The sequence below is a fragment of the Pseudoxanthomonas suwonensis genome (assembly GCF_010093235.1).
GTDB classification, from domain to species: domain Bacteria; phylum Pseudomonadota; class Gammaproteobacteria; order Xanthomonadales; family Xanthomonadaceae; genus Pseudoxanthomonas; species Pseudoxanthomonas suwonensis.
In genome coordinates this window covers 1-44,155 of record NZ_PDWP01000028.1, presented here as the reverse complement: position 1 = coordinate 44,155, position 44,155 = coordinate 1, and the positions used below count along the sequence as shown (strand labels likewise).

The window sequence follows — 44,155 nt, the reverse complement described above, 5'->3', positions numbered from 1 at the left end:
AGTTAGCACCACCGCTATCGTTGCTGGCACCGCTCTGGCAGCCGCGGCCAAGATGCCCGCGGCTGCCAGAGCGGTGCCAGCAACGATAGCGGTGGTGCTAACTGCGCCTTCTTCGGCTGCAACCTCGGTGCCACCAGGCTGACCGGTCTGTTCCTGCTGCTCCTGCGCAAAAGCATAGGGATGGATAACCAAGCCGATCGCCACGGCCAAGGCAGAAAGTTTCGTTTTCATGGGGGAGTGCTCCTAGGGGGGTTGGAGGGGACCCTGCACAATTCGGACAGTAAGCGCAGAGGTTGTGAAATGTCAAACGCAATCAAATGCTTATTGACGAAACCTTCACGCCGCCGCGCTGCAGCATGGCCCGGTGTTCGGTTAAGCTGGTTCCGGCAACCACCCAACCCCCTATTTACTTTTGTAAAAATCCGGGACCGGCTTTACGTGTTCAGGAAGATACTGTTCGTCTGCGTAGGCAATATATGTCGTAGCCCAACCGCCGAATTGCTCATGCGACGCCGTTTGCAAGGGCGGTCGAACGTCGAGGTTTCTTCGGCGGGGCTTCAAGCACTGGTCGGACGCCCCGTTGATCCGCAGGCGGCGACATTGCTGCGGGAGAACGGCATCGATCCGGATAGCCACGTGGCGCGGCAAGCGACACCGTCGGTTCTGGTGGCAGCCGATTTGGTCCTGGTGATGGAGCAGTCGCACCACGCCCGGATCGTGCGCGAGGTTCCCCAAGTCAGTGGCAAGACCTTCCTGCTGGGCAAGTGGCGGGGTCAGCAGGAAATCCCCGATCCATACCGCCAGCACCGCGAAGCATTCCAGCACGTGTACAGACTTATCGACGACTGCGTCGACAGCTGGGTTCCCTATATCAAGTGATGTCGCTTCGGCGGCGCCCCCCCCCAAACCGCACACGAACGGAAGAAGAATAATGGGCAAGGAATCGGCGGCAACGCCAGGCACCGAGGATGAGATCGATCTGCGCGAGCTGGTAGGTGTACTGCTCGACAAGAAGTGGTGGATCATTGCGACGACCGCCCTCTTCTTTGTACTGAGCGTTCTCTACGTACAGCTGGCTGCGCCCGTTTACAGGGCGCAGGCGATGGTCCAGGTCGAGTCGAAGATGCCTTCGATTCCGGGGCTTTCCGATCTCACCTCGCTCGCAGGTGGCGGGAGTGTTGCCGCTACAACTGAGGTGGCGCTCCTTACGTCACGCACGGTTGTTGGTTCGGCCGTGCAAGAGCTCAATCTTGATATTCGGGTCGAGCCTCGGCGGTTCCCCGTGTTCGGTAATGCGATCGCGAGGCGATACAGGGGCGATGCGCCGGATAGCGTAGCGCCCCCCTTCCTTGGGCTGAAAGGCTACGGCTGGGGTGGCGAGCACTTGGAATTCCAGCGCCTGGATCTGCCGTCTGGACTGATCGGAGTTCCTCTTGAACTCGAACTCGGCCCCGAACCTGCTTCCTACGTGCTTCGCCGACCGGATGGTGGGGAGCTGATCCGAGGCAGGCTTGGCGAGACTTCACAGCGTGGCGAGATCGTGGTTGAGGTAACCGCGCTACGGGGAAATCCGGGAATGACATTCACTGTGACCAAGCGCCGCTTCCTGGATGTGGTGACTGGCTTGCAGCAGCAGGTGCGCGTGTCCGAGCAGGGCAAGGAATCCGGGATTCTCCAGGTCTCATACGAGCACACTGATCCGGGCAGGGCGGAAGCTGTTCTGCAAAAAGTGGTCGAAGGGTATGTACGCCAGAATGTCGAGCGTAGCTCTGCAGAGGCTGCGGCGCAGCTGAGGTTCGTGAAGGAGCAACTGCCGACGGTGCGCAAGCAGGTCGAAGAGGCGCAGGAGGCAATGGCTAGGTATCAGTCCTCTGCCAACTCTGTCGACATCACCATGCAGACCAAAGGCCTTCTGGATCAGGAGGTTGCCGTCGAGACCGCCATCCAGCAGCTGCGTTTGAAGCAGGCTGAGATGGATCGGAGCTTCACCCGGGATCACCCGGCATACCGTGCCTTACTGAACCAGATCGGCGAGCTGGAGGCGCGCAAGGCTGGCTTCCGGCGTCAGGTAAGCGAGCTGCCGGATACCCAACAGGAGTTACTTCGCCTGACTCGGGATCTGCAGGTATCCAACGAGTTGTATACCGCATTGCTCAATCAGGCCCAGCAGCTCGACGTGGCGAGAGCGGGTACTGTCGGTAACGTCCGCATTGTCGACCCGGCGGTGGTAGATACTTCCAGGCCGGTCAAGCCGCGCAAGTCGCTGGTGGTGTTGATCGCGACGCTGCTTGGCGGTTTCCTCGCCGTCGCCGGCGTTTTCCTGCAGCGCATGCTCAACCCCGGCATCGAGGACCCGGCGGTGATCGAGGAGCTGGGCCTGCCGGTGTACGCCGCCGTTCCGCTGAGCAATTCCAAGGTGCTTCCGGCGAGCAAGCGCGACCGCAAGGGCGTCCACCACATCCGCGCCGACGGCCGCCAGCACCTGCTGGCGGTGGCCGATCCCGCCGACCTGGCCGTCGAGGCGCTGCGCAGCCTGCGCACCAGCCTGCACTTCGCGATGCTGGAGGCGAAGAACAACATCCTCACCATCACGGGCCCGCGCCCGGGCGTCGGCAAGACCTTCGTCTCCGCGAACCTGGCCGCGGTGGTGGCCCAGGCCGGGCAGCGCGTGCTGGTGATCGACGCGGACCTGCGCAAGGGCACCCTGCACAAGCTCCTGGGCGTGGACCACAAGGAGGGCCTGTCCGAGGTGCTGGTCGGCAAGCTCGACGTCGGCGCCGCGGTGCGCGAGGCGTCGGGCCTGCCGAACATGCATTACATGGTCCGCGGCGAGATCCCGCCGAACCCGTCCGAGCTGCTGATGCACCAGCGCTTCGGCCAGGTCCTCGGCGCGCTGTCGGCGCAGTACGACCTGGTGATCATCGATACCCCGCCGATCCTGGCGGTGACCGATGCGGCGATCATCGCCTCCCATGCCGGCTCCAGCCTGCTGGTGACCCGCTTCGGCCTGAACCAGGCCAAGGAGATCCTGCTGGCGGTCAAGCGCTTCGAGCAGAACGGCGTGCAGGTCAAGGGCACCATCTTCAACGCCGTGGAGAAGCGCGCTACCGGCTACTACAGCTACGGCTATTACGAGTACAAGGCGGGCAGCGCCTGAGGCACCCGGGCAGGCCGGCGGTGGCCACCGGCCTGCTAACCTTTGCGGCATGGCTTACGAACGTTACGAGCCGGCCGCCGCGCCGGGCCCGGGCTGGCGCGACCGCCTGGGGCTTTACTGGAAGCTGGTCAGGGGCGATCGCCCGATCGGCGTGCTCCTGCTGCTGTGGCCGACCTGGTGGGCCCTGTGGCTGGCCGCCGGCGGCGTGCCGGATCCCTGGACCCTGTTCGTGTTCACCGGCGGCGTGTGGCTGACGCGCTCGGCCGGCTGCGTGATCAACGACTACGCCGACCGCTGGCTCGACCCGAGGGTCGAGCGCACCCGCGACCGCCCGCTGGCCACCGGCGCCGTCTCCGGCCGCGAGGCCCTGGCCGTGTTCGCGGTGCTGATGCTGGTGGCCTTCGCCCTGGTGCTTACGCTCAACCGGCTGACGATCCTGCTGAGCTTCGGCGGCCTGTTCCTGGCGGCCACCTATCCGTACCTGAAACGCTATACCTACCTGCCCCAGGTGTACCTGGGCATGGCTTTCGGCTGGGGCATCCCGATGGCGTTCGCCGCGGTCCAGGGCGAGGTGCCGGCGCTGGCCTGGCTTCTTTACTGCGCCAACATCCTCTGGTCCACCGCATACGACACCTGGTACGCGATGGTGGATCGCGAGGACGACATCCGCGCCGGATCGAAGTCCACCGCCATCCTGTTCGGCGACCTGGACCTCGTGGCCCAGGGCATCCTCTACGTGCTGATGCTGCTGGCGCTGGTCCTGGTCGGTCGCCAGGCTGGGCTGGGCGTGGCGTACTGGGTGGCGATGGGTGTGGCGACGGTGCTGGTCGTGCAGGAGTTCGTGATGGCGCGCCACCGCGAACGCGCGGCCTGCTTCCGGGCCTTCCTGCACAACAACTGGGTGGGCGCGGCGATCTTCGCCGGCATCGCCCTCCATTACGCCCTGTAACCGCTTCGGCGCGCCGGCAACCCCCGTCCAGTCGTGCCGGGCGGACTGTCAGGAGCACGCATCGCCCTTCCCCTCGGGACACGAGCCGTTCCCTCGCCGGGGCGCCGCTGGCGCTACGACGCACACACGTAGCCCGGATAAGGCCGAAGGCCGCATCCGTGGTTGCGGCGGGTCATGGGTCCGTCGTGCTCCATTCCCCAGGTGGGCTTACCCGTGCTCCGTGTGAGTGGTTGCGGACGATTGCGGCATGCGGCAACCGGTCCTCTCCCCCAGCCCCTGTTCCGATGGGAGATGGGGAAGGAATCCGGTTGCTGCTGCGTCGCAGGATGCCGCTGGCGGGCGCAACGGCTAACGTTGCCCGCCTGGCGGGAAGGGGGCTTCAGGGGGCTCGGCTTGCGCGAGGGCAAGCTCCCGGGGAGCATCGTGGTGCGATCGCCGGGCCGGGCAAGGACGGCGCGTGCGGTTCGCCCGCGCTTCCGCCAGGTCCGCATCGGGCACCGTTGTCCGCCCGACGTCCCACGCCGCATTCGCAACGGCTACCGCCCCTGGCGGCAGGTGGCCGCCATCCACGGAGACCAGAACCGATGCATGCACCCGCCCCGAGTCCCGCAGGCGCCGGCGGCGCGATCCATGGCCAGCGGCTGCTGCCGCTGGTGATCGCGCTGTTCTTCGCCTGGGGTTTCTGCACCGTCCTGGTGGACGTGCTGATCCCCAAGCTCAAGGCCACCTTCTCGCTCGGCTATGCCGAGGCGATGCTCACCCAGTTCTGCTTCTTCCTGGCCTACTTCATCGTCTCGATCCCGGCGGCGCTGCTGGTCAGCCGGATCGGCTACATGCGCGGCATCGTGCTGGGCCTGCTGGTGATGGCCGGTGGCTGCCTGATGTTCTCGCCGGCCGCCTCGCTGGGCTGGTATCCGGCGTTCCTGGCCGCGCTGTTCGTGCTGGCCGCGGGAATCACCGTGGTCCAGGTCGCCGCCACCCCGCTGGCCGCGGGCCTCGGCGATCCGGCGCGCTCGCATAGCCGCCTGCCCCTGGCCCAGGCCTTCAATTCCTTCGGCACGATGCTCGGCCCGCTGTTCGGTTCGGCCCTGATCCTGGCCGCCGGCGTGGCGGAGCCCGCGCCCGGCATGGACGAGGCCGCGCTGGCGGCGTTCCGCGTGGAGCAGGCCAGCCACGTGCGCCTGCCGTACATGATCATCGCCGGCGTGCTGGTGACGCTGGCGGCCCTGTGCTGGTGGCTGCGGCGCTCGCCGGTGCCGGCCGTCCATGCCATGCGCCAGGGCGACTACCTGCGCCTGCTGAGGATCCCGCGCCTGAGCCTGGGCGCGCTGTCGATCTTCCTCTACGTCGGCGCCGAGGTCGCGGTCGGCAGCGCCCTGGTCAACTACCTGATCATGGTCGGCGCCACCACCAGCGAGCACGCCGCGGGCAACCTGATCGCGGTGTACTGGGGCCTGGCGATGGTCGGCCGCTTCATCGGCTCGTGGGTGCTGCGCTTCGTCCCGGCCGGCCTGGTGCTGGCGGCCTGCGCGCTCGGTGCAGCCTCCCTGGGCCTGCTGGCGGCCACCGTGCTGGAAGGCACGCCGGCGGCGGTGGCGATCCTGTCCATTGGCCTGTTCAACTCGGTGATGTTCCCGACGATCTTCACCTTGTCGATCGATGGCCTGGGCGAGGACACTGCCGGCGGCTCCGGGCTGCTGTGCCTGGCGATCGTGGGTGGCGCGATCGTGCCGCTGCTGATGGGCCTGGCCGCGGATCGTGTCGGCCTGGCGCCGGCGCTGCTGGTGCCGGTGGCCTGCTACGCCTGCATCGCCGGCTATGGCCTGATGGTGCGCGCCGGCATGCTTTCCGGCCGGCCGCGGCTGGAGAGTGCTCCGGCCGAAACCTGAGTGAGCTTCCTGCCGGGCATGGCGCGTGCCCGGCAGCCACCCCGCCAGACGAAGCCTTGCGATGACCCCAACCGGCCTGCCCCGCCTTGTCGTGTTCGGCGAAGCCCTTACCGACCTGGTCCGCACCGGCGAGGACAGCTGGCGCAGCATCGCCGGCGGGGCCTGCTGGAACGTGGCGCGGGTGGCGGCGACGCTGGGCGGGGAAACCGGCTGGGGCGGCGCCGTGAGCGACGACCTGTTCGGTGCGCGCCTCGCGGAGCTGTCGCGCGAAGCCGGGCTGGATCCGCGCTTCCTGCAGGTGGTGCCGCGTCCGCCGTTGCTGGCCGTGGTCCACCAGATTGATCCGCCGCGCTACTTCTTCCTCGGCGAGAATGCGGCCGACCTGGCCTTCGACGAGGCGGCGCTGCCGGCCGGCTGGGAAGCGGCCTGCCAGTTCGTCCACTTCGGCTGCATCAGCCTGGTCCGGCAGCCGCTGGGCGAACGCCTGGTGGCGCTGGCGCTGCGCCTGGCCGATGCGGGCGTCCCGGTCAGCTTCGACCCCCACGGCCGCACCCGGATGGGCGGGGATTCCCCGCCGCTGTTCGAGCGGCTGGCCGCGCGCGCGGCGGTGCTGAAGATCTCCGACGAGGACCTGCGCCACATCTATCCGGCGCTCGAGGCCGATGCGGCGCTGGAGCGGGTGCGCGCGCTGGCACCTGCGGCGGTGCTGCTCTATACCCGCGGCGGTGCGGGCATGGATGCGTACGCCGGCGGGGAGCGGTTCACCCAGCCGGCATTCGCGGTGGAGGTGGTGGACACCGTGGGCGCCGGTGATGCCTGCATTGGTGGTTTCCTTGCCAGCCGCCTGCTGCGTCCGGACGCCCCGCTAAGCGAGCACGCGCGCTTTGCCGCCGCCACCGCCGCCGCGGCCTGCACCCGCGCCGGCGCGCATGCGCCGACGCGGCAGGAAGTGGAGGCGCTGCTCGCGCGCGGCTGAAGACCGCTTACAGCACCCGCAGCACTTCGTAGCACGCGCCCATGGTGTGGTAGTCGGTCTTGCCGGCCGGGCTCTTCTCGTGGTCGAGTTTGGAATTGTCCGGACCGAGGATGCGGTACCAGGCGCCGTGCCGGTGGTCGATGAAGTGGGTCCAGCTGTAGGCCCACAGGCGGTCGTACCACTCCCGGTAGCGCGCGTCGCCGGTGCGCTGCGCCAGCAGCGCGGCGGTGGCCAGCGACTCGGCCTGCACCCAGAAGTACTTGTCGGCGTCGTACACCGCGCCATCCGGATCGTTGCCGTAGACCAGGCCGCCGTGCACCGGATCCCAGGCCATCGCCACCGCGCGGTCGAACAGCTCGCGTGCGCGCGGCAGGTGCCAGTCCGCCGGTGCGTGACGGTCGAGGATCAGCAGCAGTTTGGCCCACTCGGTCTGGTGCCCGGGCTGGAACCCCCACGGCCGGAAGATGTTGCTGCGGTCGCCACGGTTGTAGTCCCAGTCCACGCTCCAGTCGGCGTGGTAGTGCTCCCACACCAGCCCGCCTGCCAGCGCGGCCTGGCGCCGGGTCATGTTCGTGGCCAGGGTGGCTGCACGCTCCAGGTAGCGTGCCTCGCCGGTGGCCTCGTACGCCGCCAGCCAGGCCTCGCAGGCGTGCATGTTCGCGTTCTGGCCGCGGTAGGGCGAGACGCTCCAGCCTGCGTCGGCCTCGTCGGCGTACAGCCCGTGCGCCGGCTCCCAGAAGTGGCGTTCCATCAGGTCCCAGGTCTCGGCGATCCAGTCGCGTGCCTGGTCGAAACCGGCCTCCAGCGCCTTCGCATAGGCCAGCACCACGAAGGCCAGGCCGTAACAGTGGTTGGTGGCGTCGGCCACCTGGCGGTCGTGGAGCACCCAGGCATAGCCGCCGGTCCGCGGATTGCGGTGGGCGTCGCGCAGGAAGTCCACGCCGTGCCTCACCGCCTCGCGGTAGGCCGGATCGCCGAAGGCCTGGAAGGCCATCGCGTAGTTGAAGACGAAGCGCGTGCTGCTGACCAGGTGCCGGGTGTGGCGGTCGTAGACCTCGCCGTCGTCGCGGAAGAAGTGGAAGAAGCCGCCGTCCGGATCGATGCAGCGCGGGTGGTAGAAGGCCATCGTGTCGCGCACGTGGCCGAGCAGGAACTCGCGGGAGCGGAAGTCCGGGAGCGGACCGGGCCCGGGCTGGGCTTCCGTCATGCGTGGTCTCCGGAGGTGATGGGCAAGGTGAGGGCGCGGCTGCGTCACCGCGGATGATCGTGCATGGGGCGCTCGCCGGCGAGGCCCGCGGGGCGGAGAGGGGCCGCCCACGGCGTGTCCCGCCGTCCCCCTGCGCCCTGGGCCGGCCCTACGGCGTGCGTGCGCAGACCCAGGCATCGACCCGTTCCACGCCGGCGCGGCGCAGTGCCAGTGCCGCCGCCTGCACGGTCGCGCCGGTGGTCATGACGTCGTCCACCAGGGCGACGTGCGACGGGACGTCGCGCCCCGGGGGTACGTGGAAGGCGCCGCGCAGGTTGCGCCGGCGCGCCATGGCGCCCAGCTCGGACTGCGCCCCGGTCCGCCGCCGCCGTTCCAGCAGGCCCGGCGCCAGCGGCACGCCAAGCGCGCGCGCCAGCGGCCGTGCCAGTTCCAGGGCCTGGTCGTAGCCGCGCCGGCGCAGCCTGCTGCGGTGCAGGGGCACCGGCACCAGCGCCTGCGGCCGCGGGGCGTCGGCCAGCGAATCCAGCATCAGCGTCGCCAGCAGGCGGCCGGCGGCCAGGTCGTTGGGGAACTTGTAGCGGGTGAGGAGCTGGTCGACCGGAGGCGCGTAGACGAAGGCGGCGCGGCTGGCATGCATCAGGGGCTCGCGGCGCAGGCAACGGCCGCAGGTACCGGGGACCGCGAGCGGGATCGCGCAGCGCGGGCAGGCGCAGTGGTTGCGTGGCAGGGAACGGCGGCAGGCGGCGCAAAGGTCGTGGCCGCCGGAGCCCGGCTCCCCGCACAACAGGCAGCGGGGCGGGAGCAGGGCGGCGCAGATCCGGCCGGGGAGGGCGCGCCATGCGCCGGCGAGGGACTTGTAAACCGTAATGTGCATCTTCGGGTTGACAGGCGCGGGGTGGATTTCCAGACTGCCCGCCTTCGTTTGCCGCCGCCGTCAGGAAACATCGCCCAATGCCTTCGGAAATCCGCCACGACTGGCGCCGCGAGGAACTGCTCGCCCTGTTCGACCTGCCGCTGCCGGAGCTGCTGTACCGCGCCGCCAGCGTCCACCGTGAACACTTCGACCCGGCGCAGGTGCAGGTTTCGACCCTCCTGTCGGTCAAGACCGGCGGCTGCCCCGAGGACTGCGGCTACTGCCCGCAGGCCCAGCGCTACCACACCGGGGTCCAGGCCACGAAGCTGATGGACACCGAACAGGTGCTGGAGAAGGCCCGCCAGGCCAAGGCGGCCGGGGCCTCGCGCTTCTGCATGGGCGCGGCCTGGCGCAGCCCCAAGGACCGCGACATCCCCAAGGTGGCGGCGATGATCGCCGGAGTGAAGGCGCTGGGCCTGGAGACCTGCGCGACCCTGGGCATGCTTTCGCCGGAACAGGCCCGTGCCCTGCGCGAGGCCGGGCTGGACTACTACAACCACAACCTGGATACCGCCCCGGAGTTCTACGGCGACGTGATCCACACCCGCGACTACCAGGACCGCCTGGACACCCTGGGCCACGTCCGCGACGCGGGCCTGAAGACCTGCTGCGGCGGAATCGTCGGCATGGGCGAGACCCGCGAACAGCGCGCCGGCCTGCTGCAGGCCCTGGCCAACCTGCCGGCGCATCCGGACTCGGTGCCGATCAACCGCCTGGTCCAGGTGCCGGGCACGCCGCTGGCGGGCACCGCCGAGCTGGACCCGTTCGAGTTCGTCCGCACCATCGCCGTGGCCCGCATCGCGATGCCGCGCTCGATGGTGCGCCTGTCGGCGGGTCGCGAATCCATGTCCGACGAACTGCAGGCCATGTGCTTCATGGCCGGCGCCAACTCGATCTTCTATGGCGAGCAGCTGCTGACCACCGCCAACCCCGCCGCGGAGCGCGACCAGGCGCTCTTCGCCCGGCTGGGCCTGTATGCAATGCCCCTTGCCGTATGTGAAGATCATCACGGAACAAGCACGGACGGTGGCGCTACCGTGCATGCGCACATCATCGAGCCGCTATCCGCCTAGGGGGTAGGATGCGGTTCTCGCAGGCAGTGCTTCCCCGGGGGGAAGACAAGGGAACCATGGGCCGCATCGACATCCTCGAACGCATCCAGAGCAGTCACAGCCTTCGCGCCTCGCAGGGCCGCCTGCGCAAGCGCCGCGTCGTCACCCGTCGCGACGGGGTACGGCTGGAGGTGGATGGGCAGTGGCTGACCGGCTTCTGCGGCAACGACTACCTGGGCCTGGCCTCGCAGTTCGAGGTCGGCGCCGCGTTGCAGGACGCCGCTGCCCGCGAGGGCACCGGCGCCACCGCCTCGCACCTGGTGTGCGGGCACCACGCCCTTCACGAGCAGCTCGAGCGCGAGGTCGCCGAGTGGCTGGGCGTGCCACGCGCGCTGCTGTTCGGCAGCGGTTTCGTCGCCAACCTGGCGGTGCAGCAGGCCCTGCTCGAGGACGGCGACGTCTGCGTGCAGGACCGCCTCAACCACGCCAGCCTGATCGATGCCACCCGCCTGGCCGGCGCGCGCCTGCGCCGCTATCCGCACCTGGACGCCGAAGGCGCCATGCGCCAGCTGCGCGGCACCGGCGAAGGCGCGGCGATGCTGGCGACCGACGGCGTCTTCAGCATGGACGGCGACATTGCCCCGCTGCGTTCGCTGGCCCTGGTCGCCCGCACCAGCGAAGCCCTGTTCTACGTGGACGATGCCCACGGCGCCGGCGTGCTCGGCCCGCAGGGGCGCGGCAGCGTGGCCGACGCCGGCCTGGGCGTGGCCGACGTGCCGCTGCAGCTGGTCACCCTGGGCAAGGCCCTGGGCGGCTACGGTGCCGTGGTGGCCGGCGACGCCGACCTGATCGAGCACCTGGCCGGCACCGCGCGTCCCTACATCTACACCACGGCGCTGCCGCCGGCCCTGGCGGCCGCTTCGCTGGCGGCGCTGAAGCTGGCCCGCCGCGACGACTGGCGGCGCGAGCGCCTGCGCGAGCTGGTCGCGCAGTTCCGCGAGGGCGCCAGCCGCTTTGGCCTGGAGCTGACCCCGTCGACCACGCCGATCCAGCCGATCCTCTGCGGCAGCGAGGCCAATGCACTGGCCATGTCCGCCGCGATCGAGCGCGCCGGCTTCATGGTCACCGCGATCCGGCCGCCCACGGTGCCCGAAGGCGGCTCGCGCCTGCGCGTGACCCTCTCGGCCCTGCACACCCCGCAGCAGGTGCAGGGGCTGCTCGCTGCGATCGCCGAGGCGCGCGACCGCGTCGACAGCGGACGCGAAGCGGTGGCGTGAACACGACCGCGCCAACGCCGGAACGCCGGCGGGTGTGGGAGGCGATGTCCGAGCTGTACCTGGACACGGACGTCGACGTGGAAGTGCTGGCCCGGGTGGCCGAGGAGCTGGCGCGCTCGCCGTATTCGCTCCCGGAGCTGCAGCGCATCCTGCGCCACGAGGTGCATCCGGTGCTGGTGCAGAACCTGGGCACGGTGGCGCCGGTCTGGGACCGTTTCGACCCGCAGTGGCTGGAGGAATCGATCAGCGCCCACCTGCGCCGGCCCCTGCTGGTGCGCTGGTGGCGCGCGCGGGTGATGCGCAGCCACGCCGTCATCCTCTGGCACCGCCTGATCCGGCGCGTCGCCGCGGCCCGCCGCCGCCACCATTGAGCGGCGTACGTCGCCCGGCATCGGCGACAATGCGCGCATGCATATTGAAACCCTCGGCAGCGGACCTGACCTGGTCCTGATCCACGGCTGGGCGCTGCACGGCGGGGTGTTCGGCCCCCTGGCCGAGCGCCTGGCCCCGCGCTTCCGCCTGCACCTGGTCGACCTGCCCGGCCATGGCTACAGCCGCGATTCGGATGTCCCGCTGCAGCCGGCGGCGGTGGCCAGCGAGATCGCCTCGCGGGTGCCGCCGGCGCTGTGGCTGGGCTGGTCGCTGGGTGGGCTGTTCGCGCTGCGCGCCGCCGCCTCGCTGCCGACCGTGCGCGGGCTGGTGATGATCGCGGCGACGCCGCGTTTCGTGCGCGCGCCCGACTGGCCGCACGCGGTGGAGCCGTCGGTGTTCGAACAGTTCGCGCGCAGCCTGGAAGAGGACTACGACGGCACCCTGGGGCGCTTCGTCGCCCTGGACACGCTGGGCTCGGAGCACGGACGCGAAGAGCTGAAGTCCCTGAACGCCCTGCTGCACTCCCGCGGCCGTCCGCGCCCGGAGGCGCTGCACGCCGGCCTGGAACTGCTGGAATCCACCGACCTGCGCCGCAGCCTGCCGTCGCTATCCGTGCCCAGCCTGTGGCTGGCCGGACGCCGCGACCGCCTGGTCAACCCGGCCGGCATGGCCGCGGCGGCCGAGCGGGCGCCGGGATCGCGCTTCGTCGAACTGCCCGGCGCCGCGCACGCACCGTTCCTCGGGCACGTCGAAGCGGTGGCGGCGGAACTGCTGGCTTTCGCCGACAATACCGGCCCCTGAGCCGCGTCCCGCCGATGGATCCCGTATTCGACCCCCGCCAGGTGCGCCGCGCGTTCTCGCGCGCTGCCGCCGGCTACGACGATGCCGCCGCCCTGCAGGCGGAGGTGCGCTCGCGCCTGCTCGAGTCGCTCGTCTATCTCGACGACAAGGTGCCGCAGGTGATCCTGGACCTGGGCAGCGGCACCGGCCACGCCACCGCCGCGATGCGCAAGCGCTGGCCGAAGGCGCAGGTCATCGCCATGGACCTGGCCCTGCCGATGCTGCGCCAGGCGCGGCGCCAGGCTGGCTGGTGGAAGCCGTTCCCGCGCGTGTGCGCCGACGCGCGCGCGCTGCCGCTGGCCGATGGCAGCGTCGACGTGATCTTCTCCAACCTGTGCCTGCAGTGGATCGAGGACCTGCCGGCGGTGTTCGCCGGCTTCCGCCGCGTGCTCAAGCCCGGTGGCCTGCTGCTGTGCTCCAGCTTCGGCCCGGAGACCCTGGTCGAGCTGCGCGAGGCTTTCGCTGCTGCCGACGATGCACCCCACGTCAGTCCGTTCGCCTCGATCTCCGGATTCGGCGATGCGCTGATGCAGGCCGGCTTCCGCGATCCGGTGCTGGACCGCGACCTGTTCACCCTGACCTACACCGGCCTGCCGGCGATGATGCGCGAACTGCGCGCGATGGGCGCGACCAACGCGCTGGCCTCGCGCCGGCGCAGCCTGACCGGTCGTGCGCGCTTCGCCGCGGCCGCCGAGGCCTACGAACCGCTGCGCGATGCCGACGGCCGCCTGCCCAGCACCTGGGAAGTGATCTACGCCCAGGCCTGGGCGCCGGACCCGGGCGCCCCGATCCGCCAGGGCGGCCACGAGATCGCCGCCGTCCCCGTTTCCTCCATCCCCATCCGCCGCCGCAATCCCTGAGGCGCGTGGCGCCCTTCCCGCAACGGGGAGGGGCTGGGGGTCGGTACGCCTGCACGGCCAGCACTCCGCCGTGCGCAAAGCCCCGGATGCGCTTCGCTTATCCGGGCTACGCGCTGCGGCCTTATCCGGGCTACACGCCTGCTCTCACCGCGTAGCCGCGTAGCCGCGTAGCCCGGGTAAGCGGAGCGCACCCGGGTTCCCCCCTCCCCTTGGGAGTGGAGAGCAGGGAAAGGGTCGGGGACCGACGCATCTTCCTGATCGTCCACCCCGGATGCGGCCTGCGGCCTTATCCGGGCTACGCGCTACGCCCGATCACGAATCACGAATCCCCAATCCCGGCTCCTAGCCGCGTAGCCCGGGTAAGCGGAGCGCACCCGGGTTCTCCCCTCCCCCTGGGCGAGGGGGGCAGGGAAAGGGTCGGGGACCGACGCATCTTCCTGATCGTCCACCCCGGATGCGGCCTGCGGCCTTATCCGGGCTACGCGCTACGCCCGATCACGAATCCCCAATCCCGGCTCCTAGCCGCGTAGCCCGGGTAAGCGGAGCGCACCCGGGGTTCCCCCCTGGGAGAGGGGGTAGGGAAAGGGTCGGGGGATCGACGCATCTTCCTGATCGCCCATCCCGGATGCGGCCTGCGGCCTTATCCGGGCTACGCGCTACGCCCGATCACGAATCACGAATCCCCAATCCCGAATCCCGAATCCCGAATCCCCAATCCCGGCTCCTAGCCCACCTGCGCGATCCAGTCCTGCAGGTTGTAGTAGTTGGTCACCCGGGCGATGCGGCCGTCGCGGATGTCGAAGAACGCGCCGCCCGGCAGCACGTAGGCCTGGCCGTTGGCCGGCGGCAGGCCCTCGTCGTCCTTCAGGTACTGGCCGTGGACCACGTACTCGGCAGCCGCGCGCATGCCGTCGGCCGAGGCCAGCACCACGATGTCCTCCAGCCGCTCGCGGTAGCTGGCGTCCATGCGCTGCATGAAGGCGGCGAAGGCCTCGCGGCCGGATTCGCGCGGGCCCTGGTTGAGGTCGTGGACGACGTCGTCGGCCAGCAGCGCCAGCATGGCCTGGCGGTCGCCACGGTTGAACGCGTCGTAATAGGCGGTGACCAGCGCGATGGCGCGGGACTGCGGGGTGTTGTCGGTGCTCATGTGCGGTCCGGACGGGAAGGGGCGCGCATGATAAGGCGCGCGTCAGGCCACGCGTGCCACCAGGTCGCGGTGGAAGAAGTAGACCTCCTGCAGCAGGAACTTCCACTGGGTCTGGAAGCTGCGGAAGCGCGTGCTCGGGGTCGGCGAGCCGGTCGCCTCGATCCCCAGTTGCCGGCACAGGCGCAACGCGCGCGCCATGTGCAGCGGATCGCTGACGATGATCGCGCGCCGCAGCCTGCGCTCGCGCATCAGCTCGCGGGCTTCCACCAGGTTCTGCAGCGTGGTGCGCGAGGAGGTCTCGATCAGGATCGCGTCCTCGGGGATGCCCTGGCGCATCGCGTAGCGCTGCGCCACCTGGGATTCGGCGAAGCGCGCGCCGGTGCCGTAGCCGCCGGTGAACAGCAGCACCGGGGCGTAGCCGGCGCGGTACAGGTTCAGGCCGTGGCGGATCCGCTCCTCGAACACGGGCGAAGGCCGGGCGTCGTAGGCAGCCGCGCCGAGCACGATGATCGCATCGGCCGGTTGGGCGTCGTCGCGGTGGCCGATCCAGACGATCCAGCCGGCGACGCAGGCCAGCCAGGCCAGGACCAGCAGCATGGCGCGCCACATCCAGCGGCCGAATCCGCCGTTGCGGCGGTGTCGCCCCGATCTCATGCGAGCCAAGGCAGGGCCTCCAGGTCGACGTTGCCGCCGGTGAGGATCACGCCCACCCGTTGGCCGGCGAGCGAGGGTGCGTGCGCCAGGACCGCGGCCAACGCGACCGCCGAGGATGGCTCGATGGTCTGCTTGAGTACCTGCCAGGCCATGCGCATCGCCGCGAGCGTGGCCGCGTCTTCGACCACCACCACCTCGGCGCCGGCCTCGCGCAGCAGGGCCAGGTTGGGCTGGCCGAGGCGGGCGCGCAGCCCGTCGCAGAAGGTGTCGGGGGCGAAGTCGTCCGGGGGGGCGCCATGCCGCAGGGCGTAGGCGGTGTCCGCGGCGCCGGCCGGCTCGGCCAGCAGCAGACGGCAACCGTTGCCTGCCGCGGCCAGCGCCAGGCCGCTTCCGGCGGCCAGTCCACCGCCGCCCACCGGGACCACCAGCACGTCCAGGCCGCCGGCCTGGTCCAGCAGCTCCAGCACCGCGGTGCCCTGGCCGGCGATGACGTGGCCATCCTCGTAGGGGTGGACGATGGTCGCCCCGGTCCGGGCAGGGACATCGGCGCAGGTGGCCTCGCGCGCGGCTTGGGTAGGCGCGCAGCGCCACAGGGTCGCGCCATGCCGGCTGATGTTCGCGAGCTTGGCGCCGACCGCGCCCTCGGGCACGACCACGTGGCAGGGGATGCCGCGTTCGCGGGAGGCCAGGGCCAGGGCCGCGCCGTGGTTGCCGGAGGAATGGGTGACCACGCCGCGTGCCGCGGCCTCCCTGTCCAGGGCCGAGACTGCGTTGCAGGCGCCGCGGAACTTGAACGCGCCGCTGCGCTGCAGGTGCTCGGCCTTCAGGAACAGGCTGCAGCCTGCCTCGGCGTCGAGCGTGCGCGAACGCAGTACCGGGGTGACCGTCGCCCGGCCCGCGATGCGAGCGGCGGCGACGAACACCTCGGCGGCGGCGGGCAGCTGGGCCATGGGGCAAGGTTAACTGAACGCCTCCGTCGCCCGCCCCCTGCTGGAGGACCGATCGCGTTTTTCCGCCGGATGGGTTAAGCACGGATTCAAAGCGCGGCACCGAAGCTGCGGTCATACCGAAACAGGGGACTGCCATGAAACTGAGGACGCTGGCCGGAGTGGCGTGTGCCCTCGCGCTGTCCGGATGCGCCACCTACGACTACGTGGGCGGCGGTGGCTATGGCGGTGGCTACTACAGTGGAGCGGCGGTCACCGAGTACCACTACCACGGGTACGGCTATCCCTATTACGGCTACACGCCCGGCGTCTCGCTGGGCGTCCGCTACGGCTATCCGGGCTACTGGGGCTATCCGGCCTACCCGGCCTACCACTACCACGGCATCCCGTACCGGCCCCCGGTGCGGCCCGGCCATGTGGGCGGCACCCACCGGCCGCCGGAAAAGGGGCCCGGGCACGGCAATCACGCCGATCGCCCCCGCGAGGGCGCGCCCTGGCGGGACCTGGAGCGGTGGCGCCGGGTCAAGGGGCCGCGCGGGGAGGCCCGCATCGAGTCGGGCCCGGTCCAGCATGAGTTCCGGGGCCGCCCCGTGGCCAATCCGCAGCCGGCGCCGCGCCCGGCTTCGTCAGATAGCGCCCCTGCGCGTCAGCCTTCGCCCGAATTCCGTCCGCGTCCGGCCACCACCACCAGCCCGGCGCCGATCCGGACCAGGGAGGCCTCACCGCGTCCTGTACCGTCGGTACGCTCGGATCGTCCTGCCCGGAGTGCGACGCGTCGCACGTTCGAGCGCTGAAAATACCCTTGCGTTTGCCCCGCCCGGCCCGGCAAGCTAGCGGGGTTACTGACCGGCCGCGTCAGCTTCTGACCCGTCCGGCCACCCTATGTCGATGTCCGGCAGGGAAATCTGGATCCCCCCTGTTCCGGCCCTGCCGGACGTCGGCACCTTTACAAGCAGCCCGGCCTTGCGCCGGGCTGCGCCGTTGAGGGGCGCCGAAACCGTCCTGGGACCCCGGAAAGCCTGTGTTTGCGTGGTCCAGGCGGATACGGGAAAAAAAACGGGGCCGGTAGTCCCCCGACTACCGGCCCCAGGCTTCCCCATCGCGCACGTGACCGGCCCCTGTTCCAATTCCGGTCGGAGCGCCCCCCGACGCTCTGCCGTGATGGGTGCACATCGGTATATCCGCACGAAGCGTGCCAAACTTTAGGCCCCAGCCGAAAATCGCCGCTGCGCCCGGGACCCGGCAGGGACCCCCAGCGGTGGGAACGACCCCATGTCCTCCTTCCACCAGTACGACGTCATCGTCATCGGCGGCGGCCACGCCGGCACCGAGGCCGCCCTGGCCTCGGCCCGCTCGGGCGCCCGCACCCTGCTGCTGACCCACAACATCGAGACCGTGGGCGCGATGAGCTGCAACCCGGCCATCGGCGGCATAGGCAAGGGCCACCTGGTCAAGGAGATCGACGCCCTGGGCGGGGCCATGGCCCACGCCGCCGACCTGGCCGGCATCCAGTGGCGCACCCTCAACGCCTCCAAGGGCCCGGCGGTGCGCGCCACCCGCTGCCAGGCCGACCGTGGCCTGTACCGGTCGGCGATCCGGCGCATGGTCGAGAACCAGCCCCACCTGACCGTGTTCCAGGCGGCAGTGGATGACCTGGTCATCGACGGGGATGCCGTGCGCGGCGCCATCACCCAGACCGGGCTGCGCTTCGAGGCGCCGGCCGTGGTCCTGACCGCCGGCACCTTCCTGGCCGGCAAGGTCCATATCGGCCCGACCACGTACGCCGCCGGGCGCATGGGCGACCCGCCCTCGACCACCCTGGCCGCGCGCCTGCGCGAGCGCCCGTTCGCGATCGACCGGCTCAAGACCGGCACCCCGCCGCGGATCGATGGCCGCAGCCTGGACTACGCGGCGATGGAAGAGCAGCCCGGCGACGATCCGCTGCCGGTGATGTCCTTCCTCGGCCGGGTCGAGGAGCACCCGCGCCAGGTCTCGTGCTGGATCACCCACACCACCGCGCGCACCCACGAGATCATCCGTGGCGCGCTGGACCGCTCGCCGCTGTACACCGGCCAGATCGAGGGTATCGGCCCGCGCTACTGCCCCTCGATCGAGGACAAGGTGGTGCGCTTCGCCGAGAAGGAGAGCCACCAGATCTTCGTCGAGCCCGAGGGCCTGGACGTGGTGGAGATCTATCCCAACGGCATCTCCACCTCGTTGCCGTTCGACGTGCAGCTGGAACTGGTGCGCAGCATCCGCGGCTTCGAGCGCGCCCACATCACCCGGCCCGGCTACGCCATCGAGTACGACTTCTTCGATCCGCGCGGGCTCAAGCCCACGCTGGAGACGCGGCTGGTGTCGGGCCTGTTCTTCGCCGGCCAGATCAACGGCACCACCGGCTACGAGGAGGCCGCGGCGCAGGGCCTGCTGGCCGGCATCAACGCCGCCCGCCACGTGCGCGGCCAGGACGGCTGGTCGCCGCGCCGCGACGAGGCCTACCTGGGCGTGCTGGTCGACGACCTGATCACCCACGGCACCAGCGAGCCCTACCGCATGTTCACCAGCCGTGCCGAATACCGGCTGCAGCTGCGGGAGGACAATGCCGACCTGCGCCTGACCGAAACCGGCCGCCAGCTGGGCCTGGTCGATGACGCGCGCTGGGCGCGCTTCTGCGACAAGCGCGAGGCGATCGAACGCGAGACCGCGCGCCTGCGCGCGCTTTGGGCCACCCCGGCCAATGCCGTCGGCCGCGAGGTCGAGCAGGTGCTGGGCGTGGCGGTGAGCCGCGAGACCAATGCCCTGGACCTGCTCAAGCGCCCCGAGCTGGACTACGCCGCGCTGATGCGCGTTCCCGCGCTGGGCCCGGCGGTGGACGATGCCCAGGTCGCCGAACAGGTGCAGATCGGGGTCAAGTACGCCGGCTACCTGGACCGCCAGCGTGAGGAGATCGAGCGCCAGCGCCGGCACGAGTCCACGCCGATCCCGCAGGACTTCGACTACGCCGCCGTGCGCGGCCTGTCGGCCGAAGTGCAACAGAAGCTCGAACGCGTGCGTCCGCTGAGCATCGGCCAGGCCCAGCGCATCCCGGGCATGACCCCGGCGGCGATTTCGCTGCTGCTGGTGCACCTGGAGCGCCAGCGCCGCAGCCGCGTGGCCTGAGCCGCGCTGCCCCGCCCGCGGCGGGCCGTATGATCGGCGGGTACGCCGTCGCCCGGCGGCGCGAAGGAGCGTGCCGATGTACATCCTGCATATCGCCAACCGGAACTACTCGTCCTGGTCGCTGCGGCCATGGCTGCTGCTGCGGATGCTCGACATCCCGTTCGAGGAACGGATGGTGCCGTTCCACGACGTGGCCGCATGGGAGCGCTTCCGCGCGCTGTCGCCCAGCGGCAAGGTGCCGCTGCTGGTGGACGGCGATACGACGGTGTGGGAATCGCTGGCGATCGTCGAATACCTGGGCGAGCGCCATCCCGGCGTGTGGCCGCAGGACCCGCTGGCCCGCGCCTGGGCGCGCAGCGCCGCCAGCGAGATGCATGCCGGCTTCGGCGAACTGCGCACGCGCTGTTCCATGACCTGCGGCCAGCGCATCCGCCTGCACGAGCATCCGCCGGCGCTGCAGCGCGATCTCGACCGCATCTCCACGCTGTGGGCCGAAGGCCTGGCGCGCTTCGGCGGTCCGTTCCTGGCCGGTGCGGCGTTCACCGCGGTCGATGCGTTCTTCGCGCCGGTGGCGTTCCGCCTGCAGGGCTACGGCCTGTCGCTGGCGGACCCGCAGGCGGAAGCCTACGCGCAGCGCCTGCTGCAGCTGGAGCCGATGCGGCAGTGGTACGAGCAGGCGCTGGCCGAAACCTTCCGCGACCTGCCGCATGACGAGGAAATCACCACCTGGGGCACGGTGGTCGAGGACCTGCGGGTGCCGGCAGCCGAATAACCCGGACGCCGCACGCCGTGGTTCAGGCGCGCATCGCCCGGTTCCATGGCATGCGCAGCAGCACGTGGGCCAGGCCGCAGAAGCCGGACACGCCGGCAAACAGCAGGCCGGCGCCGAGGAAGCCGGTCAGCAGCAGGAACCAGGGCGAGACCGTCGCCGCCAGCGTGCTGCCGGCCAGCAGCAGCACGCCCACGGCGATCTGCACCTGGCGGTTCAGTTCCAGCGGCGCCCCGGCTTCGCGCACCACTGGCAGCCCGGCCTGTTTCCACGCATTGATGCCACCGTCCAGCAGCAGGACCTCGCGACCGCCGGCCGCGGCTTCCAGCGCGGCGGCATTGGCCCGGGTACGCATGCCGGAGCGGCAGTGGAAGACCACGGTGCTGGCGGCGGTGTCGCGCAGCTGCGGCGCGGCCTGAAGCCGGTCCAGCGGAACGCAGCAGGCGCCGCTGATGCGTTCGCGCGCATGTTCGTCCGGCGCGCGGATATCGACCAGCAATGCGCCCTGTTCCAGCAGCGAACGGGCGGTGCGGGCATCGACGGTTTTCATGGGGAATCCCTCAGGGGCAGAACACGGACTTGAGCGCGCCCACCAGCGTGGCCACGCGCGGATCGGCGATGCGGTAGTAGACGGCCTGGCCTTCGCGCCGGCAGTCGACCAGGCCGTCGGCGCGCATCCGCGCCAGGTGCTGCGACAGCGCCGACTGGCTCAGGTCCACCTGCTCCAGCAGCTGCCCAACGCCCAGCTCGCCATGGCCGACCAGCAGGCACAGCACCAGCAGGCGCTGCTCGTGGCCGAGCGTGCGCAGCATGGCGGCCGCCTCGGCGGCGCCTTGCTGCATGAAGGCGAGGTCCTTGCGGGTGATGGCTGGGCTCATGCGGCCAGTATATGAGTATTGCCTAATTTAGCAATCACTAATATTCTCGCTGCACATCCTACTGCCGGAGGCCAGCATGAACGCCGCCAACTACACCGAACTGACCCGTGACATCTCGCGCAACCTCACCGCGCTGCGCACCCACAATGCCGACGTGATGCAGGGCTTTAGCGCGCTGGCCAAGGCGGCGATGGCGCCCGGCGCGCTGGACGAGAAGACCAAGGAACTGATCGCCATGGCCATCGGCGTGGCCAACCGCTGCGACGGCTGCCTCGGCTTCCACGCCAAGGCGCTGGTGCGCCTGGGCGCCACACCGGAGGAGTTCCGCGAGATGCTGGGCGTGGCGGTCTACATGGGCGGGGGGCCGTCGCTGATGTATGCCGCCAATGCCCAGGCCGCCTACGACGAGTTCCGCAAGGCGGCCGAAGAAGCCTGAGCGGTTCGCCCGGGTTGCCGGGCGCGGCCGATTTCCGCTCCGGCTTCCCCAGGCCTGCTTCCGTCGTGGCCTCTCCGGCGCTTCGCGATGGGGGGCTGCCGGGTCGTGCCGCATGCGCGGACGCGGCCGCCGCGTTAACCTCGACGCCATGTCGTCGTCGCCACTTCCGCCACGGCAGGTCCAGGCTGGTCCCAGCGAGCAGACGGTGCTGGCCGTTTCCATCGGTGTGACCCTGCTGGTCGCGGCGCTGGGGATCGTGTTCGGCCTGCTGTCCCGTTCCTTCGCCATCGTCTTCGATGGCGTGTACTCGCTGGTGGACGTGCTGATGACGGTGATCACCCTGCTGGTGGCGCGGCTGATCGCCGCGGCCGATGCCGGCGGGCCGCAGAACCGGCGCCTGGTCGAGCACTTCAGCATGGGCTTCTGGCACCTGGAGCCGATGGTCCTGGCCTGCAGCGGGCTGATGCTCACCAGCGCGGTGCTGTACGCCCTGATCAACGCGGTGCACAGCTTCATCGAGGGTGGCCGCGTGCTGCACTTCGGCCACGCCATGCTGTATGCCGGCGTCACCCTGGTGGCCTGCATCGTGATGTCGGTCTACCAGCTGCGCGCGAACCGCCGCCTGAAGTCCCAGCTGGTGGCGCTGGATGCGAAGGCCTGGATGATGTCCGGCGCGATCACCACCGCGCTGCTGCTGGCGTTCGCCATGGGCGGCATGCTGCAGGGCACGCCGCTGGAGCGCTGGACGCCCTACATCGATCCGGGCGTGCTGGCGCTGGTGTGCCTGCTGATCCTGCCGTTGCCGCTGGGCACGATCCGCCGCGCACTGGAGGACATCCTGCTGGTGACTCCGCAGGACCTGCGCCTGCACGTGGACGAGGTCGCGCGCCAGGTGGTGGACGAGGAGGGCTTCCTCGACTTCCGCGCCTACGTGGCCCGGGTCGGGCGTGGCCGCCAGATCGAGCTGCACTTCATCGTGCCGCCGGGCCTGCCACCGCGCACGCTGGAGTCATGGGACCGGCTGCGCGACCGCATCGGTGATCGCATTGGTGGGGACCCGCACCAGCGCTGGCTCACCATCGCCTTCACCACGGACCTGGAGTGGGCCGAGTAGTCCCCCGACGCCACCGGTACGCGGATAGCCATCTGCAAAAAAGAAGGGCCGGCGATGCCGGCCCCTCGTTGGTCGCTGCTGCCGGCCTGCTCAGCCGCGGCGCAGGTTCTTCAGCGCATCGGCCATGGCGCTGTTGAACGGCGCGGCCTGCTGAGGCGCACGCGCCGGGTTGCCGCCACGGCCACCGCGATCGCCGCCGCGCGGGCCGTTGCGCTGGTCGCGGTCGCCGCCACGCGCGTCGCGCGCGCTGGCCTGGCCCGGCTCGTCGCTGAGGCGGCAGGTCAGGGCGATGCGCTTTCGCGCCACGTCCAACTCCAGCACCTTCACCTTGACGATGTCGCCGGCCTTCACCACGTCGCGCGGATCCTTCACGTAGCGCTCGGACAGCGCGGAGATATGGACCAGGCCGTCCTGGTGCACGCCGATGTCCACGAACGCGCCGAACGCGGCGACGTTGCTGACCACGCCTTCCAGGACCATGCCGGGGCGCAGGTCCTTGATGTCCTCCACGCCGTCGGCGAACTTGGCCGCCTTGAACTCCGGGCGCGGGTCGCGGCCGGGCTTCTCCAGCTCCTTGAGGATGTCGCGCACGGTCGGCACGCCGAACTTCTCGTCGGTGAACTGCTCGGGCTTGAGCGAACGCAGGAAGGCGGTGTCGCCGATGATCTGCTTCACCTCGCGGCCGCTGCCGGCAAGGATCCGTTCGACCACCGGATAGGCCTCCGGGTGCACCGCCGAGGCGTCCAGCGGCTGCTCGCCGTTGCTGATGCGCAGGAAGCCGGCGCACTGCTCGAAGGTCTTCTCGCCCAGGCGCGGCACCTTCAGCAGCGCCTTGCGCGTGGGGAAGGCACCGTTCTGGTCGCGGTAGCCGACGATGTTCTCGGCGACGGTCGGGCTCAGGCCGGACACGCGCGCCAGCAGCGCCGCCGAGGCGGTGTTCACGTCCACGCCGACCGCGTTCACGCAGTCCTCGACCTTGGCGTCCAGTGCGCGCGCCAGGCGGAACTGGTCCACGTCATGCTGGTACTGGCCGACACCAATCGCCTTGGGTTCGATCTTCACCAGCTCCGCCAGCGGATCCTGCAGGCGACGCGCGATCGACACCGCGCCACGCAGCGACACGTCCAGGTTCGGGAACTCCCTGGCCGCCAGCTCGGAGGCCGAGTACACCGAGGCGCCGGCCTCGCTGACCACGATCTTCTGCATCTTCAGTTCCGGCGCCAGCTTGAGCAGCTCTCCGGCCAGCTTGTCGGTCTCGCGCGAGGCGGTGCCGTTGCCGATCGCGATCAGCTGCACGCCATGGGCCACGCACAGCTTCTTCAGCGTGGCCAGCGACTGGTCCCACTGCCGCCTGGGCTCGTGCGGATAAATGGTGTCGGTAGCCACCAGCTTGCCGGTGGGATCGACCACCGCGACCTTCACGCCGGTGCGCAGGCCCGGGTCCAGGCCCAGCACCGCCTTCGGGCCGGCGGGCGCGGCCAGCAACAGGTCCTTTAGGTTGTCGCCGAACACGGCGATCGCCTCGGCCTCGGCCTTCTCGCGCGCCTGGTTGAACAGGTCCAGCAGCAGGTGCAGGTGGATCTTGGCGCGCCACGCCAGCCGGCAGGCATTGCGCAGCCAGGCATCGGCGGGACGGCCCTGGTCGCTGATGCCCGCATGGCGCGCGATGCGCGCTTCGGCATAGGCATGGCCGGCCTCGATGTCGGTGCCGGGCTCCAGGTCCAGCTGCAGGAACTCCTCGCGGCGGCCGCGGAACAGCGCCAGCAGGCGGTGCGAGGGGATCTTCGCCAGTGGCTCGGCATGGTCGAAGTAGTCGCGGTACTTCTCACCCGCGGCTTCCTTGCCCTCGACCACCTTGGAGCGGATCTGGCCATTGGCTTCCAGCCAGGAACGCAGCTCGCCCAGCAGGGCCGCATCCTCGCCCCAGCGTTCGATCAGGATCGCGCGCGCGCCCTCCAGCGCGGCCTTGGCATCGGCCACGCCCTTGTCGGCGTCGACGAACTGCGCGGCGAATTCCTCGGGCACCCGCCCGGGATCTTCCAGCAGGCCGTCGGCCAGCGGCTCCAGCCCGGCCTCGCGCGCGATCTGGGCGCGGGTGCGGCGCTTGGGCTTGTACGGCAGGTACAGGTCCTCCAGGCGCGACTTGCTGTCGGCGGCCTCGATCTCTGCGCGCAGCTCGTCGGTCAGCTTGCCCTGCTCGGCGATGCTGGCGAGGATCGCGGCGCGGCGGTCCTCCATCTCGCGCAGGTAGCCCAGGCGCACCTCGAGGTTGCGCAGCTGGGTGTCGTCCAGGCCGCCGGTCACTTCCTTGCGGTAGCGCGCGATGAACGGCACGGTCGCGCCCTCGTCGAGCAGCGCGACGGCGGCCTGCACCTGCTGCGTCTGCGCGCCGATCTCCTCGGCGATGGTCTGGGCGATCTTGCGCGCGAGCGCGGGGGAAATCTCGGTCATGGACTGCGGTTTTCGCGAGGAACGAATCGGAAAACCGATTGTCGCCCCGTGCCGCCGGCGATGTAAGCCGTTGACAAGCGGCGCGCGCGCGGTCCCCGATCCGGCTCAGTCGCCGCCCATCGCCGCCGCGCGGGCACGTGCTTCGGCCAGCGTGGGCACGCCCATGCGCAGCCGCTCGGCGTCGTCGACCGCGTCCTCGTCCACCGGGGAAAGCTCCAGTCCTCCGTCCTTTCCGGCCTGGTACTGGGTGCCGTACCACTGCGGCCGGCCGCGGTGCAGCAGCAACCGGTCCCAGGCCGCGGCGGTCAGCCAGCGCGCGGCGTGGCGCTGCGGGTCCAGGGTTGCCGAAACCTCCGCCAGGGCCAGCGCCGTGCGGTAGTCGTCGTCGCTTTCGCCGTGCTGGAACAGGATGCCGGCGCGGAAATAGTCGGTGGGGCCGTGCGCAGCTGTCCGGCGCGCAGCAGCGACAGCACCTCGGCGCGGTGGGCGCGGTCCTGCTCGCGCTGGGCGTCCCAGTCGAGGTCGTCGCGGCCGCGGGCGGCCTGGTCGGCCGCGTAGATCGCCGCCAGGCGCGGGTTGTCCGCGGGGGCGGCGGTGTCGTCCGCCATGGCCGGGCCGGCGATGGCCAGCCCGAGCATCGTGCAAAGCAACAGCTTGTGCATGCGGCCTTCCTGTCGGCACGTGGACGCGCCGACAGGGAGGTGGCTGGGCTTACAGCCCCATTTCCTGCAGCACGTGCGGCGCAGGATAGACCTTCTCCATCAGCCAGCGCATGTAGCGCATGTCCACGTGCACCGCGCGCTTGTAGCGCGGGTCGAACCACCAGCTGGCACTGACCGCTTCCCAGTTGCTGTCGAAGTTCAGGCCGATCAGCTCGCCGCGGGCGTTGAGCACCGGCGAGCCGGAGTTGCCGCCGGTGGTGTCGAGGTTGGTGAGGAAATCCACCGTCTGCGTGCCCAGCTCCGGATCGGCGGTGTGGCCGAAGTCGCCGGCGGCGATCGCGTCCAGCAGCGGTTGCGGCGCGTCGAACGGCGCCCGGCCGGTGTGCTTCTCGACGATGCCGGCCACGGTGGTGACCGGGGCGTAGCTCACCGCGTCGCGCGGTTGCAGCGGCTCGAGCCGGCCGTAGCTGACGCGCAGGGTGCCGTTGGCGTCCGGATACAGGGCGCGGCCCTGCGCCTTGCGCCAGGCGGCGAGGGCGCGCATGGAGGCCGGGCGCAGGCGCAGCTGTTCGCCTTCGCTGGCCTTGCGCGCTTCCTCCAGGCGCAGCTGCGCCGGCACCAGGCGCGCGGCCAGTGCCAACAGCGGATCGGCCGGCAGCGCCTTGCCTTCGCGCGCGGCGGCGAACGCGGCCAGGCGGGCCTGCTCCTCGCCCAGGCCGGTGCCGGCGTAGAGCGCATCCAGCGCCTGCGCCAGCGCCTCCGGCGTGTGGCCGAAGGCGGCGTCGAACTCCGGCACGCGCTGGGCGTCGGGCAGCTGCTGGTAGCGGCCGAGCAGCTCGCGCAGCAGGGCCTTCTCCACCTCCGGGTGGTAGCGGCGCTGCACCTGTCGCAGCTGGCCTTCGATCAGCGCCAGGTCGCGGGCCTGGTAGCCGGACTCGCGTGCCGCATCGGGCTTCTTCGACTCGATGCGCAGGCGCTCCAGCACCAGGGCCGAGCGCAGCAGCTGGGTCTGCGAGGTCGCCAGCGCCAGCAGCAGCTCGCGCTCGCGCACCGCGGCGTCGCGCTCCAGCACCTCGGCCAGGGCCGCGATGTCGCGGGTATCGGCACGCGGGGCGGACGCGAGCATCGCTTCCTCGTCCGCGGCGCGCTGGCGCACCGCATCGCTGCGGCGCAGGCCCTCCAGTTCGCCGGCGGCACGCTTGCGCTTGTTCTTCAGCGACTGCAGCTGCGATGCGTACAGCGTGCGTGCGCTGGCATCCCCGCGGCCGGCCTGCTCGATCACCCCGATCAGCGCGTCGAACACCTCCACGCGCGCGGGCAGGGTCCATTCCACCTGGCGGGCGAACTCGGCCGCGGTGCGGTGGCGGTAGGTCACGCCCGGGTAGCCGGCGAGCATGGCGAAGTCGCCGGCCTTCGGCCCGGTGGCCGATACCTGCAGGTGCGAGGGCGGGTTGTAGGGCACGTTGTCCGGCGAGTACGCAGCCGGCTTGCCGTCCTTGCCGACGTAGGCGCGCAGGATGGTGAAGTCGCCCGTGTGGCGCGGCCACATGAAGTTGTCGATCTCGTCGCCGTAGTTGCCGATGCTGCGCGGCGGCGCGTACACCAGGCGCAGGTCGCGCAGTTCCAGCTGGCGGATGCGGTAGAAGTCGCTGCCGGCGTACATGCTGGCGATGCTGCAGCGGATGCCCGGCTCGCGCTCGCATTCGGCGACGATGTGCTTGCCCGCCGCCTCGACCGCTTCCTGGTAGGCGCGTCCGCGACGGCCGCGGGTGCCGGCCAGGACCTGGTCGGTGACCTTGTCGAAGCCGACCGTCACCAGCACGCGGAAGTCCGGATTGGCCGGCAGCTCGGCGCCGCGGTCGGCTGCGACGTAGCCGGCGTCGATCAGGTTGCGCTCGGGCGTGGAGTTGTACTGGATCACGCCGAAGGCGACGTGGTGGTTGGTCAGCACCAGGCCATCGGCCGATACGAAGGCGCCGGTACCGCCACCGGCGCGCACCACCGCGTTGAGCGGCGCGGCTGTGAGGTCGGCCAGGCCCGCCGGATCGCCGGCGTAACCGGCCTGGCGCAGGGCTTCCGCCAGCTGCGGCAGCTGCGAGGGCATCCACATGCCTTCGTCGGCGCGTGCCGGGGCGGGGAGGGCGGAAAGGCAGGCCATCGCCAGGCCGGCGGCGAGCGCGGCGGACTTTGCTTTGGGCATCACGGGATCCAGCTGGGAAACGATCCGGCGACGGTAGCCGCGCCCGCCGGGCGCGACAACCGCCGCAGGTCACGGATCAGCGTTCGTGCCGCCAGTTCACCGAGCCGCGGGTCTCCACCGTGCTCGATTCGATCTCCAGGTCGAAGCCGCGCCGAAGCAGGTACTTGAGGACCAGCACCTGGCCGCTGCCGACCAGCGACACGCCGTAGCCCACGTACAGCTTCGGCGACAGGTACTTGCCCACGCCCACCACCGAGCCGCCGAGCGCGCGCGACTGGGTCACGCCGGCGTCGTCGAAGCCCAGGCGCGAACCCAGCTGCGCGGCCAGCAGGCCGGTGCCGGCGGACATCGCCGCCGAGGCCGCGGTCACCTGGTTGGCCTGGTCGCGGGTGGCGCCTTCCAGGCTGCGGCCCAGCATCAGGTAGGCCAGCGCCTCGGACTGCGGCATGGTCGGGTTGGACCACACTTCCACCCGCGGCGTGGTGGCGTTGCCGGTGACGTCGATGCCGGCGGTGACGTCGCCCACGCGGCGCTCGGCGCGCAGGTTCACCCGGGGATCGCTGACCCGGTTGTTGCTCCAGGTCATCTGCCCGCGGGTGATCTGCAGCTGCTGGCCGTAGGCCTCGTACTTGCCGGCCACGTCCAGCGCGCCGGTGGCGGTCATCTCGCGGCCGGGGCGGGCGCGGACCTGCAGGCGGCCTTCAAGGGTGCCGTCCAGGCCATAGCCGCTGAGGGTGACCTGGTTGCCCAGCACCAGGGCCAGGTCCAGGTCCAGCGGCGCGTCGGGGGCTTCTTCCGGATCCACCGGGTCGAGCACCACCACGTCCTCGGAAACCTCGGCGCCCTGCTCGAAGCGTTCGAGGTCGATGCGCGCACTGGGCACGTTGACCTCGCCGGCCAGGACCATGGTCTTGCCCTCCATGCTGAAGCGCAGGTCGGGGTTGGCCACGGCATGCAGCATCGGGGTGTCGGCGATCAGCACGTTGTTGCCGCGGATGGCCAGCTGCAGCGGGGTAGCCTGGCCGTACCAGGACAGGCCGCCGTCCACCCGCAGCGTGCCCTCGCCGGAACGCATCGAGGCGTCGATCCGGGCCGAGCCGTCCGGCTGCGCATCGAGGCTGCCGCGGCCTTCGCTCAGCACCAGGCCCAGCGCCGGCAGTTCGCCCTGGAAGTCCTCCAGCAGCAGCTGGCCGCCCAGCGCAGGCGCCGCGCGGGTGCCGCGCAGGCTGACGTGTCCGCGCAGCACGCCGCGCGGGCGCACCAGGTCCGGCGAGAACAGCTCCAGCCAGAACAGGCGCGACATGTAGGTGTAGATCTCGCCGTTGAGCGGCGAGCCGGGATCCCAGCCGGTGGCCACGCGCGCGTCGATGTAGCCGTCGCCGGCGAAGCCGCTGCCGAGGCGGCCGCTGATGCGGCGCGGGTCGAACTCCACGTCGAGGCTGAACTGGTCGTAGCGGACGAGCTCGCGGCGGGTGCGGTCGCCCAGGCGCAGGCCGCCCTCGCGCGAGGCCAGGTGGATGCCGCCGGTCCAGCGCCCGCCCTGCGGGCGGATGTCAGCCTTCAGCGACATGTCGCCGCGCAGCACCAGGGAGCGGCCCTCGTTCTTCGGCAACCATGGATGCACCAGGGTCAGCGGCAGGCGCTCGCTCTCGATCACCACGCCGCGGCGCGGCCAGTCGGCCTGCGCGCACAGCGCGCCTTCGCCATCGGGCCCGGTGGTGGCCAGGCAGGCCGTTTCCAGCTGGATGCGCTCGCCGGCCTGGCTGAACGCCGCAGGCGACTGCAATGCCCAGGCGCTGCCGCGCACTGGCGTCAGGCGCAGTTGCTCGAGCACGCCCTGCCAGCCGTTGCTGCGCTCGCGCAGGCGGCCGGAGAGGGCGATGCTGGCGGCCTCCGGGCTGTCTACCTCGGCGTCCAGCTGCAGGTCGGACACCGCGCCGCGCGCGTGCACGTCCGCGCGCTGGATGGCGACGCCGACCTCGAGTTCGCGCGCCTGCAGGCGCAGGTCGCCATCCTGGCCACGCCAGGGCAGGCGGCCACGCAGGGCCAGCGAGCCGGCGCGCCATTCGTCCCACTGCAGGCCGCTGCCTTCCACGTCCGCCTCCAGGTCGGGCGTGGCGCGCGGTCCGCTCAGGCGCAGGGTGCCCTGCACGGTGCCGGCGCTGCCGGGCAGCAGGTCGTCCAGGCGCAGTGGCTGCAGCTGCGCCTGGACGTCGATGCGGTCGCCGACCTGGCCACTGGCCTGCACCCGGCTGCCGCCCAGCGCCAGTTCCAGCGCGCCGCTGCCGGCATCGCCCCGCAGCTCGAAGCGGCCGCGTCCCTGCAGGGGGCGGTCGCGCAGGCGCCCGCCCAGGTCCTCCAGTACGAACTCGGCGTCGAAGCCTTCGCTGGCCTGGCCGGCGGCCGCTGCACGCTCGCGGCCCTGGCTGGCGATGCGGCCGCTGACATTGCCCTTCCAGTCCGGGATGAAATAGCCCGGATCGAAACCGTCCAGGCGCAGGGTCACGTCCCAGGCCAGGCGTGGGTCCCAGCTGGCCTCGCCCTCGCCGTCCAGGGTGCCGGTCGGCATGCGCGCGTGCAGCGCGTGGATGCGCGCGCCGGACTGGTTGCCGCGCACGTCCAGCTGCAGGCTGGCGTTGTCGGCGCCGCGCTCCAGGCTGGCGTCGCCATAGACGGCCCACAGCGAGGTCGTGCCGGCCAGGCCAAGCCTGGCGTCGATGCCGACCGCCGGCGCGTCCGCTTCGGTCGGCTGCAGGCGGATGCCCTCGGCGTTGAGTGCGAAGCGGAAGCGGCCTTCGTCCGGATCGGTGAAGTCGGCGCGTCCGCGCAGCCGCACCTGGCCTTCGTACAGTTCCAGCACCAGCGGCTGGACGTCCAGTACCTGGTCCTCCAGGCGCACGTGCGAGGGCGCGACCACGATGTCCTGTCCGGCGACGCGCGCATTGCCGGCGATGTCGGCCCTGCCGCCCACGCCGCTGGCCTGCAGTTCGAAGGACACCGGTTCGTCCATCGGTTCGGCGCCGGTGAACAGGCCGGGATCCAGGCCCTCGCTGCGCGCGCGCAACTGCCAGCGCGGTGCTTCCTCGTTGCCGCCGAGGCTGAGCGTGGCGCGCAGCGGCTGCGGCGCACGGCCGCCGATGCCGACTTCCATGCGCGACAGGTCGCCGCGGGCAACCAGTCCCAGGCGTGCCGGCACCCCGCCGTTGGCCGCCGGGAAGACCGCGGTGGCCAGCAGGTCGCTGCGGTAGTCCTCCACCGGCACGTAGTCGCCGTGCACCGAGAACAGGCCGAGGTCGCTGTCGACCTGCAGGTGCTCGGCATGCAGGCGGCCGTTGGCGATGTCGATGCCGCCGCGCAGCTTGCGGATCCCGATCACCGGCTCGCCGCCGGAGGTGACGCGCAGGCCGTCGACCATGATCGCGTCAGCCTGGATCGCCAGCGGCATATCGATCGCCGGCAATGAACCGGGCCAGCTCGGCAGCTCGAACGGCTCGTCGCTCTTTGCCAGGTTGAGGGTCGCGTCCTCCAGCACGAACGCGTCCAGGAGCAGGCGCCTGCCCAGAAGCGGGCGGATGTCCGGGTCCAGGTGCGCGCGGCGCGCCGTGAAGCGGTAGTCCTGGTAGCGGAAGTCCAGGTTGTGCAGGGTCAGGGGACCGGCCAGCGGGCCTTCGGCGCGCTCCCAGGTCAGCGAGGAATCCACCGGCAGGCGCGACCCGATCTGCGCCAGCAGCACGTCGCGCCCGGCCACGGTCTGCAGCAGCCAGTACACCGCCACCACCGCCGCCACGACCAGGGCAAGCAGGCCCAGGCCGGACCAGGCCCAGAAACGGCGGCGCCGGTAGAAGCGCGGGCGCGGCGGGGTTGGCGTCGGGGCCGTGGGCGTGCTCACAGGTTGGCCCCCAGGCTCAGGTAGATCTGGAAGCTGGAGTCGGGATCATCCAGGCCGTGGGCGATGTCGATCCGTACCGGGCCCACCGGCGAGCGCCAGCGTGCGCCGATGCCGATGCCGACCCGCGGGCTGAAGTCGTCGTCGAAGGCGTCGCCGGCGTCGACGAAGGCCGCGCCGCCCCAGGGGCCGCCCTTGAAGTAGTGCTCGTACTCCACCGATGCGGTGACTACCCGTCGTGCACCGAGGGCGAAGTTGTCCGGGGGCGGCGTGCGCGGGCCGACCTCGCGCCAGGCATAGCCGCGGATGCTGCGGTCGCCGCCGGCGAAGAAGCGCAGGCTTGGCGGCATCGCCACCAGTTCGCCGGTCCAGGTGGTGCCGGCCTCGCCACGCACGATCAGGCGGTCGGCCACGCCGAACGGGCGGTACCAGGTGCCGGTGCCGTGTACCTGCACGAAGCTGGTGTCCGAACCCAGGTTCTCCACGCCGCCGCGCACGGCGATGGTGCCGCTGATGCCGCGCCGCGGGAACAGGCGGTCGTCCACATCGGCGTAGGTGCCGCTTATCTCCGGATAGAGCAGGGTGGAGTAGGTATACAGGCGCGAGCCGGTGGCCGTGTCCATGTCGTAGCTCCAGCGCTCGCGCAGCGCGTTGAGCGAGGCCACCGCGGTCCAGCGCTCGCTGATCTCGCCGCTGCGGCTGGCCACCAGCTTCACGTTGCGCAGGTCGATGTAGTCGGTCTGCTCGTCGTAGAAGCCCACCGAGAACCCGTACCAGCCGTCCAGCCACGCGAATGCGGGGATGCGGTACTGGGTCAGGAAGCTCTTGCGCTTCTGCGCCCAGTCCAGGTCCCAGTTGAGCTTGTGGCCGCGGTCGTTGACGTAGCGCCGCTCCACGCCCAGGCGCACGCCGGTGCCGCTCTCGGTGCCGTAGGAGAGGCCGGCGGTGTAGATGTTGCGCTTGGCCATCACCAGGTTGACGTCCACCGGCACCCGCAGGTCCTCGGTCGCCTCCTCGGGCTTGGGCTGGATGTCGATCGCGCTGAAATAGTCCAGCCGCACCAGCGACTCGCGCAGGCGGTCCAGCTTGCCCTCGTGGTAGTAGCTGCCTTCCTCCCAGGTCACCAGCTTCTCCAGCAGGCCAGGGCGGAAATAGGGCTGGTCGAACGTGGTCGGACCCATGTCGTAGCGGAAGCCGCTGTCCCAGACCAGGTCGATGTCGGCCGCGGATTCGGCGCGGCTGACCCTCACCTCGCGCGAGAGGAAATCGGCGTCGAAATAGCCGCGCTCGGCCAGGCGCCGGGTGATCCCGTCCTTGTGTTCCTCGTACACCGCGTGGTCGAAGCGCTCGCCCTGGCGCGGCTGGAAAAGCTCGAGGTCCTGCTGCAGGTACTTGTCCTCGCCGCCGGGGCCGGCGATCTCCACCCGCCAGTCGCGCACGCGGACCGGCTCGCCCTTGTCGACCTGCAGGGTGACGGTGATCCGGTCCTCCTCGTCGCGGGTGGAGTCCACGACGATCGTCGGGGCGTAGTAGCCGAAGGGCTCCAGCGCGCGCCGGGCCTCGCGCTCGGCGTTGAACAGCAGCAGCTCCAGGCGCGATTCGCCCTGTTCCTTGCCCATCGCGTCGTTGAGCCCGAGCGCCAGGCGCACGTTCTGTTCGACCTCGGGCTCCGATTCCAGGCCGTTGATCTCGATCTTCTGGATCGTGCCGCGCGCAAGCGCCAGCGATGGCGCCAGGGCCAGGAGCAGGCAGATCAGGCTGGATGGAATGCGACGTTGGGGCGGCATCGGGGCAGGATACCGGGATCATGCAAAGGCGGCCTGAAGGGCCGCGTGTCGCAGGTCACATGGCGTGACCTGCGGCAGATGCGGCGGCGGCGGACAGCCGCCAGCCGCCCCTTCCGGATCAGGCCGACAGCTGGCCGATCGCGGCGACCGCGCCGAAGCGGTCGGCCAGGCGCTTGAGCAGGGCCAGGCGGTTGGCGCGCACGGCCGGATCCTCGGCGTTGACCATCACCTGGTCGAAGAACGCGTCCACCTGCGGCCGCACCCGGGCCAGGCGCTCGAGCACGCGCACGTAGTCGTGCTGCTGCAGCGGGCCGTCGGTGTCGCCCAGCGCCGCCTCGACCGCCTCGCCGAGCGCGCGCTCGGCGTCCTCGACGAACAGGGCCGGATCTTCCATCGCCGGGATGGCGATGTCGGCCTTCTTCAGGATGTTGCCGATGCGTTTGTTGGCCGCGGCCAGGGCGTCGGCCTCCGGCAGCGCGGCGAAGGTGCCGATCGCGGCGATGCGGGTGTCGAAGTCGGCCAGCGAGGCCGGCTTGAGCTCGGCCACCGCATTGAAATGCGCGGCCGGCACGCCCTTGTCGGCGTAGTAGCCGCGCAGGCGGTCGAGGATGAAGTCGTACAGCTCGGCCGGATCGGCCGAGCTGGTCGCGCCATCCTTGCCGGCGGGCAGGGCGCCGATGGCGCCGGCAGCCGAGGCCAGAAGTTCGTGCAGCGACAGCTCGAAACCGCCCTCGATCAGGGTGCGCGCCAGGCCCAGCGCATTGCGGCGCAGGGCGAACGGGTCCTTGTTGCCGGTCGGCTTCAGGCCCGCGGCGAAACCGCCGGCCAGGGTGTCGGCGCGTTCGGCGATCGCCAGCACCTGGCCCAGGCGCGAGCTGGCGATCGGGTCGCCGGAGAAGCGCGGCATGTAGGCCTCGTCGATCGCCAGCGCCACTTCCTGCGGCTCGCCCGCGGCCAGCGCGTAGTGGCGGCCGGCGATGCCCTGGAGCTCCGGGAACTCGTTGACCATGCGGCTCTGCAGGTCGTTCTTGGCCAGTCCGGCGGCACGGCGCGCCTGCGCCGGATCGGCGCCGACCTGCGGCGCGATCGCCTCGGCCAGCGCGGCCACGCGCGCGACCTTGTCGGCCACGGTGCCGAGCTTTGCCTGGTAGGTGACGGTCTTCAGGCCCTCGCCCATGGCCACCAGGCCCTGCTTGAGGTCCTCGTCGAAGAAGAAGCGCGCATCGGCGAAGCGCGGGCGGATCACGCGCTCGTAGCCCTTGCTCACCTCGGCCACGTCGCGCGACTCGATGTTCGCGGTGCCGATGAAGTACTCGGTGAGCTTGCCGGCCGCGTCCAGCACCGGGAAGAACTTCTGGTTGATCTCCATCGTCTCGATCAGCGCTTCCTGCGGCACGGCCAGGAAGTCGCGCTCGAAGCTGCACAGCACCGCCGCCGGCCACTCGGTCAGGCACACCACCTGCTCGAGGTTGTCCTCGGTGATGCGCGCGCTGCCGCCGGCCCTGGCCGCGGCCTGTTCGGCCTGCTTTACGATGCGGGCGCGGCGCTCGGCCGGGTCGACCAGCACCCTGGCCGCGCGCAGCGCCTCGATGTAGTCGCCCGGGGCGGCGAATTCGACCGCCTGGTCGTGCTCGAAGCGGTGGCCGCGGCTGCTGCGGCCGGAAGCCACGCCCAGCACCTGCGCCGGCACCACCTCGTTGCCCAGCAGCAGCACCAGCCAGTGCACCGGGCGGGCGAAGGCATAGTCGTGGCCGCCCCAGCGCATCGGCTTGGGCACCGGCATGCCGGCGATGGCCTCGCTGACGACCTCCGGCAGCAGCTCGGCGGTGCGCGCGCCCGGCTTCACCGAACGGTGCACGAAGCGCTCGCCCTTGGCGTCGCTGGTGCGTTCCAGCGCGGTCCACTCGACCCCGGCCTTGGCGGCGAAGCCTTCCAGGGCGCGGGTCGGCTTGCCCTCGGCGTCCAGCGCGATGTTCACGTACGGACCCAGCACCTCCGAGTGCTGCTCCGGCTGCTCGACCGCCACGCCCGGCAGCAGAACCGCCAGGCGGCGCGGCGTGTACAGCGGGCGCGCGCCGGTGGTGTCGACCGCCACGCCGCGCTTCTGCAGCGCGGCCACGACGCCGTCGAAGAAGGCCTGCGCCAGGCCCGGCAGCGCCTTGACCGGCAGCTCTTCGGTGCCCAGTTCGATCAGCAGGGGAAGTTGCGTGCTCATGGATGTTCCTGTGGTGGATGCGGCGGCCGGGGGCTGGGGCGCGGTCACGCGCCGGTCTTCAGTCCCGGGAAGCCGAGCTTCTCGCGCTGGGCGTAGTAGGCCTGGGCCACGGCCTGGGCCAGGGTGCGCACGCGCAGGATGTAGCGCTGGCGCTCGGTCACCGAGATGGCGCGGCGCGCGTCCAGCAGGTTGAACGAATGCGAGGCCTTGCACACCTGCTCGTAGGCCGGCAGGGGCAGGCCGGCCTCGACCAGCTTCAGCGCCTCGCGCTCGCAGGCGTCGAAGCGATGGAACAGTTCGGCCACGTCGGCGTGCTCGAAGTTGTACGCGCTCTGCTCGACCTCGTTCTGGTGGTACACGTCGCCGTAGGTCACCGGGCCCTGCGGACCGACGGTCCAGATGAGGTCGTAGACGTTGTCCACGTTCTGCAGGTACATGCACAGCCGCTCGAGGCCGTAGGTGATCTCGCCCAGCACCGGGCGGCACTCCAGGCCACCGGCCTGCTGGAAGTAGGTGAACTGGGTCACCTCCATGCCGTTGAGCCACACCTCCCAGCCCAGGCCCCAGGCGCCGAGGGTCGGCGATTCCCAGTTGTCCTCGACGAAGCGCAGGTCATGCACCTTCGGGTCGATGCCCAGCGCCTCCAGCGAACCCAGGTACAGCTCCTGGATGTTGTCCGGGTTGGGCTTCATCACCACCTGGTACTGGTAGTAGCGCTGCAGGCGGTTGGGGTTCTCGCCGTAGCGGCCGTCGGTGGGGCGGCGCGAAGGCTGCACGTAGGCGGCGTTCCACGGCTCCGGGCCGAGTGCGCGCAGGAAGGTGGCCGGGTGGAAGGTGCCGGCGCCGACCTCGAGGTCCAGCGGCTGGATCAGCACGCAACCCTGTTCGGCCCAGTAGGCATTGAGGGCCTGGATCAATCCCTGGAAGGTCGGACCTGTCATCGGCTTTATTGCGCTGCGGAAAAGCGGGCTAGTATAGGCCCAAGCCCCGTCCCGTACGGGTTTCGCCGCCCCGGCCCCCAGCCGCAGATCCTGCCGTGACCGCTGCCGAACGCGCGCCCTTCCTGATCGTCGAGACCGGCCAGCCCGTCGGCAGTCTCAAGCGCTATGGGCGGTTCCCGCACTGGATCCGGGTCGCGGCCGGCCTGGCGGCGCGCGTGGTGGCCGAGGTCGACGCCGTCCGTGGCGAGCCGCTGCCGGCGCCGGACGGCCTGGCGGGGGTGATCGTGACCGGCCCGGCCGCGTTCGTGACCGACCGCGCCGAATGGAGCGAGCGCACCGCCGGCTGGATCCGCGAGGTGGTCCAGGAAGGGACCCCGCTGCTGGGCATCTGCTACGGCCACCAGCTGCTGGCCCACGCCCTGGGCGGCGAGGTCGACTACAACCCGGCCGGGCGCGAGTCCGGCACCGTATTCATCGACCTGCACCCGCCGGCGTTCGAGGACCCGATCTTCGCGGCCCTGCCGCCGCGCTTCCCGGCCCAGGCCACCCACCTGCAGACCGTGCTGCGGCCGCCGGAAGGGGCCACCGTGCTGGCCCGCTCCGAGCAGGACGCCTGCCACGCCTTCCGCTGGGGCGAGCACGCCTGGGGCGTGCAGTTCCACCCCGAGTTCGCCACCCACCACATGCGCGGCTACGTCCGCGCGCGCGCCGACTGCCTGCGCAACCATGGCCGCTGCCCGCGCACGGTCGCGCGCGAGGTCAGCGCCGCGCCGCAGGCCCGGCAGCTGCTGCGACGCTTCGTCCAGCACGCCCGCGGCCACCATGGCACGCGTAACGGCGCCGCCGATCGCGGATAATCGCCGGCAGACGCGCCGACCCCCGGCGGCGACGCTTACGGAACAGGAATGGACATGATTCGCAGGCTGCCGGCTTCGGCCGGCGCGGAATGGCTGCTTGGTGGTTTCGCCCTGCTGAAGCGGGCCCCGCTGGCCCTGGGCACGCTGGGCGCCCTGTGGGGCCTGCTGGGCACCCTGGTACTGGCGGTGGCCGCGGTGCTGCCGGCGCTGGCCGCGGCGGTGCAGCTGGTGGTGGCCATCGCCGGCCCGCTGCTGTTCGCCGGCCTGGTATGGGCGGTGCGGGAGGTCCAGCAGGGCCGCCCGGCGCTGCCGGCGCACCTGGCCCGCGGCCTACAGGACGGGCACATGCCCGGATTGCTGGCGACCCTGCTGCCGCAGGTGGTGGCGGGCCTGCTGCTGGGCATCCTGCTGCTGGGACTGGTCGGGCCGGAGCAGTTGCAGCGCTTGTCGGCGGTCAGCGAGGAACTCAACGCGATGGCCGCTTCCGGCGTGCAACCGTCCCCCGAGCAGGTGCAGGAAATGATCGCCGGGCTGCCGGCAGGGCGCATCCTGCTGTGGCTGCTGCTGGGCATGGGGCTGGCGGTGGTGGTGGCGATGACGATCTTCGTCTCGGTGCCACGGATCATGTTCGACGGCCGTCCGGGCCTGGCCGCCATGGGCGACAGCCTGCGCGCCAGCCTGCACAACCTGCCGGCGCTGGTGGTGTTCTTCCTGCTGGCGGTAATCGCGCTGTTCGCGGTCTATTTCGTGGTGATGCTGGTCGCCCTGGTGGCCCAGGGCCTGGCCGGACCGCTGTTCGGGGCACTGGTGGCACAGGTGCTGCTGATGGCGGTGGTCATGCCGCTGCTGGCCGGTTCGGTCCTGGTGGCCTGGGGCCAGCTGTTCGGCCGGGAAAACGGCGTGTCGCCGGATCCGGCCGCATCGGGCCGGCTGGTGGCCTGAGCCGCAGGGCTCAGGCGTCGTCTTCGCCGCGCCGGCCCAGCAGCCGTGCGGCGAGGATGCCGGCCTCGTACAGCAGGCACATCGGCACCGCCAGCAGCAGCTGCGAGACCACGTCCGGCGGGGTGATCACCGCCGCCAGGACGAAGATGCCGACGATGGCGTAGCCGCGCCCGGCGCGCAGCTGGTCGGGCGTGACCCAGCCCAGCAGGACCAGGATCACCAGCGCCACCGGCAGCTCGAAGCTGGCGCCGAAGGCCAGGAAGATCACCAGCACGAAGTCCAGGTAGGCGTTGATGTCGGTCATCATCGCCACGCCTTCGGGCTTGATCGCGGTGAGGAAGCCGAACACCGACGGCAGCACGATGAAGAAGGCGAAGGCGCAGCCGGTGTAGAACAGCACCACCGCCGAGGCCAGCAACGGCATCGCCAGGCGCTTCTCGCGCTGGTACAGGCCCGGGGCGACGAAGGCCCAGGCCTGGTACAGCAGCCACGGCGCGCTGCCGAGGATGGCGGCGAAGAACGCCAGCTTGAGCGGGGTGAAGAACGGCGAGGCCACCTCGACCGCGATCAGCTGCCCGCCTTCCGGCAGCTTCTCCAGCAGCGGCGCGGCCAGCCAGGCATAGAGCCGGTTGGCGAACGGCAGCAGCGCGACCAGCACCAGCGCCAGCCCGGCCAGCGCACGCATGATCCGCGAGCGCAGCTCGAGCAGGTGTTCCATCAGCGGGCTTTCGGCTTCCGTCTCAGGAGTGGCGGGGTCCATCGCGCTCCTCGGCGGGTTCGGCGGGCGGTGCGGCGTCGGCGTCCGGTGCCGGCAGGGTCGGGGAGTGGGCCGGGACATCTGCCGGGTTGTCCGCTCCGGCGTCGGTGATCCTGACGTCCTGTTCCACCTGGTGGCGCAGCTCGTCCAGCCCGCTGCGGGCCGCCTCCGCCTCCTGGCGCAGGGTGGCTTCGGCCTGGCGCAGCTGATTCTGCGTTTCCTGCAGGTTGCGCTTGAGCTCCTCGGCTTCCAGCTCGCGCTCCAGCTCCGCGCGCACCGAATACCACTGCGCCCGGGCGCGGCGCACCCACAGCCCGGCGAAGCGCGCTGCCTTGGGCAGCCGCTCCGGACCAAGCACGACGAGGGCGACCACCGCGATCAGCAGCAGTTCGCCAAAACCGATGTCGAACATCCGCGTACGCCGACGCGGGATCAGTGCTGCGCGCGGTCGCGCTCGGACTCGGTCCTGGACGCGTCGGTCCGCTCGTCACCGAGCTGGCCGGCCGGCTTCTCCGGCTCGCCACGCATCCCGTCCCGGAAGCCCCTCACCGCTTCGCCGATGTCCTTGCCGGCACCGCGCAGGCGCTTGGTGCCGAAAACCAGCAGCACCACCACCAGCACTACGATCCAATGTCCGATGCCCCAAGCACCCATGGCTTGCTCACCTGTCATTCAATGGCCTGACAGCATAGCGCAGCCCACCGGGACAGGCGGGCCGCGCGTACCACCTGTTCAGGCTGTCCGTCAGTAGGGCAGGGGTTCGCTGCGGACGCTGTCGTCCACCGGCTCGAAGCCCTGGGTCGGGGCCGGGCCGGCCGGTGCCGTTGCAGCCGGGGGCGGAGCGGGCAGCGCCTGCACGCCCTGGGTCTGCGCCTGCTGCTGGTTCGGGATGGTGACCCGGCCCGTGGGAGCCGGCGTGGCGGTGCCGCGGGTCACCCGCGCGGCGTGGGTGGCTTCCTCCAGCTGGTCGCGGAAGGCCACGATGTCGCTGCCGGGTGCAACCGGGGCGCGGTCCTCGAAGACCATGCGCGGGGTGGTATTGGGGCCGTACACGGCCGCCGGGGCATTGCGGTCGATGCGCAGGGCGGCACCGTCCAGGGCCACGCCGGCGAACAGGCCGCGCGCGCGCGACCAGGACCAGATCTCGGCCTTGAGCTGGCCGTCGGTGGCGGCAGCCGCGTTGCGCCCGACCGGGCCGGCGGCCACGGCGGCGTCCGCGCCCAGGGTGAACTTGCCGTTGACCACGTTGTCCAGGCTGCGGTCGTTGCGGAACACCAGGACGATGTCCGAGGACTGCACGCCGGCCTGGAAGCCGATGCTGCCGCCGGTGAGGGTCACGAACACCGGGTTGGACCAGGTGCCGTCGGGGGTCTTCACCGACATCAGGCCATGGCCGCGACGGCCGCCGATCACCAGGCCGGCCTTGATCGTGTCGGGAATGACGACGATCGCCTTGGCCTCGTCCAGCAGCTTGTCCGGGATGGCCTGTTCGGGGATCTCCTGGATCTCCGAAAGCACCCGCATCGCCTCGCGCGCCCTCGCGTTCTCCTCGGGTCCGGCCACGGCGGGCGCGGCGACCAGCAGCAGGAAAGGCAGCAGCAACTTGCTCAGATGCGACATCGTAGGCTCCGCGGGGTGCGGCCGGCGGCCGCAGTCGTCCGGAACTTAGGTTTGCGGCAATGAATCGCGCCTGAGGCGCGCCACCGGCGTCGCGCGAGGCGTCCCGGGCCCGGCCTGCGCGCGTCTGTCAGAATACGACGCCATGGATACCGATGCCGCAACCACCCTGCTGGTGGTCAACCTGGGTACGCCGGAAGCGCCGACCGCGCCCGCCGTGCGCCGTTACCTCGCCGAGTTCCTCAGCGACCCGAGGGTGGTGTCGATCCCCGCGATCCTGTGGAAGCCGCTGCTGCACGGCCTGATCCTGCCGCTGCGCGGCCCGCGTTCGGCGGCCAACTACGCCAAGGTCTGGCTGCCGGAAGGCTCGCCGCTGATGGTCTACACCCGACGCCTGGCCGAGCGCATGCAGGCCGCGATCCCGGAATGGCGGGTGCTGCCGGCGATGCGCTATGGCGAGCCGGCCCTGCGCCGGCTGCTGCGCGACCTGCGCAAGGAAGGCGTGCGCCGCCTGGTGATCCTGCCGCTGTATCCGCAGTACTCCACCACCACCACCGCCTCGGTGGCCGACGTGGTCGCGGCCGAGACGCAGGGCATGGACGTGACCCTGATCGAGGACTACTCGATCGATACCGCCTGGGTCGAGGCGGTCGCCGCCACCATCCGCGCCCACCGCCAGCAGCATGGCGGCAGCGGTCGCCACCTGCTGTTCTCCTTCCACGGCCTGCCGCAGCGCGTGGCCGACAATGGCGATCCCTATCCGCAGCGCTGCGTTGCCAGTGCGGAGGCGATCGCCGCCGCCGCCGGGCTGGAGCCGGGCCAGTGGTCGCTGGCCTACCAGTCGCGCTTCGGCCGCGAGCGCTGGCTGGAACCTTCGACCCAGGGAGAACTCGACCGACTGGCCGAAGCCGGCGTGCGCGAGGTCGACGTGGTCTGCCCCGGTTTCGCGGTGGACTGCATCGAGACCCTGGAGGAAGTCGCGCTTGGCCTGGCCGAGCGTTTCCAGTCCAGGGGCGGCCACCTGCGCTACATCCCCTGCCTCAACGACGCGCCGGACCACGCCGCGGCGCTGGCCGGGCTCGCGCGCCGGGCGGCCGGCAAGGTGGAATGACGCCCGCCGAGGCCACGCTGCCGGTTGCCTGGGGCCAGCTGGCGGCGCTGCGCGTCGAGCGGCCCGGTGCGCCCAGGGTCATCGCCCTGCATGGCTGGCTCGACAACGCCGCCAGCTTCCTGCCCCTGCTGACGCATCTGCCGCCGCTGGATCTGGCGCTGCTCGACTTCCCCGGCCACGGCCGCAGTACGCATCTGCCGCCGGGCGCCGAGTACCTGATGCCCACCTATGTCCACGCGGTGCTGGATGCGGCCGATGCCCTGGGCTGGGAGCGGTTCGCCCTGCTTGGCCATTCGATGGGCGCCGCGGTGGCGGCGATGGTTGCCGTCGCCCAGCCGCAGCGCGTGGCGCGCCTGGGCCTCATCGAAACGGTGGGCCCGCTGGCCGAGGACGAAACCGCCGCGCCGGAGCGGTTGCGCCAGGCGGTGGGCGCGGCGCGCGCGCTGCGCGGCAAGTCGCTGCGGGTGTTCCCGGATCCGGGCGTCGCGGTGCGCGCGCGCCTGCACGCCAGCCCGATGGAGGAGGCCGCCGCGCGCCTGCTGGTCGAGCGCGGCATCCGGCCGGTCGAGGGTGGCCATGTCTGGAGCAGCGACCCGCGCCTGACCCTGCCCGGCGCCCAGCGCATGACCGAAGGCCAGGTCCAGGCCCTGTTGCGCGCGCTGGAATGCCCGGTCCATGCCGTGCTCGCCCGCAAGGCGCAGCCGTACTTCCCCGAGGATGTGCGCGCCGCGCGCCTGGCGGTCCTGCCGCGGGCCGAGGTCACCGTGCTTGATGGCGGGCACCACCTGCACATGGACCGGCCCGCGGAAGTTGCCGCCGCGCTCGGTCCATTCCTCGCCGTCGCTGGCTGAGCCGGCCCGGCGTCCCATCGACAGCGCCCGGCCACCGGGCGAGGATGCGACTGACACAGTCAGGGAGAGGACCGGATGGGGCTGTACCCGCTGTTTGCCGACCTGGCCGGACGCGAGGTGCTGGTCGTGGGCGGCGGCGAGGTGGCCGCGCGCAAGATCGCGGCCCTGCTGCGCGCCGGCGCCGATGTCCGCCTGCATACCCGCGACATCGCGCACCCCGATATCCAGGCGGCCGTGGACGAGGGCCGCATCACCTGCCTGCATGGCGAGTTCGACCCGGCCTGGCTGGATGCGGTGTGGCTGGTGGTCGCCGCCACGGATGACCAGGCCTTCAACGCCGCACTGGCCGCCGAGGCCGGACGCCGCCGGCGCCTGATCAACGTGGTCGACGATGCCGCCCTGTCCACTTACCAGGTCCCGGCGGTGGTGGACCGCTCCCCGCTGGTGGTCGCCATTTCTTCCGCGGGCGCGGCCCCCATGCTGGCGCGCCGCGTCCGCGAGCGCCTGGAAACCCTGCTGGACCCGGCCACCGGCGCGCTGGCCGCGCTGTTCGCGCGGCTCCGCGAACGCATCCGCGCCGCGCTGCCCGATCTTGCCCTGCGCCGGCGCTGGTTCGAGCGGATCCTCGATGGACGCCTTGATCCGGTGGCGGCGGACCCGGAGGCACTGGAGACCGCCTTCCTGGGCGAGCTGGATGCGGCAGGCACCCGGGGCGCCGTGCAGGGCAGCGTGTCGGCCATCGCCGCCGTGGAGCCGGACCTGCTGACCCTGCGCGCGTTGAGGGCCCTCAACGAAGCCGACCTGATCCTGGTCGGCCCGGACGTGCCCAGGGATGCGCTGGAGCCGGCCCGACGCGATGCCAGCCGGGTGGATGTGGCGTCGACCGATGAGGCCGCGAGCCTGGCACTCAGGCATGCAGGTGACGGCGAGCGCGTTGTCTATCTATATGTGGAGGGTCGCGGCCCCGGCGGGAGCGAGGCTGTAGAAGCCGCCTGCGCCAATGCTGGCGTGGCTTTCCGCCGCATCCCGGGTGTGGCGCTGAAAATTTCCTGAAAATTTCCCTATTCAGGTACTTCCCAAATCCATCACGCAGGCGCACAATGCGCGCCCTCCCAACGACACACGGTGTCGCTGAGGGGTCCGGAAACGGGGTGGCTTCTTCACGAAGTACTTGCGGTTTTACGGAAGTCGCCTATACTGGGCGGCTCGCTCACCTGGAACGCATTGGCGCACGGGTGAGGGGTTCGGGAAACGCCCTCTTCACGAGGTGTTGACGGAACCG

The 44,155-nt window shown here is 71.0% G+C and carries 40 protein-coding genes; 20 read left to right on the top strand and 20 right to left on the bottom strand.

What is annotated here, in order from left to right:
- A partial coding sequence (locus CSC68_RS13270; protein WP_162204048.1) for a hypothetical protein occupies positions 1-231 on the bottom strand: 231 nt, incomplete at its 3' end.
- A gap of 207 nt (positions 232-438) precedes the next feature.
- Between CSC68_RS13270 and CSC68_RS13265 the strand changes: the two genes are divergently transcribed.
- The 5 genes from CSC68_RS13265 (at position 439) to CSC68_RS13245 (ending at position 6,971) form a co-directional block, all read left to right on the top strand.
- A complete protein-coding gene (locus CSC68_RS13265; RefSeq protein ID WP_162204047.1) occupies positions 439-879 on the top strand; it encodes a low molecular weight protein-tyrosine-phosphatase in 441 nt (146 codons plus the stop codon).
- A 52-nt stretch (positions 880-931) separates the two neighbouring features.
- Complete coding sequence (locus CSC68_RS13260) at positions 932-3,157, top strand: polysaccharide biosynthesis tyrosine autokinase (protein ID WP_162204046.1); 2,226 nt, start codon at positions 932-934, stop codon at positions 3,155-3,157.
- A 49-nt stretch (positions 3,158-3,206) separates the two neighbouring features.
- The gene (ubiA, locus tag CSC68_RS13255) at positions 3,207-4,106 is read left to right on the top strand and encodes a 4-hydroxybenzoate octaprenyltransferase (protein WP_162204045.1); all 900 of its coding nucleotides are present in this window, start codon (positions 3,207-3,209) and stop codon (positions 4,104-4,106) included.
- Positions 4,107-4,690: 584 nt separating this feature from the next.
- Complete coding sequence (locus CSC68_RS13250) at positions 4,691-5,995, top strand: sugar MFS transporter (protein WP_162204044.1); 1,305 nt, start codon at positions 4,691-4,693, stop codon at positions 5,993-5,995.
- Between the two features lie 61 nt (positions 5,996-6,056).
- Positions 6,057-6,971 carry a carbohydrate kinase family protein gene (locus tag CSC68_RS13245; RefSeq protein WP_162204043.1) on the top strand — a complete coding sequence of 305 codons (915 nt, stop codon included), beginning with the start codon at positions 6,057-6,059 and terminating at the stop codon, positions 6,969-6,971.
- A 7-nt stretch (positions 6,972-6,978) separates the two neighbouring features.
- On the opposite strand, the gene CSC68_RS13240 is transcribed toward CSC68_RS13245, so the two are convergent.
- A complete protein-coding gene (locus tag CSC68_RS13240; RefSeq protein ID WP_162204042.1) occupies positions 6,979-8,178 on the bottom strand; it encodes an AGE family epimerase/isomerase in 1,200 nt (399 codons plus the stop codon).
- 148 nt (positions 8,179-8,326) lie between these two features.
- Positions 8,327-9,052, bottom strand: coding sequence for a ComF family protein (locus CSC68_RS13235; RefSeq protein WP_162204041.1), 726 nt, complete (start codon positions 9,050-9,052; stop codon positions 8,327-8,329).
- A 77-nt stretch (positions 9,053-9,129) separates the two neighbouring features.
- Between CSC68_RS13235 and bioB the strand changes: the two genes are divergently transcribed.
- Genes bioB through bioC form a run of 5 tightly spaced genes read left to right on the top strand, consistent with a single transcriptional unit; the run spans position 9,130 to position 13,492 of the window.
- Positions 9,130-10,164, top strand: coding sequence for a biotin synthase BioB (gene bioB, locus CSC68_RS13230; RefSeq protein ID WP_162204039.1), 1,035 nt, complete (start codon positions 9,130-9,132; stop codon positions 10,162-10,164).
- A gap of 56 nt (positions 10,165-10,220) precedes the next feature.
- Positions 10,221-11,420 carry an 8-amino-7-oxononanoate synthase gene (gene bioF / locus CSC68_RS13225; protein ID WP_162204037.1) on the top strand — a complete coding sequence of 400 codons (1,200 nt, stop codon included), beginning with the start codon at positions 10,221-10,223 and terminating at the stop codon, positions 11,418-11,420.
- Positions 11,417-11,791: a DUF7079 family protein gene (locus tag CSC68_RS13220; RefSeq protein WP_162204036.1), complete on the top strand. Its 375-nt coding sequence runs from the start codon at positions 11,417-11,419 to the stop codon at positions 11,789-11,791. The genes bioF and CSC68_RS13220 overlap by 4 nt, the downstream gene beginning before the upstream one ends.
- A 37-nt stretch (positions 11,792-11,828) precedes the next feature.
- Positions 11,829-12,593: a pimeloyl-ACP methyl ester esterase BioH gene (gene bioH, locus CSC68_RS13215; RefSeq protein WP_162204034.1), complete on the top strand. Its 765-nt coding sequence runs from the start codon at positions 11,829-11,831 to the stop codon at positions 12,591-12,593.
- Between the two features lie 14 nt (positions 12,594-12,607).
- Complete coding sequence (gene bioC / locus CSC68_RS13210; RefSeq protein WP_162204032.1) at positions 12,608-13,492, top strand: malonyl-ACP O-methyltransferase BioC; 885 nt, start codon at positions 12,608-12,610, stop codon at positions 13,490-13,492.
- A 724-nt stretch (positions 13,493-14,216) separates the two neighbouring features.
- Here the strand turns inward: bioC and CSC68_RS13205 are convergent.
- Genes CSC68_RS13205 through CSC68_RS13195 form a run of 3 tightly spaced genes read right to left on the bottom strand, consistent with a single transcriptional unit; the run spans position 14,217 to position 16,243 of the window.
- Positions 14,217-14,639, bottom strand: a complete 423-nt coding sequence (locus CSC68_RS13205) for a ketosteroid isomerase-related protein (RefSeq protein ID WP_162204031.1) — start codon at positions 14,637-14,639, stop codon at positions 14,217-14,219.
- A gap of 42 nt (positions 14,640-14,681) precedes the next feature.
- Entirely contained in the window at positions 14,682-15,293 is a 612-nt protein-coding gene (locus CSC68_RS13200) for a YdcF family protein (protein WP_162204049.1), read from the bottom strand.
- Entirely contained in the window at positions 15,290-16,243 is a 954-nt protein-coding gene (locus tag CSC68_RS13195; protein ID WP_162204029.1) for a pyridoxal-phosphate dependent enzyme, read from the bottom strand. The genes CSC68_RS13200 and CSC68_RS13195 overlap by 4 nt, the downstream gene beginning before the upstream one ends.
- Before the next feature lie 134 nt (positions 16,244-16,377).
- Here CSC68_RS13195 and CSC68_RS13190 point away from each other — a divergent pair, with 134 nt between their 5' ends.
- The 3 genes from CSC68_RS13190 (at position 16,378) to CSC68_RS13180 (ending at position 20,171) form a co-directional block, all read left to right on the top strand.
- A complete protein-coding gene (locus CSC68_RS13190; RefSeq protein WP_211365757.1) occupies positions 16,378-17,034 on the top strand; it encodes a hypothetical protein in 657 nt (218 codons plus the stop codon).
- A 478-nt stretch (positions 17,035-17,512) separates the two neighbouring features.
- Positions 17,513-19,399, top strand: a complete 1,887-nt coding sequence (mnmG, locus tag CSC68_RS13185) for a tRNA uridine-5-carboxymethylaminomethyl(34) synthesis enzyme MnmG (protein ID WP_162204028.1) — start codon at positions 17,513-17,515, stop codon at positions 19,397-19,399.
- 76 nt (positions 19,400-19,475) lie between these two features.
- Positions 19,476-20,171, top strand: a complete 696-nt coding sequence (locus tag CSC68_RS13180; RefSeq protein WP_162204026.1) for a glutathione S-transferase family protein — start codon at positions 19,476-19,478, stop codon at positions 20,169-20,171.
- A 22-nt stretch (positions 20,172-20,193) separates the two neighbouring features.
- On the opposite strand, the gene CSC68_RS13175 is transcribed toward CSC68_RS13180, so the two are convergent.
- The gene (locus tag CSC68_RS13175; protein WP_162204024.1) at positions 20,194-20,718 is read right to left on the bottom strand and encodes a rhodanese family protein; all 525 of its coding nucleotides are present in this window, start codon (positions 20,716-20,718) and stop codon (positions 20,194-20,196) included.
- A gap of 10 nt (positions 20,719-20,728) precedes the next feature.
- Complete coding sequence (locus CSC68_RS13170; protein WP_125111953.1) at positions 20,729-21,046, bottom strand: ArsR/SmtB family transcription factor; 318 nt, start codon at positions 21,044-21,046, stop codon at positions 20,729-20,731.
- A gap of 76 nt (positions 21,047-21,122) precedes the next feature.
- Here CSC68_RS13170 and CSC68_RS13165 point away from each other — a divergent pair, with 76 nt between their 5' ends.
- Together CSC68_RS13165 and CSC68_RS13160 are read left to right on the top strand one after the other, a co-directional pair.
- The gene (locus CSC68_RS13165; protein ID WP_162204023.1) at positions 21,123-21,482 is read left to right on the top strand and encodes a carboxymuconolactone decarboxylase family protein; all 360 of its coding nucleotides are present in this window, start codon (positions 21,123-21,125) and stop codon (positions 21,480-21,482) included.
- Between the two features lie 148 nt (positions 21,483-21,630).
- A complete protein-coding gene (locus CSC68_RS13160) occupies positions 21,631-22,596 on the top strand; it encodes a cation diffusion facilitator family transporter (RefSeq protein WP_162204021.1) in 966 nt (321 codons plus the stop codon).
- Positions 22,597-22,686: 90 nt separating this feature from the next.
- On the opposite strand, the gene CSC68_RS13155 is transcribed toward CSC68_RS13160, so the two are convergent.
- From CSC68_RS13155 to glyQ, 8 genes are all read right to left on the bottom strand, one after another.
- On the bottom strand, positions 22,687-25,047 hold the full coding sequence (locus CSC68_RS13155) for a Tex family protein (protein WP_162204019.1): 2,361 nt from the start codon (positions 25,045-25,047) through the stop codon (positions 22,687-22,689).
- Between the two features lie 105 nt (positions 25,048-25,152).
- Positions 25,153-25,332: a DUF6624 domain-containing protein gene (locus CSC68_RS13150; RefSeq protein ID WP_162204017.1), complete on the bottom strand. Its 180-nt coding sequence runs from the start codon at positions 25,330-25,332 to the stop codon at positions 25,153-25,155.
- 20 nt (positions 25,333-25,352) lie between these two features.
- Positions 25,353-25,709: a hypothetical protein gene (locus CSC68_RS13145; protein WP_162204015.1), complete on the bottom strand. Its 357-nt coding sequence runs from the start codon at positions 25,707-25,709 to the stop codon at positions 25,353-25,355.
- A gap of 49 nt (positions 25,710-25,758) precedes the next feature.
- Positions 25,759-27,909 (bottom strand): S46 family peptidase, encoded by a 2,151-nt coding sequence (locus CSC68_RS13140; protein ID WP_162204013.1) that lies wholly within the window; start codon positions 27,907-27,909, stop codon positions 25,759-25,761.
- Between the two features lie 76 nt (positions 27,910-27,985).
- A complete protein-coding gene (locus CSC68_RS13135) occupies positions 27,986-31,798 on the bottom strand; it encodes a translocation/assembly module TamB domain-containing protein (RefSeq protein WP_162204011.1) in 3,813 nt (1,270 codons plus the stop codon).
- Complete coding sequence (locus CSC68_RS13130) at positions 31,795-33,582, bottom strand: autotransporter assembly complex protein TamA (protein ID WP_162204009.1); 1,788 nt, start codon at positions 33,580-33,582, stop codon at positions 31,795-31,797. Before CSC68_RS13130 ends, CSC68_RS13135 begins: the two co-directional genes overlap by 4 nt.
- Positions 33,583-33,700: 118 nt before the next feature.
- A complete protein-coding gene (gene glyS, locus CSC68_RS13125; RefSeq protein WP_162204007.1) occupies positions 33,701-35,797 on the bottom strand; it encodes a glycine--tRNA ligase subunit beta in 2,097 nt (698 codons plus the stop codon).
- 44 nt (positions 35,798-35,841) lie between these two features.
- Positions 35,842-36,738: a glycine--tRNA ligase subunit alpha gene (gene glyQ / locus CSC68_RS13120; protein ID WP_013536611.1), complete on the bottom strand. Its 897-nt coding sequence runs from the start codon at positions 36,736-36,738 to the stop codon at positions 35,842-35,844.
- 95 nt (positions 36,739-36,833) lie between these two features.
- Here glyQ and CSC68_RS13115 point away from each other — a divergent pair, with 95 nt between their 5' ends.
- Together CSC68_RS13115 and CSC68_RS13110 are read left to right on the top strand one after the other, a co-directional pair.
- Complete coding sequence (locus CSC68_RS13115) at positions 36,834-37,595, top strand: glutamine amidotransferase (protein ID WP_162204005.1); 762 nt, start codon at positions 36,834-36,836, stop codon at positions 37,593-37,595.
- A gap of 48 nt (positions 37,596-37,643) precedes the next feature.
- The gene (locus CSC68_RS13110; RefSeq protein ID WP_162204003.1) at positions 37,644-38,537 is read left to right on the top strand and encodes a BPSS1780 family membrane protein; all 894 of its coding nucleotides are present in this window, start codon (positions 37,644-37,646) and stop codon (positions 38,535-38,537) included.
- Between the two features lie 10 nt (positions 38,538-38,547).
- Here the strand turns inward: CSC68_RS13110 and tatC are convergent, their stop codons facing one another.
- The 4 genes from tatC to CSC68_RS13090 all read right to left on the bottom strand — a co-directional run bounded on the left by tatC (position 38,548) and on the right by CSC68_RS13090 (position 40,914).
- Entirely contained in the window at positions 38,548-39,297 is a 750-nt protein-coding gene (gene tatC / locus CSC68_RS13105; protein WP_162204002.1) for a twin-arginine translocase subunit TatC, read from the bottom strand.
- The gene (gene tatB, locus CSC68_RS16165) at positions 39,278-39,706 is read right to left on the bottom strand and encodes a Sec-independent protein translocase protein TatB (RefSeq protein WP_162204000.1); all 429 of its coding nucleotides are present in this window, start codon (positions 39,704-39,706) and stop codon (positions 39,278-39,280) included. The genes tatC and tatB overlap by 20 nt, the downstream gene beginning before the upstream one ends.
- 20 nt (positions 39,707-39,726) lie before the next feature.
- Complete coding sequence (gene tatA / locus CSC68_RS13095; RefSeq protein ID WP_162203998.1) at positions 39,727-39,948, bottom strand: twin-arginine translocase TatA/TatE family subunit; 222 nt, start codon at positions 39,946-39,948, stop codon at positions 39,727-39,729.
- Between the two features lie 90 nt (positions 39,949-40,038).
- Positions 40,039-40,914, bottom strand: coding sequence for a lipid-binding SYLF domain-containing protein (locus CSC68_RS13090; protein ID WP_162203997.1), 876 nt, complete (start codon positions 40,912-40,914; stop codon positions 40,039-40,041).
- Positions 40,915-41,056: 142 nt separating this feature from the next.
- Here CSC68_RS13090 and hemH point away from each other — a divergent pair, with 142 nt between their 5' ends.
- The 3 genes from hemH to CSC68_RS13075 all read left to right on the top strand — a co-directional run bounded on the left by hemH (position 41,057) and on the right by CSC68_RS13075 (position 43,926).
- Positions 41,057-42,022, top strand: coding sequence for a ferrochelatase (gene hemH, locus CSC68_RS13085; protein ID WP_162203995.1), 966 nt, complete (start codon positions 41,057-41,059; stop codon positions 42,020-42,022).
- A complete protein-coding gene (locus CSC68_RS13080; RefSeq protein WP_162203993.1) occupies positions 42,019-42,873 on the top strand; it encodes an alpha/beta fold hydrolase in 855 nt (284 codons plus the stop codon). Before hemH ends, CSC68_RS13080 begins: the two co-directional genes overlap by 4 nt.
- 75 nt (positions 42,874-42,948) lie before the next feature.
- Positions 42,949-43,926, top strand: coding sequence for a precorrin-2 dehydrogenase/sirohydrochlorin ferrochelatase family protein (locus CSC68_RS13075; protein WP_162203991.1), 978 nt, complete (start codon positions 42,949-42,951; stop codon positions 43,924-43,926).
- The last annotated feature ends 229 nt before the right edge of the window (positions 43,927-44,155 follow it).

What these genes read in the sequence shown, in the direction of transcription:
- CSC68_RS13260 (WP_162204046.1), top strand. Translation starts at nt 932, where the DNA reads ATGGGCAAGGAATCGGCGGCAACGCCAGGCACCGAGGATGAGATCGAT.
- ubiA (WP_162204045.1), top strand. Translation starts at nt 3,207, where the DNA reads ATGGCTTACGAACGTTACGAGCCGGCCGCCGCGCCGGGCCCGGGCTGG.
- CSC68_RS13250 (WP_162204044.1), top strand. Translation starts at nt 4,691, where the DNA reads ATGCATGCACCCGCCCCGAGTCCCGCAGGCGCCGGCGGCGCGATCCAT.
- CSC68_RS13245 (WP_162204043.1), top strand. Translation starts at nt 6,057, where the DNA reads ATGACCCCAACCGGCCTGCCCCGCCTTGTCGTGTTCGGCGAAGCCCTT.
- CSC68_RS13240 (WP_162204042.1), bottom strand. Translation starts at nt 8,178, where the DNA reads ATGACGGAAGCCCAGCCCGGGCCCGGTCCGCTCCCGGACTTCCGCTCC.
- CSC68_RS13235 (WP_162204041.1), bottom strand. Translation starts at nt 9,052, where the DNA reads ATGCACATTACGGTTTACAAGTCCCTCGCCGGCGCATGGCGCGCCCTC.
- bioB (WP_162204039.1), top strand. Translation starts at nt 9,130, where the DNA reads ATGCCTTCGGAAATCCGCCACGACTGGCGCCGCGAGGAACTGCTCGCC.
- bioF (WP_162204037.1), top strand. Translation starts at nt 10,221, where the DNA reads ATGGGCCGCATCGACATCCTCGAACGCATCCAGAGCAGTCACAGCCTT.
- bioH (WP_162204034.1), top strand. Translation starts at nt 11,829, where the DNA reads ATGCATATTGAAACCCTCGGCAGCGGACCTGACCTGGTCCTGATCCAC.
- bioC (WP_162204032.1), top strand. Translation starts at nt 12,608, where the DNA reads ATGGATCCCGTATTCGACCCCCGCCAGGTGCGCCGCGCGTTCTCGCGC.
- CSC68_RS13205 (WP_162204031.1), bottom strand. Translation starts at nt 14,639, where the DNA reads ATGAGCACCGACAACACCCCGCAGTCCCGCGCCATCGCGCTGGTCACC.
- CSC68_RS13200 (WP_162204049.1), bottom strand. Translation starts at nt 15,293, where the DNA reads ATGAGATCGGGGCGACACCGCCGCAACGGCGGATTCGGCCGCTGGATG.
- CSC68_RS13195 (WP_162204029.1), bottom strand. Translation starts at nt 16,243, where the DNA reads ATGGCCCAGCTGCCCGCCGCCGCCGAGGTGTTCGTCGCCGCCGCTCGC.
- CSC68_RS13190 (WP_211365757.1), top strand. Translation starts at nt 16,378, where the DNA reads ATGAAACTGAGGACGCTGGCCGGAGTGGCGTGTGCCCTCGCGCTGTCC.
- mnmG (WP_162204028.1), top strand. Translation starts at nt 17,513, where the DNA reads ATGTCCTCCTTCCACCAGTACGACGTCATCGTCATCGGCGGCGGCCAC.
- CSC68_RS13180 (WP_162204026.1), top strand. Translation starts at nt 19,476, where the DNA reads ATGTACATCCTGCATATCGCCAACCGGAACTACTCGTCCTGGTCGCTG.
- CSC68_RS13175 (WP_162204024.1), bottom strand. Translation starts at nt 20,718, where the DNA reads ATGAAAACCGTCGATGCCCGCACCGCCCGTTCGCTGCTGGAACAGGGC.
- CSC68_RS13170 (WP_125111953.1), bottom strand. Translation starts at nt 21,046, where the DNA reads ATGAGCCCAGCCATCACCCGCAAGGACCTCGCCTTCATGCAGCAAGGC.
- CSC68_RS13165 (WP_162204023.1), top strand. Translation starts at nt 21,123, where the DNA reads ATGAACGCCGCCAACTACACCGAACTGACCCGTGACATCTCGCGCAAC.
- CSC68_RS13160 (WP_162204021.1), top strand. Translation starts at nt 21,631, where the DNA reads ATGTCGTCGTCGCCACTTCCGCCACGGCAGGTCCAGGCTGGTCCCAGC.
- CSC68_RS13155 (WP_162204019.1), bottom strand. Translation starts at nt 25,047, where the DNA reads ATGACCGAGATTTCCCCCGCGCTCGCGCGCAAGATCGCCCAGACCATC.
- CSC68_RS13145 (WP_162204015.1), bottom strand. Translation starts at nt 25,709, where the DNA reads ATGCACAAGCTGTTGCTTTGCACGATGCTCGGGCTGGCCATCGCCGGC.
- CSC68_RS13140 (WP_162204013.1), bottom strand. Translation starts at nt 27,909, where the DNA reads ATGCCCAAAGCAAAGTCCGCCGCGCTCGCCGCCGGCCTGGCGATGGCC.
- CSC68_RS13130 (WP_162204009.1), bottom strand. Translation starts at nt 33,582, where the DNA reads ATGCCGCCCCAACGTCGCATTCCATCCAGCCTGATCTGCCTGCTCCTG.
- glyS (WP_162204007.1), bottom strand. Translation starts at nt 35,797, where the DNA reads ATGAGCACGCAACTTCCCCTGCTGATCGAACTGGGCACCGAAGAGCTG.
- glyQ (WP_013536611.1), bottom strand. Translation starts at nt 36,738, where the DNA reads ATGACAGGTCCGACCTTCCAGGGATTGATCCAGGCCCTCAATGCCTAC.
- CSC68_RS13110 (WP_162204003.1), top strand. Translation starts at nt 37,644, where the DNA reads ATGGACATGATTCGCAGGCTGCCGGCTTCGGCCGGCGCGGAATGGCTG.
- tatC (WP_162204002.1), bottom strand. Translation starts at nt 39,297, where the DNA reads ATGGACCCCGCCACTCCTGAGACGGAAGCCGAAAGCCCGCTGATGGAA.
- tatB (WP_162204000.1), bottom strand. Translation starts at nt 39,706, where the DNA reads ATGTTCGACATCGGTTTTGGCGAACTGCTGCTGATCGCGGTGGTCGCC.
- tatA (WP_162203998.1), bottom strand. Translation starts at nt 39,948, where the DNA reads ATGGGTGCTTGGGGCATCGGACATTGGATCGTAGTGCTGGTGGTGGTG.
- CSC68_RS13090 (WP_162203997.1), bottom strand. Translation starts at nt 40,914, where the DNA reads ATGTCGCATCTGAGCAAGTTGCTGCTGCCTTTCCTGCTGCTGGTCGCC.
- hemH (WP_162203995.1), top strand. Translation starts at nt 41,057, where the DNA reads ATGGATACCGATGCCGCAACCACCCTGCTGGTGGTCAACCTGGGTACG.
- CSC68_RS13080 (WP_162203993.1), top strand. Translation starts at nt 42,019, where the DNA reads ATGACGCCCGCCGAGGCCACGCTGCCGGTTGCCTGGGGCCAGCTGGCG.
- CSC68_RS13075 (WP_162203991.1), top strand. Translation starts at nt 42,949, where the DNA reads ATGGGGCTGTACCCGCTGTTTGCCGACCTGGCCGGACGCGAGGTGCTG.